General features: G+C 38.8%; 41 protein-coding genes, 1 pseudogene and 1 riboswitch (1 of these 43 only partly in view). Of the genes and pseudogenes, 16 read left to right on the plus strand and 26 right to left on the minus strand.

Features of this window, described 5'->3' with window-relative positions; genetic code table 11:
- From recD to rppH, 12 genes are all read right to left on the minus strand, one after another.
- Positions 1 to 1,369, minus strand: the 5' portion of a protein-coding gene (gene recD, locus CBE70_RS07005; protein WP_100158769.1) for an exodeoxyribonuclease V subunit alpha. Its footprint begins 542 nt before the window's first position; the window shows 1,369 of its 1,911 coding nt (coding positions 1–1,369); its start codon is at positions 1,367 to 1,369; the stop codon falls past the left edge of the window.
- A 2-nt stretch (positions 1,370 to 1,371) separates the two neighbouring features.
- Positions 1,372 to 4,983, minus strand: coding sequence for an exodeoxyribonuclease V subunit beta (gene recB / locus CBE70_RS07010; protein ID WP_100158770.1), 3,612 nt, complete (start codon positions 4,981 to 4,983; stop codon positions 1,372 to 1,374).
- Complete coding sequence (gene ptrA, locus CBE70_RS07015; protein WP_100158771.1) at positions 4,980 to 7,868, minus strand: pitrilysin; 2,889 nt, start codon at positions 7,866 to 7,868, stop codon at positions 4,980 to 4,982. Before ptrA ends, recB begins: the two co-directional genes overlap by 4 nt.
- 15 nt (positions 7,869 to 7,883) lie before the next feature.
- The gene (recC, locus tag CBE70_RS07020; RefSeq protein WP_100158772.1) at positions 7,884 to 11,267 is read right to left on the minus strand and encodes an exodeoxyribonuclease V subunit gamma; all 3,384 of its coding nucleotides are present in this window, start codon (positions 11,265 to 11,267) and stop codon (positions 7,884 to 7,886) included.
- A 15-nt stretch (positions 11,268 to 11,282) separates the two neighbouring features.
- A complete protein-coding gene (locus CBE70_RS07025; protein ID WP_232797372.1) occupies positions 11,283 to 11,624 on the minus strand; it encodes a hypothetical protein in 342 nt (113 codons plus the stop codon).
- A complete protein-coding gene (locus CBE70_RS07030) occupies positions 11,612 to 12,073 on the minus strand; it encodes a DUF2509 family protein (protein ID WP_100158773.1) in 462 nt (153 codons plus the stop codon). Before CBE70_RS07030 ends, CBE70_RS07025 begins: the two co-directional genes overlap by 13 nt.
- Positions 12,070 to 12,714 carry a prepilin peptidase-dependent protein gene (locus CBE70_RS07035; RefSeq protein ID WP_232797373.1) on the minus strand — a complete coding sequence of 215 codons (645 nt, stop codon included), beginning with the start codon at positions 12,712 to 12,714 and terminating at the stop codon, positions 12,070 to 12,072. The genes CBE70_RS07030 and CBE70_RS07035 overlap by 4 nt, the downstream gene beginning before the upstream one ends.
- The gene (locus CBE70_RS07040) at positions 12,708 to 13,217 is read right to left on the minus strand and encodes a potassium:proton antiporter (RefSeq protein ID WP_232797374.1); all 510 of its coding nucleotides are present in this window, start codon (positions 13,215 to 13,217) and stop codon (positions 12,708 to 12,710) included. Before CBE70_RS07040 ends, CBE70_RS07035 begins: the two co-directional genes overlap by 7 nt.
- 233 nt (positions 13,218 to 13,450) lie before the next feature.
- Positions 13,451 to 14,302, minus strand: a complete 852-nt coding sequence (locus CBE70_RS07045) for a thymidylate synthase (RefSeq protein WP_100158774.1) — start codon at positions 14,300 to 14,302, stop codon at positions 13,451 to 13,453.
- Between the two features lie 45 nt (positions 14,303 to 14,347).
- Positions 14,348 to 15,238 carry a prolipoprotein diacylglyceryl transferase gene (lgt, locus tag CBE70_RS07050; RefSeq protein WP_100158775.1) on the minus strand — a complete coding sequence of 297 codons (891 nt, stop codon included), beginning with the start codon at positions 15,236 to 15,238 and terminating at the stop codon, positions 14,348 to 14,350.
- Between the two features lie 79 nt (positions 15,239 to 15,317).
- Complete coding sequence (ptsP, locus tag CBE70_RS07055) at positions 15,318 to 17,564, minus strand: phosphoenolpyruvate--protein phosphotransferase (protein ID WP_100158776.1); 2,247 nt, start codon at positions 17,562 to 17,564, stop codon at positions 15,318 to 15,320.
- Positions 17,565 to 17,572: 8 nt separating this feature from the next.
- Positions 17,573 to 18,103 carry an RNA pyrophosphohydrolase gene (rppH, locus tag CBE70_RS07060; protein ID WP_036934096.1) on the minus strand — a complete coding sequence of 177 codons (531 nt, stop codon included), beginning with the start codon at positions 18,101 to 18,103 and terminating at the stop codon, positions 17,573 to 17,575.
- A 112-nt stretch (positions 18,104 to 18,215) separates the two neighbouring features.
- A riboswitch (TPP riboswitch) is annotated at positions 18,216 to 18,307 on the plus strand.
- A 115-nt stretch (positions 18,308 to 18,422) separates the two neighbouring features.
- On the opposite strand from rppH, the gene thiB reads away from it, so the two are divergent.
- From thiB to rluA, 6 genes are all read left to right on the plus strand, one after another.
- Complete coding sequence (gene thiB / locus CBE70_RS07065; RefSeq protein WP_198585704.1) at positions 18,423 to 19,385, plus strand: thiamine ABC transporter substrate binding subunit; 963 nt, start codon at positions 18,423 to 18,425, stop codon at positions 19,383 to 19,385.
- A complete protein-coding gene (thiP, locus tag CBE70_RS07070) occupies positions 19,385 to 20,965 on the plus strand; it encodes a thiamine/thiamine pyrophosphate ABC transporter permease ThiP (RefSeq protein ID WP_100158778.1) in 1,581 nt (526 codons plus the stop codon). The genes thiB and thiP overlap by 1 nt, the downstream gene beginning before the upstream one ends.
- Positions 20,958 to 21,659, plus strand: coding sequence for a thiamine ABC transporter ATP-binding protein ThiQ (gene thiQ / locus CBE70_RS07075; protein ID WP_100158779.1), 702 nt, complete (start codon positions 20,958 to 20,960; stop codon positions 21,657 to 21,659). The genes thiP and thiQ overlap by 8 nt, the downstream gene beginning before the upstream one ends.
- A gap of 88 nt (positions 21,660 to 21,747) precedes the next feature.
- Positions 21,748 to 24,102 carry a DNA polymerase II gene (locus tag CBE70_RS07080; RefSeq protein WP_100158780.1) on the plus strand — a complete coding sequence of 785 codons (2,355 nt, stop codon included), beginning with the start codon at positions 21,748 to 21,750 and terminating at the stop codon, positions 24,100 to 24,102.
- A gap of 187 nt (positions 24,103 to 24,289) precedes the next feature.
- A complete protein-coding gene (gene rapA / locus CBE70_RS07085) occupies positions 24,290 to 27,193 on the plus strand; it encodes an RNA polymerase-associated protein RapA (protein ID WP_100158781.1) in 2,904 nt (967 codons plus the stop codon).
- A 55-nt stretch (positions 27,194 to 27,248) separates the two neighbouring features.
- Positions 27,249 to 27,902, plus strand: a complete 654-nt coding sequence (gene rluA, locus CBE70_RS07090; protein ID WP_072064290.1) for a bifunctional tRNA pseudouridine(32) synthase/23S rRNA pseudouridine(746) synthase RluA — start codon at positions 27,249 to 27,251, stop codon at positions 27,900 to 27,902.
- A gap of 243 nt (positions 27,903 to 28,145) precedes the next feature.
- On the opposite strand, the gene djlA is transcribed toward rluA, so the two are convergent.
- Entirely contained in the window at positions 28,146 to 28,946 is an 801-nt protein-coding gene (gene djlA / locus CBE70_RS07095) for a co-chaperone DjlA (protein ID WP_100158782.1), read from the minus strand.
- Positions 28,947 to 29,376: 430 nt separating this feature from the next.
- Between djlA and lptD the strand changes: the two genes are divergently transcribed.
- The 6 genes from lptD to apaH are packed head-to-tail and all read left to right on the plus strand — an operon-like array spanning position 29,377 to position 36,163.
- Positions 29,377 to 31,749: an LPS assembly protein LptD gene (gene lptD, locus CBE70_RS07100; protein ID WP_100158783.1), complete on the plus strand. Its 2,373-nt coding sequence runs from the start codon at positions 29,377 to 29,379 to the stop codon at positions 31,747 to 31,749.
- 50 nt (positions 31,750 to 31,799) lie between these two features.
- On the plus strand, positions 31,800 to 33,137 hold the full coding sequence (gene surA / locus CBE70_RS07105) for a peptidylprolyl isomerase SurA (protein ID WP_100158784.1): 1,338 nt from the start codon (positions 31,800 to 31,802) through the stop codon (positions 33,135 to 33,137).
- Positions 33,127 to 34,125 carry a 4-hydroxythreonine-4-phosphate dehydrogenase PdxA gene (pdxA, locus tag CBE70_RS07110; RefSeq protein ID WP_100158785.1) on the plus strand — a complete coding sequence of 333 codons (999 nt, stop codon included), beginning with the start codon at positions 33,127 to 33,129 and terminating at the stop codon, positions 34,123 to 34,125. Before surA ends, pdxA begins: the two co-directional genes overlap by 11 nt.
- Positions 34,118 to 34,936, plus strand: coding sequence for a 16S rRNA (adenine(1518)-N(6)/adenine(1519)-N(6))-dimethyltransferase RsmA (gene rsmA, locus CBE70_RS07115; protein ID WP_088494662.1), 819 nt, complete (start codon positions 34,118 to 34,120; stop codon positions 34,934 to 34,936). The genes pdxA and rsmA overlap by 8 nt, the downstream gene beginning before the upstream one ends.
- 25 nt (positions 34,937 to 34,961) lie before the next feature.
- Positions 34,962 to 35,339: a Co2+/Mg2+ efflux protein ApaG gene (gene apaG, locus CBE70_RS07120; RefSeq protein WP_006535978.1), complete on the plus strand. Its 378-nt coding sequence runs from the start codon at positions 34,962 to 34,964 to the stop codon at positions 35,337 to 35,339.
- Between the two features lie 2 nt (positions 35,340 to 35,341).
- Complete coding sequence (gene apaH, locus CBE70_RS07125) at positions 35,342 to 36,163, plus strand: bis(5'-nucleosyl)-tetraphosphatase (symmetrical) ApaH (protein ID WP_100158786.1); 822 nt, start codon at positions 35,342 to 35,344, stop codon at positions 36,161 to 36,163.
- A gap of 440 nt (positions 36,164 to 36,603) precedes the next feature.
- Here apaH and folA read toward each other — a convergent pair whose 3' ends face one another.
- Complete coding sequence (gene folA, locus CBE70_RS07130; RefSeq protein WP_100158787.1) at positions 36,604 to 37,089, minus strand: type 3 dihydrofolate reductase; 486 nt, start codon at positions 37,087 to 37,089, stop codon at positions 36,604 to 36,606.
- Between the two features lie 174 nt (positions 37,090 to 37,263).
- Here folA and CBE70_RS07135 point away from each other — a divergent pair, with 174 nt between their 5' ends.
- Positions 37,264 to 37,878 (plus strand): LysE family translocator, encoded by a 615-nt coding sequence (locus tag CBE70_RS07135; protein ID WP_100158788.1) that lies wholly within the window; start codon positions 37,264 to 37,266, stop codon positions 37,876 to 37,878.
- Positions 37,879 to 37,918: 40 nt separating this feature from the next.
- On the opposite strand, the gene CBE70_RS07140 is transcribed toward CBE70_RS07135, so the two are convergent.
- The 10 genes and pseudogenes from CBE70_RS07140 to nudF form a co-directional block, all read right to left on the minus strand.
- Entirely contained in the window at positions 37,919 to 39,043 is a 1,125-nt protein-coding gene (locus CBE70_RS07140) for a hypothetical protein (RefSeq protein ID WP_100158789.1), read from the minus strand.
- A gap of 110 nt (positions 39,044 to 39,153) precedes the next feature.
- On the minus strand, positions 39,154 to 42,378 hold the full coding sequence (gene pta, locus CBE70_RS07145) for an autotransporter Pta (RefSeq protein WP_100158790.1): 3,225 nt from the start codon (positions 42,376 to 42,378) through the stop codon (positions 39,154 to 39,156).
- Positions 42,379 to 42,830: 452 nt separating this feature from the next.
- On the minus strand, positions 42,831 to 44,252 hold the full coding sequence (gene ftsP / locus CBE70_RS07150) for a cell division protein FtsP (protein WP_100158791.1): 1,422 nt from the start codon (positions 44,250 to 44,252) through the stop codon (positions 42,831 to 42,833).
- 385 nt (positions 44,253 to 44,637) lie between these two features.
- Positions 44,638 to 45,387 carry a 1-acylglycerol-3-phosphate O-acyltransferase gene (locus tag CBE70_RS07155; protein WP_100158792.1) on the minus strand — a complete coding sequence of 250 codons (750 nt, stop codon included), beginning with the start codon at positions 45,385 to 45,387 and terminating at the stop codon, positions 44,638 to 44,640.
- A 64-nt stretch (positions 45,388 to 45,451) separates the two neighbouring features.
- Positions 45,452 to 46,177, minus strand: a complete 726-nt coding sequence (locus CBE70_RS18695; RefSeq protein WP_408634008.1) for a DNA gyrase C-terminal beta-propeller domain-containing protein — start codon at positions 46,175 to 46,177, stop codon at positions 45,452 to 45,454.
- A 51-nt stretch (positions 46,178 to 46,228) separates the two neighbouring features.
- Positions 46,229 to 48,409, minus strand: a pseudogene (gene parC, locus CBE70_RS07160) (DNA topoisomerase IV subunit A); the annotation flags it as partial.
- 31 nt (positions 48,410 to 48,440) lie between these two features.
- Complete coding sequence (parE, locus tag CBE70_RS07165) at positions 48,441 to 50,336, minus strand: DNA topoisomerase IV subunit B (RefSeq protein ID WP_100158794.1); 1,896 nt, start codon at positions 50,334 to 50,336, stop codon at positions 48,441 to 48,443.
- Positions 50,337 to 50,460: 124 nt separating this feature from the next.
- On the minus strand, positions 50,461 to 51,036 hold the full coding sequence (yqiA, locus tag CBE70_RS07170; RefSeq protein ID WP_100158795.1) for an esterase YqiA: 576 nt from the start codon (positions 51,034 to 51,036) through the stop codon (positions 50,461 to 50,463).
- 3 nt (positions 51,037 to 51,039) lie between these two features.
- A complete protein-coding gene (gene cpdA, locus CBE70_RS07175) occupies positions 51,040 to 51,879 on the minus strand; it encodes a 3',5'-cyclic-AMP phosphodiesterase (protein ID WP_100158796.1) in 840 nt (279 codons plus the stop codon).
- Between the two features lie 226 nt (positions 51,880 to 52,105).
- Entirely contained in the window at positions 52,106 to 52,741 is a 636-nt protein-coding gene (nudF, locus tag CBE70_RS07180) for an ADP-ribose diphosphatase (RefSeq protein ID WP_100158797.1), read from the minus strand.
- 213 nt (positions 52,742 to 52,954) lie between these two features.
- Between nudF and tolC the strand changes: the two genes are divergently transcribed.
- From tolC to CBE70_RS07195, 3 genes are all read left to right on the plus strand, one after another.
- On the plus strand, positions 52,955 to 54,346 hold the full coding sequence (gene tolC, locus CBE70_RS07185) for an outer membrane channel protein TolC (RefSeq protein ID WP_100158798.1): 1,392 nt from the start codon (positions 52,955 to 52,957) through the stop codon (positions 54,344 to 54,346).
- A gap of 330 nt (positions 54,347 to 54,676) precedes the next feature.
- Entirely contained in the window at positions 54,677 to 55,405 is a 729-nt protein-coding gene (locus CBE70_RS07190) for a DUF1190 family protein (protein WP_072070058.1), read from the plus strand.
- A gap of 8 nt (positions 55,406 to 55,413) precedes the next feature.
- Complete coding sequence (locus CBE70_RS07195; RefSeq protein ID WP_100158799.1) at positions 55,414 to 56,577, plus strand: glutathionylspermidine synthase family protein; 1,164 nt, start codon at positions 55,414 to 55,416, stop codon at positions 56,575 to 56,577.
- A gap of 65 nt (positions 56,578 to 56,642) precedes the next feature.
- On the opposite strand, the gene CBE70_RS07200 is transcribed toward CBE70_RS07195, so the two are convergent.
- On the minus strand, positions 56,643 to 57,200 hold the full coding sequence (locus CBE70_RS07200; RefSeq protein WP_100158800.1) for a helix-turn-helix transcriptional regulator: 558 nt from the start codon (positions 57,198 to 57,200) through the stop codon (positions 56,643 to 56,645).
- A gap of 60 nt (positions 57,201 to 57,260) precedes the next feature.
- Complete coding sequence (locus CBE70_RS07205) at positions 57,261 to 57,485, minus strand: hypothetical protein (protein ID WP_100158801.1); 225 nt, start codon at positions 57,483 to 57,485, stop codon at positions 57,261 to 57,263.
- Between the last annotated feature and the right edge of the window lie 186 nt (positions 57,486 to 57,671).

The raw sequence follows: 57,671 nt of genomic DNA on the forward strand, positions 1-57,671 counted from the left end.
TATCAGGTGATGCTTTTTGAGAAACTAAAGTGAGATACTCTCGATAAGCATTAACGGCATCTTGTATCATCAGTAAATAACTTTCTTTTGACTCTAAAGCAATAAAGCTCACATCTTGAGGCTCTAATGCTATTTCAAGCTGTTGTGGGCTAACTTCTGCTTTTTTCAACAACGCAATAGCTATTTTAGTCTGTCCTTTATTAACTGCAAAAGCCAGTTGCCCTATCCCTGAATCTTCACCAAAACGGTAGCTTTTACGTAATAAACACAGGGAATCACTGACGACAGACACTGGAATTTGAGAGACCGGAATAATATCCGTAGATTTAACCAATTCACCTTGAGTCAAATGATTAATCTGATCAAATCTTTTTTGACTGAAACCATCTTCAGAAAAACGGCAAATATCGCCTAACACAGCCCCCGCTTCAACAGAAGCAAGTTGGTCTTTATCACCTAAGAAAATAACGTGACATTTTGATGGGAGTGCATCAATCAAACGCGCCATCATGGGTAAATCAACCATTGAGGCTTCATCAACAACTAAAATATCAAGCTGTAATGGATTATCTTTGTGGTAACGAACTTGCTGACTTTCAGGCTGAGCGCCTAATAAACGATGAATAGTTTGTGCCTGCTTTGGCATCCACTTATTTTCTTCTTCGCTTAAATCAAGTTGCGCCAAAGCCTTACCTAAAGATTCCGTTAATCTCGCAGCGGCTTTACCTGTGGGAGCTGCTAATTGAATAATCGGCTTTTCATTCGATGTGAGCATCACAAAAGCCGCTAATATTTTAGCAACTGTCGTGGTTTTCCCCGTTCCAGGACCTCCTGAAATAATAGAAATAGGGCTTGTGATAGCAACACTGGCAGCCACTTTTTGCCAATTTGTTTCTTGGTTTTCTTTCGTGGCTGGAAAAAGCTGGTTAAGCACCTTAATTAATTCATTTTCATCAATATCAACAATGCTGTGCTCTTGCCTAAAAAATTGAGCTACTTTCTCTTCATAGCTCCACATTCTTTGTAGATAAAGAAGTTCATTATCTAAAATAATGGGAGAAGAAAGATTATCACTACTTTGACTAACGCAGTGACAATGAGTCAACTCTTCTACTATTTTTTTAGTAGAAGGCTTACCCATTTTTTGCCAAACCTCTTGTGAAAACTCTTTTTGTCTACCATCAAACAGTTGATCTTTTTGAATAATATTTAGTGGTAAACAAACATGACCCGCTCCGGTTTGAGCACTCAAATAAGCAAATACAAACAGTAAAATAGGGTTTTCATCTTCAACCAGCATTTGTGCAAATCGAAGATCTAAAGGTCGTAATAAGTTTTGTGTAATCGCTTGTTCTAATAGTTTGATCATTTTTATTTCTCACCGACTACATCGTGTTTGCTACTTTTGCCCGAAAATAGTGAATCTAGCGCCAAAACAAAAGCTTCATCGGGCAAATAAGCATAAACTCCATTTCCGGGATGTTCTTTATCTATACCCCGTAAAAAAAGATAATAAATACCACCAAAATGAGTTCGATAATCATAATCAGGAATACGTTGCTGTAAAAAACGATGTAACGCTAAGGTATAGAGTTGATATTGCAAGTCATAGCGATGATCCATCATTGCATTCATCATCGCTTCTTGTGTGTAATCCTCGCTCGATTCACCTAGCCAATTCGATTTATAATCCACAACATAGTATTTGCCTTCCCAAGAAAAGACTAAGTCAATAAAGCCTTTTAGCATCCCTTCTACTTGTTGAAATTGCAAAGCAGGACAACGTTTTGATAGAGGATCAAACTGACTAATTAATTGGGTCAATTGGGCTGATGATACTTCTTTCTCAATAGGTAAATAGAATTGTAATTCATCGAGTTGTTGTGATTTAGGGATATCAGCAAGACACAATCCTTGAGAATTAAGGGGTGTATGAAACAGCGTTTCCATCCACGTAACTAAAAGGGGAGCCCACTTTTCATCAAAGCCTTGAGCAGTCAATTGTCCTTGTATCCACAGTTCATCAATAGGCTGCGAAAAATCTAATACTTCCAACAAACTGTGTAAGAACGTTCCCGCTACTGCACCACGAGGGAAATGATGAATAGAATTTTCATCAATCTCTCCTTGTTGCTTCTCACCTTTAGCATCTGTATCAAGCCCCGGAGCAATAGATTGCACCAAAGCCTCAATATCACCTAAATCAAAATGATAACTGCGATTTGAATGCTGATAAGTTAATCCTGAATAGCTCGTTATACGCCAATTATCATGGATCTGACGTTTAAATATAGCGGCTTCAAGTTTTGTTTCAGCCATTAATTGAGGCTGGTAACGATGTGCTGATATATTATCAAGCGTTGTTACACTGATATTATCATCTAATAAAGCGTGAATTGATTGATGTAATAATTCACTATTGCCTTCTTCGCCTTGCTGTAATAAATACCCTAAAGCATTTTTATGCAGATCGGTAAGCCCTGATTTACGTTTGGTTCCCTTAACAAGAGGAGCAACACCAACATAACAGCAGAATTTAGATCGAGTTAATGCCACATAAAGTAAGCGTAAATCTTCTGCAAGTCGTTCTTCATCTGCTAAACGTAAACTTTCAGGTCGGCTAAAAATATCTAATTTAGCGTGAAATCTTTCTCTGTCATGATAAAGCGCCCCTTTTTGTTCTTGGTAATTACAAGCAAAAGGTAAGCAAACAATAGGATATTCAAGACCTTTAGATTTATGGATAGTACAAATTCGCACAAGATTTCGGTCACTTTCCAAACGCATTTGTTGACTTTCAGATTGCGCATCAGGATGAGAAATCTGTTGTGCTAACCAACGAATAAGGGCGTGTTCACTATCAAGTTGCAATGATGTTTCTTGTAATAATTCACCAATATGCATGATATCGGTAAGCCGGCGCTCACCATCAATACTTGCGAGTAAATTTTCCGCAATTTGATTATCCATCATGATTTTACGCAACATGGGTAAAACACCACGCTTTTGCCATAGTACATAGTAATCAGCAAATTTCTCCACGTAGCTATTCCAGCGCACCTCATTGCGGTTTAGCTCATCAATTTGCTTTGCGCTAAAACCAAATAATCGGCTGGCTAAAGATGCCCTTAAAACACGTTCTTTCTCAGGAGTTACAACCGCTTGTAGTAACCAAAGTAGATCTTTAGCTTCATTGGTTTCAAATACACTTTCACGATTGGATAAGAATACAGATTGTATTGAAAGCAAATTCAGTGCATCACGGATCAGTATCGCTTCTCTACGGCTACGCACCAGTACCATAATATCAGCAGATGTAACCGCTTTTTTTTCACCTTGTTCAATCAACCAAGCCTGTTGCTGTTCCCCTGCTGATAACCAATCACGAATTTGTGCGGCACATTGCGCGGCCATAATTTGCTCATAATTTCCCGTAGAAACACTTTCACCTTCAGTAAGCCAAAAATTAAAAGGTGAAATCGGTTTATCATGGTAAATAAAAGCCATGTCTTGGTTTTTTTCAGCCGAGCTTACTTCAATAAAAGGGATATGCTCAAATAAAAATGGAGCATTGGAACGCATAAAAAGCTTGTTAACTGCATTCACCATACCCGGCGCAGAGCGCCAGTTAGTATTTAATGTGTAGTGATGAGATGTCTGCTTTCGGGCTTGAATATAAGTAAAAATATCCGCACCACGGAATGCATAAATTGCCTGTTTAGGGTCACCAATAAATAGCAAACCACTATTTTCATGCTCACCATAAATGGCATCAAAAATACGGTATTGTTGAGGATCGGTGTCTTGGAATTCATCGATCATTGCAACTGGGTAACGTTCACGAATAGCTTGTGCTAAAACTTCACCACTTTCACGTTTCAATGCTCTATCTAAACGTGTTAGTAAATCATCAAATCCCATTTCACCACGACGCACCTTTTCATTTTCAATGCATTGGCGTATTTCAGGGATCGCGTTGGCAAGAATAACATCTCGCAGAGTCAGGCTCTGCTTTGTTAATCGTTCAATTTCAACAAAAAGAATATGCTCTGGTGCAGGGCCTTTCGTTGCTTTTTCATTCAGTGTTTCTTGTGAAAAACGAATTAAACAATCAGGTAATTGATAGCTTTTCGTTTCTAATGTTGACGCCCACAGGGTAATCTCTTCAATCCATTTAGGTAAAAAACGACTGCTATAACTACGTTTATCAACACCTGAAGCGGTTATCCATGCTTCAACTTCATGATGATGTTCATGCCAACGAGCTTTCACCTTATTAATTGCTTCAATAACTGCTTGATGACGCTCTTTGACTGATTCATTTTTACTGTCTAATGCCACACCTTCGATTTCAGGCATTTCACCTTGTAAATAAGGCTGTATTTCATAAAGCAGTTGTTCAGGGCCAGACCAAATCTGGCTTACTGCATTAGCAACATCATAAGAAAGTGGATAACAATGACGGCGCCAAAAATCAGCACATACCCGTTTTTTGAGCTCATATTCATCTTGGATCAAGACTTGTTCAAACAAGACTCCTGATTCAAATGCATTGTTTGCCAACATACGCTGGCAAAAGCCATGAATGGTATAAATAGCCGCTTCATCCATTTGGCGTTCTGCTTCTAACAACCACTGTGCAGCCAGCTCTTTATTAGGGATCTGTTTAAGTAACTCATTGTAAGTATCATCGCTACTTTCAACATCATGACGGATACAGGCAAGTCTTAGTTCATGGATATTTTTACGAATACGGGCTCGTAATTCATCTGTCGCCGCATCCGTAAATGTCACAACTAAAATCTCTTCAACACTGAGAGGGCGGTAGAATGCAGACTCTCCGCCTAATCCAAGAAGCAACCGTAAATACAACAACCCTATTGTATAAGTTTTTCCTGTTCCTGCAGACGCCTCAATGAGGCGTCTTTGGTACAAAGGAAGTGTATACGGGTTTAATGGCTGTGCCTGTATCACTTCACTCACTCTTTAATTTCCTCAATAGGTAAGGTTTTTTGTAATTCACTTACCGTAGTATAACGCTTCCATTGTTTATTTTCGGCGTAATCAGCATCTTTGCCATCTTTACCAATAATTTGAGAAACAAAAATAAATCCGTTCGGTTTTATAATTGCTTTTTCATAAAATTCAATAGCTTGTTTTAACGTTACTTTATTGAGCTCAGCTAAGAATTTTTCACGTCCATCATATTTTAAGTTATTACGATGGAAGTCATTTCGATAAAGAGAAACTTCTTCATAGAACGTTTGAGGTGGCTGTTTAACTTCGGTAATAATTGCCTGTTTATACTGATTAAAATCAGCCTCGTTCATTTTTTTCAAACGCTCGTAAGCTTGTTGATAAAATGCGTTATAGCGCTCATTTAAATAGACAGGCGGTTTTGCATTACTTTGCAGTAAAAAGCCGATACCTGATTGCTCACCCATAGTCCCTTGATAAGCAAATACAGCATAACCTAGTTGCTCTTCTGTTCTTAATTGATCGTAGAACCAAGGTTTAATAACAGATGATAACACTGAAGAAATTGCCTGACCTTCAAGGCGGCTATAACCTGTTGGGATATAAAGCTCGCCTAATGCGTTATCTGTACTCTTCGATTTATTTTGGAATTCAACTGCATTTAATTTATTGAATACTAATGTTTCACCGATCCAATATTCGGTGCCTTGATTACCTAATAATTCGTGTGCAGATTTAGCAATATCGCGGCTTTGCTCTGGCGTTAAGTTACCAATAATCAGCGCTTGAAGCGCAGCGTTTTTAATTACTTCACGACGATTATCAATAATATCTTGCAGTGTAATTGACTCTAACGCTTTGAGCTTGTCAGCTTCTTCATAGTACGGGATAGTATTTAATCGGCGAGCTGGCAGCATAGCTGCTTCAAATGCTTTTAAGTTATGAGTCACTTCAAGTTGTTCACGATACCAAGATTTAGCTTGATCTAGCTCTTCTTGAGTTGATTCAAAGCTCATATAGCTTTTTAATGTCGCATTAACTAGTTCTGGTAAATGTTGTGTATAACCATTCATTGAAAAATCAATGCCTTGCCCTGATGAGGATGAAGTATTCATTCCAGCAACAGAAGCTTGATAAGCTAATTCACTTAATGCTAAACCAGCAAGATAATCAGTTAAGGTTTGTGTCACTTGTTGCTTAACCGTAATGTCTGATTTCTTATTGACTAAACTTAAGGTCACACTGGCTTTAGGCTCATCAGAAAAATAGTGCGATGGCATATAAAATAAACGCGCACTTTTATCTTGCCACAACAATTGTGGTTTGATGATTTTGCTATCCGCATCAATCAATGAAAGGTTATCAGGGATATAAGGGTTAAGTGCTGGCAGTGATAATGAAATATCATCTGATAATGTTTGCCATGTTTTTAATTGCTTATCTGTGATTTTATCAACCTGATAAGGCGCATTAACAAAATAGGCTTGTTTGTTAGAAGGTTCATTAGGACTTATTACCCAAATACGAGCTTTCTCAGGTGTAAGAGAATCAAGACGAGAAAGGATAGCTGAAGGTTCATAATTATCAGCAATATAGTCTGCATTTAGGATATTTTTGATTGGATAACGCAGCATCATATCCGAAATGCCTTCTATGTAATTCATATCTCTTACAATAGAACCATAACGGAATGAGAGATCTAATACATTCGCAATTTCATCAAAGTAACGCTGACTGATACCTTCTGTTTGAATTAAACGAATGTACGAAAAGATAGCAGAAATCACTTTGTCTTTTTGCGCTAACCCTTTATCGGTTAACGAAACATAAATGGTAAACGAGCCTTGATTACGATCGATATATGGCTCTGAAAACGCACTAATATTTTCTGCTAAGCCTTGGTCTTGTAACCATGTTGCTAAAGTACCTGAGCTACGATTACCAATTAAATAGCCAATGTATTCGTCAGTTTTACTGCGAAAATCAGCAACGTTGTTATCTATACCAAACTCAATTTGTAAAGTCTTTTGCGGTTGAGCTGGTACTAAGTGGATCATTAATCCTTTTTCTTTATCCGTCATAGCAGGTACAGTAGTGACAGGCACAACTGCCTTTTTATTCGGGATACGAGCGAAAGTGTCTGCGGCTAATTTAGATAATTCATCAAGTGATTTATTACTATAAATAACCCCATTCATTAAATTGCCAGAGTAGTGTTTTTGATAAAATTTTATTAATTCATCTTGAAGCTTACTATTTGGCTTATCACTTAATGTCTCTAGATTCCCGCCCATAAAGCGAGAACTTGGATGTGATGGGTTTAAAGTTTCTGCCCTAACTTGCCAAAAACGCATACCATCACGCGCACGCGCCATTGTTAATTCTGCATTAACAGCATTACGTTCACGATCTGCATTTTTAGGATCAAGTAAAGGTTCAGCTAAAGCATCAGCAAGTCGATCAACCGCTTCATTAATAGCACTATTTTCCACTTCTAAATAGAATGCAGTACGATAAGTCGTTGTACTCGCATTATGAGAGCCGCCATTCTTCTGTAAGAATTCAGACATGCTACCTGCTTGAGGATATTTCACCGATCCCATTAGCACCATATGTTCTAAATAGTGCGCAAGACCTTGCTGACTATCAGGATCTTCTAATGCTCCAACAGGTAATGCAACTGCCGTTAATGATTTAACTGCCTTTTCATCAGAAACCAGTAATACGGTCATTTCATTAGGTAGTTTAATCGCTTGATATTGGCGTGGATCACTCTCACTCTTTTCAATGCTATCAGGCAATACTTGCCAGAGTGGATCAGCTGCAAAGCTGTTGATACTCACTAGCATCAATAGCAACATGATCCATAGTTGCGAGCAGTATTTTCTCATCTGATATGAGCTCCCTTATTTTTTCAGAAATGGAATTATTGGTTTAAATATTGTTAATGCCGTCTGTTTGACCGTTTGTAAAAAAGGTTCGTCTAATTGAGAGAAAGCGCGTTGAACATACATGTCATTCATTTCACCATCCCGATTATAGCTATCCGTTAAATGTTGCATCAGTACTAATTCTGCTTTTTCAAGTGTCTCTTCATCATCAAGTAAAAACTCTTGTGATTTTTTATCATAGCAAGCTTGTAACCAAGCCCAGCCACTTTTCGCAAATAGCGCTAATGGGCTGTTTAACCCTTGTTTATAGTCACTGATTAACTTGTCTAATGTTGAATAGGCGATTTCGGGATCAACTGGTAATAAACACCATTGAGTCTCTTTTCTTCCATAAAATCGGCTCTCGCCTGTTCCCTCTTTTAAACAATAAACTAAGTGCTCAATCCACAGTTGCAATAAATCATTAGCTGTTAAGCTGGCAGGTCGCCAACGTAATAAACCATCAGCTTGTACCTCATTTAAACGACCAATCAATGGCATTGCACTAAAGCTTTGCTCTAATGTGACAGAATGTGTAGCTAATCGTTCACTTCTTATCTTTTCAGCTAAAGGAAGTAACTCTTCTATTTGCTGCTCCCAATAAATTTGACCAAATGCACTTGCAGGAAGTTGTCCTGCTGCTTTGATTCGCTCAAACAAAGCTTCTGTTGAGGTTTGATCAATCAATGCTTTTAATAACCATTGGTTCAATAAATAACGTTGAAGGGCATTTATCACAAATGGCTCTTCTTCGGGTAATTCTGTTTCTTCAATAACAAAATTTGTTTTTAATCTTTGTTGGAAGAATGCACGAATAGGATGTCGATAAAAACGTGCAAGCGCATCAACAGAAACTTGATCTATTGTGTCATCATCATTAAGTGGCTCGGTAAAACTTTGATGAACCTGTCCTTGCCCACTCGCCGCAGGTAGCCATTCAGAGGCATAAGAACGAAAGGTAGCGTCAACTCGGAAATTTTCTTGAGCAAAAGGAACTCGGCTATGTTGTGTTAATAAACGCTGGTTTATACGAGTCGCGCTATCATCGACATTGAGTTCACCATCTTCCGATAAACGGAAATTTTGCCCAATATAATCTTGTAACTCTTTGATTAAGACTGATGGATTGCATTCTCGATCGTCACGTATCGATTTCCCGATATAACTGATATAAAGGTATTTTTCAGCTGAGCTAAGCGCCTCAAGGAATAAATAGCGGTCATCATCACGACGTTTTCTATCACCACGACGGCGTTTTTCTGCCATTAAATCAAACCCTAGCGGTTGAATATTACGAGGATAAATACCATCGTTCATACCTAATAAACACACCGCTTTAAAGGGAATAGAGCGCATAGGCATTAATGTACAGAAATTAATGCTGCCTGCTAAAAAACGCTGACTAATTTTTTCATCATCGAACCGTACGGTTAATTCATCACGAATAAGAACTAGCGGAATTTCATTTTGATATTGCGCTTTCAATCCATTTTCAATCACTTTTTGCCATTGTTGGATAATAAGCGCTAACACTAATTCTGTTTCTTCATCAGACTCAAAAAAGGCATCAACTAATTGTTGTCCAACTTCTAGCCATGCTTCTAATGAACGAGTTTCACTCAAACGTGTGCGCCAATCACTTAATGTGTAAAGAAAATCAGCGAGATGTCCTGCAAGTTCAGCAACTAATCCACTGGATTCATCGTAAGGAAGCACACCTTTCCAAGGACCATTTTCACTTTCCATCGCATAGCCAAGCAACATGCGCAGTAAGCCAAACTCCCATGTATTTTTACCCGTGATTGGTAATAAGAATGAAGCCACATTCTCATCATCTAATCCCCAGCGTATACCTGACTCATCAACCCAACGACGTAGTAGTTTTAGTTCATTTTCAAAAATAGAAAAATGCCCAGCTAAAGCAGGTACTTCAAGCAATGCCAACACTTGTTCAGCAGTAAAACGACTTTGAGGAAGTTCTAACAATGTAATAAAAGCCTGTAATACAGGATGCGCTTGACGCGCTTTTCTATCTGAAATAGCAAAAGGGAGATAACGTTCTGAAGGTGCATTACCGAACACAGCTTGAATATAAGGTGTATAACTATCGATATCCGCAACCATCACAATAATATCACGCGGTAGTAATTCAGGATCTTGTTCTAATAAATGCAGTAATTGATCTTGTAACACTTCCACTTCGCGCTGTGGGCTATGGCTAGCATGAAAAGTCAGTGAGTGATCATCTGGCAAAATGACGCGTTTGTTTTCACTACATTCATAAGTTTCAAGTGTTGTACCTAATTGCGAAAAATCTTCTAAATCAAGAATATCCGCTTGCAATTGATGAAGTAAATTATCTCTTGGGATTTCAACAAATGCATCTAATACATCGGTATATTCAAGTTCAGAGAGGAAATAAAGATTATCTTTACCCAGTTTTCCCCATGACGCTAATAGCGGATTACCGATATTTTGCTCCCCCTCATCATTAAATAACGAAGAAGCATTTTTTTCATCTTTAAACCAAGGCAATTCATGTAATTGCTTATAATGGCGTGGTTTTCTGCTATTAAGACGGGAAAGAAATTTAGGATCTTGAATATCGCCCCAATAGTAACGGCAAGGATTGGTAAAGAGTAAATAAATCTCGGTATGGCGCCCTATCGCTTGTAATGCCTGCAAGTAAACTTGAGGTAGAGCTGAAATCCCACAAATAAAAATTCGGGGTGGGAAACAGTGTTGAAGCTCCCCTTCTTTTGCATTATTTAAAGTCGAAATAAATTGCTGATAAAGATTAGAGCGGTGCCATTGAGGCTGATTAAGATCTTTTGTGTATTGCTGTAATGCTACCCACAATATTTTCTGCCAGCGTTGATTTTCACTCAACCCTTCGATTAATTCATCATTTTCCCACGAAGCTAACCAATCTGAACGATACACTAAATATTGGTCAAATAAGTCAGCCACACGCCCTGCTAACTGATGAAGTTTACGTTTATCTTCATCATCATCAAGGTAATGCAGCAAGGGTTTAAATTCTTCATGAGGCAAAAATTCAGGCAGCAATGCCATTAATTTCCATGTCATGGCATCTTTAGAAAAAGCGCTTTCTTTAGGTATACCTGATAATACCCGAGTAAACATTTCCCAAATAAAAGTCGCTGGTAATGGGTAACGGATATTAGCAGCGATACCCAAACTTTCGGCAAGCTGGATTTGTAGCCACTGAGACATTCCGGGGCTTTGTACAAGGATCACTTCTTGTTCAAAAGGAGAAGAAAGTGGTCTGGTCTGCATAAAGTGCACCATAAGTGACTTTAGTAATGACAACTGATTTGAGTGATATATATGAAACATCAGATCCTCATCTTATTAATAGCATGACCAGTAATACAGCCTTATTTCGGGTAATACATTATTGGCAACATAACCTTCTATTTGCTGACAACCTTCAGACTGTAAAAGTGAGCGCGTCATTATTTTGGGGTTAGATGCGAAATGGTCAGGTGATTTATCAGATATTTGCTCAAATAAAACAAAAAGCTCCTGCCCTGCCTGCTGAATTTGAATTAACTGCTGAAAGTCAGCTTTTAATGATTGACTATACCCTATAATAGCGACAAAACTAATATTAAAAAACAGTAATATAAACATTGTATTAAGTAAAATAGAGCCACTTTCTGATTTATTTTGAATGTTGTCTATAACACACACTCCTTATGCACTAATGGGCAATAATCTAGCCATCCATTTGGATGTGCAACAATGGATTTATTTTTGTCTTTCAAAAAACCAACCCATTGATAATGATATATTTTATAACCATTTACACTTTCTGCTTGCCCTTGCAACAAGCCCTTTTCTAACGAAATCAAAAATAAACAACTTTTTATTTTAGGATTTGCATGAAAATAACGGCATTGCCATCTATTTAACTGTGGCGATAAAATTTCCCAATTCAATTTTATTCCCCATGCCAATGCAGATTCAGCAAATAAAAAAGCCTGTCGTGCTTGTAACTCTTGCATCACTATTTGTTGAGACTGCCTGTAATGATAAGCAAAATTCCCAAGCGCCGATAAACTCATAACAATAAACCCCATTACGATAAATAAACTGGCAAATCCTTGCTCACTTTTATTGTGAATTGAATCAATACTCATAACGTGGTCACATTCCTTAACCGAATGTCATTCTTATAATGTAATTTCACAGCAGGAGATTGTTTTAAATGAAATTTTAAAGAAACTGAAAGATAAAAAAATGGTTTCTCTTTGATAAGATGTTGCCTTGAATAAGGGTGTAAAATAAATTCAGTCACTTCAATTTCATGACTTTCAAAAAATCGTTGCCATCCTGAAGAAGTACAATCTTGTACTCCTCTTAATTGTTCTAGTTGACCATTTTTAAGCCGATAACCAAAATAATCACTCTCTTTTGAAGAAGGCATATCCCATCGACCATTACCATTTACGTCATAAGCAAAAATAATGCAGCTATTTTTTTCTTGATAGGAATACTGTCCTATTTTTAATGGTGAAGTGTGCGACTCTTTTGACTTTGATACATAGGCACAATCACCGTGGCAATATCCAATGCGCCTTAGTTGTGTTTCTAGTACCAATAACCTTTCTCTTAAAAAAATATCTAACTGATACTGTTGGTAAGAATGGAACAGTGTATTTATTACTTGAGGATAAGCCCGACTAATACAAAGAAATAAAACGCCACTAATTGCCATAGCAAAAAGGCATTCCATTAACATCATGCCAGATGAAAATGAAAATATTGATCGCTTTAACATGGCGAAAAGACCTTAATTTTTTGGCTACATGCCCTTATTCTGCCTAAAGATGAAATAACAATTTTCACTTCACCTTCTGAACTTTGAAGCACAAAACTCATTGGTCTTAAGGTTTGACGAATGCCTCCAAACGTAAAATTTGAAACTGTTGATTGCTTAAGTTGAATGCCAGAAGCTAACTGAAAAATTATTTGTTTTTCAGGTAAATGCCGTAGAGAAAAAGGAATAGCGACGACTTTATTACTGGGTGACAAATGAAGTGATATTTCAATTTTTATATTAAACAGTAGTGCTTGTTGTCGTTGATAAGAAAGAAAAGCAATAGTTTCGCGCACACTATGTATCAATTGACGTTGGTGAGTAAATTGCTGATAGGTCGTGATTGATAAGTAACTTAAAATCGAGGCGATCATCATAACAATAAGCATTTCAAGTAGGCTTATTCCAAATTCGTTCTCTTGCTGATGTGCCCTACTTAGGCTTATATCCATGTTATTGTTCATTTATTCCCCCCTTTTTAACCTACTGAGAGAATGCAGACAAAACATCTAACGGTAAATAAAGGAAAGTGCTTTTTTCGAACAACAACGCAATAAAGGTATTTTCAGAGTAAATACAAAAAAATAATCATCAACAAGGCTGGGATTAACCTGAGTTTATTGAATTGAATTTAGTGATAGAGATAAAAAAGCCCCTATTTATCACTAAATAGGGGCTTTAAAACACAAAGGAAAAATCAAACCGTAAATGGATATTTTATCGCTTCATGGCATTGATAACCTTCAACGGTAAAATCATCCGTTGTTACCCACGTTTCGATATCTTCCAACGTTTTGATTTTTGGATTGATATGTAATGTTGGTAACGGCAATGGCTCTCTTTTTAACTGCACATCGCGCATTAGAGGTAATTGATTTTCATAGATATGTGCATTGATTATCTTATGAAATGCTTTACCCGGCTTATGTCCTGTAATTTGAGCCACCAGCGCCAATAAAACAAAGCACTGAATTTGGTTAAAGTTCAAACCTAGCGGCACATCACAACTACGTTGATAAGAGGTTAAATAAAGCGTATCACCCACTAATGAAAATGTGTGTGTATGCATGCAAGGACGCAAACAACCTAGTTCGGTTTCACCCGGATTATAGAACGTGACGATCTCACCACGATCATCGATACCTTTAGTCAGGTTATCTACTACTTTACGTAGTTGATCAAAATGAGAACCATCAGGGCGTTGCCATTGACGTCCTTGAACGCCATATACACGCCCCATATCGTCTTCACCTTTACGATGAGGGTTGTTTAACCATGCTCCATTTTCATTTGCGTTTGCATTCCATGTATTACAACCAATTTCACGAAATTGACCTGCGTTGTCGTAACCACGTAAATACCCTAACAGCTCTGCAATTGCGGCTTTATAGAAGCTTTTACGTGTCGTTATCAGCGGAAATTGGTTATTTGCAACATCATATTCCAGATCAGCATTAATCACCGTTAAACAACGGGTTCCTGTCCGTTTATTATCAATCCATTGCCCTTCATCGATAATGCGTTGACACAATGCCAGATACTGCTTCATGTTGTCTCTCTTGTAATTAGCTAATAATAATAAATTTATCTCACACTATTTGTGAGCAGGTGTTGGATTTTGTGGTGTCTTTTTATCTTGACGATAAGCCCATACCATAAAAATAATACCCAACAAAATCATTGGAATTGAAAGTATTTGTCCCATACTCACACCACCAAATAACCCTAGTTGTGCGTCAGGTTGACGGAAGAATTCAACAATAATACGGAATGCACCATAACCAATCAGGAATAGACCCGACACACTACCGACGGGACGATTTTTACGCACAAAAATATTCAGAATAATAAATAACACCACGCCTTCTAACAGCATTTCATAAAGCTGAGAGGGATGACGAGGTAAAACACCATATTCTTGAATAATAGGCAGTAACGTTGTGGGATCTTGGGCAACAAGCTGGAGATCTGCAGAACGAGATGTTGGGAATAAGAAAGCCCAAGGCGTATCTAATGTGACGCGTCCCCATAATTCACCATTAATAAAATTACCAATACGGCCTAAGCCTAAACCAAATGGAATTAAAGGTGCCACAAAATCAGCCACTTGGAAAAATTTACGTTTAGTGCGTTTAGCAAACCAAATCATGGCACAAATGACCCCAATTAAACCACCATGGAACGACATTCCGCCATCCCATACTTTAAAGAGGTAAAGAGGATCATTTAAAAAGACAGGTAGGTTATAAAATAAAACATAACCTAAACGACCACCGATAAATACCCCCACAAAACCGACATAAAGTAATGTTTCAACTTCATTTTTATTCCAACCACTATTCGGTTTTGCAGCTCGACGATTTGCAAGCCATAAGGCAAAAACAAACCCAACTAAATACATCATACCGTACCAGTGTAATGACACAGGCCCGATAGAAAACATAACGGGATCAATCTCTGGAAATTTAAGGTAGCTTATACTCATTATTCCCTACTTCACTTAATCAATAATTTCTGTGCTGGCTATTTATTACCAACATAGAAAAGGCTTATACGAAGGTCTACTAAATACCCCCGCGAATTAATCCACCTAATCCTTGCCGTTCCATAAATTCAGAAGACAATTTTTTGATTTCTATTGCTGTTTCAGCTTGCAACACCTGTTGCATAAAAGGCTGTAACATCACAGGATCAAGATGGCGCAATAAGTATTTTACCCTAGGTAAACTACGACCACTCATGCTTAACTGCCTAAAACCGAGCCCTATTAACAGCAATGCCCCTATTGGCGTACCCGCCATTTCACCACAAACACTCACTGGCAATTGATAATATTGGCATTGTGTTGCAATCAAATTCAGTGAACGCAATAACGCAGGATGTAAATTATCATAGAGTAATGCTACATGGGTATTATTACGATCGACTGCAAGTAAGTATTGAGTCAGATCGTTTGTTCCAACAGAGATAAAATCAACTCGATTAGCTAATTGTGACAACATAAACACCAATGAAGGCACTTCAAGCATAATACCCAGCGGAGGTGGAACACATTCACATTTTAGCTCTCGACTAACTTCATCACATGCTCTTAGCAGCAATGTTCTTGCTTCGTCAATTTCATCAATACTTGTCACCATCGGCAACAAAATTTTCAAATTTTTAAATTCGAGATTTGCTTTTAGCATTGCACGTAGCTGAATAAGGAAGATTTCGGGTTGATCAAGCAATATTCTTATTCCTCTCCAACCTAAGCAGGGATTTTCCTCATTAATTGGCATATAAGGAAGTTGCTTATCAGCACCAATGTCTAAAGCACGTAATACAACCGGTTTATCAGGGAAAAAAGAGAGTATTTCGCGGTAACGATTTTTCTGTTCATCTTCAGAAGGGAAACCGCTTTGTAGCATAAAAGGAATTTCTGTCCGATATAAACCAACGCCATCTATTCCCACACTAATGCGTTGTTCATACTTGATATTTAATCCCGCATTCAGTTGAACGCTAACTGCCTCACCATTTTTTAAAACCGCTTGCTGTTCAAGCTGCTCTTCTGCAATTTGGCTTAATACACTCTCTTCATCAATAATTTGTTTATATTCTTGAGTAATAAAAGGCTCTGGCTCAATAAATATTTCACCACGATAACCATCAAGAATAAGCATGCGATTATGTAAAAGCTCAGGTTGAATATCTGCTCCCATAATCGCAGGTATTCCCATCGCTCTAACAAGAATGGCAGAATGCGAGTGAGTTGCACCATCTCGAACAATGACACCAGCAAGTTGTTGCTCTGGTAACTCCGCCAATAAACTTGCACTTAATTCATCAGCGACCAAAATAAAACGCTCTGGCCAAATATTGGTTGAGCTTAGATCATCATCTAAATGGAATAATAAACGGCGCCCTAATGCTTTAAGATCAGAGGCTCTCTCTCGCATATAACCATCTTTTAGGCTAGAAAATTGAGCGGCTACTTTCTCAACCACCACTTTAACCGCCCATTCCGCAACATATCCCTGTGTAATGATTGTGGTCATTTTATGTTTAAGCTGTGGATCATTAAGTAAATGTGAGTAGAGATCAAATATGGCCGCACTCTCTTTTTGTGCATTCGCCATAAAGCGCTTACTAAAGCGACGACATTCTGCGGTAGCATCTTCTAAAGCGACCGTAAGTCGATTTAATTCGGCTTTTATATCAAGAGCGCTGGCTTTAAAGACATTTTCAAGGATAGGTTGAGAAACTTCCTGCCAACCATAAGCCATCACCACGCCAGTCGAAACCGAAAGTGCTTTAATACGGCTTTGGCGATATTGCCCAAAAAGCCCTTTAGTTTGTACTTGCGATAATGTGGCACCAAGCTGTGTCGCCAGCGTCACCATAAAAGATTCTTCGCTTTCATTAAATAAGCGGCGCTCTTTTTGCTGAACGACTAATACACCAAGGAGTTGACGACGATAGACAATTGGAACGCCAAGAAAAGCGCGGAGATCATCTTCTTTAACTTGAGGAAGGTATTTAAAACTAGGATGTTCGCGAATATCAGCGAGGTTGATAAGTTCTGAAAGACGTCCCACTTCACCAACAACGCCCTCATCAAATGAAAGGCTAACGGCTCGCCCTCTAGGCTTTTTTAACCCTTTGGTCGCCATAAGATAAAAACAACTACGTTGTTTATCGGCAAGATAGATAGAACACACATCCGTGTGCATTGCCTGACACGTTTCCTTGACTAAGAGTTCAAGCGCTTCTGGAAGCCCTGCTGCCATAGCCACTTTTTCTACAATTTCTCGCAAACGTGTCAGCATAGTGTTATCTAATACCTTTTACGCCGATATCCATACGATGGACGCGGTAAAGACACTTGTTCTTGCAATGGCATGACTACGGGTGCGAACTCTTTCATTACACGCCGATAAACATCACGTTTAAAAGAGACGACTTGTCGAACAGGATACCAGTAACTCACCCAACGCCAGCCATCAAATTCTGGCGTTTTGCTTTGTTGAACATTAATGTCTTTATCATTACTTGTTAACTGCAAAAGGAACCAACGCTGTTTTTGTCCAATACAAACAGGTTTTGTGTCCCAACGCACCAAACGCTTAGGTAACTTGTAACGTAACCAGTTACGTGTGGAGGCAAGAATTTTGACATCCTTGCGACTTAACCCAACTTCTTCGAACAACTCTCGGTACATTGCCTGCTCTGGCGATTCTCCAGGATTAATTCCCCCTTGAGGAAACTGCCATGAATGTTGCCCATAGCGACGAGCCCAAAGCACTTGCCCTTGCCGATTACAGATTACAATCCCTACATTCGGGCGGTAGCCATCATCATCGATCACTAGACTACCTCAATAACCAAATTTGAAAGATAACTCATTGTTTCATACTACCCACAAACGGTAAACCTCTATCAACAGACTTTGCACGGCGCACGTATTTATCTACAATGGGAAAGTCTCAACGGGGTGCCTATTTAGGCTGAGAAAAACTCGTGGAACCTGATCCAGCTAATACTGGCGTAGGGATTTGAGTCAGGATGTTGCAATATTCATTAGTTTGCCATCCTCACTCCTCAGATCCTACCTGACTTTTACTGAGGAACTAAACGTGTTAACTAAATCACTTCGCTTAACTTTCCTTCTGGGCGCACTGGGCATTATGAGCACTTTTTCAACTCAAGCCTTAGCTCAAAAACCCACACTCACTGTTTACACTTATGATTCATTTACCGCAGATTGGGGCCCAGGGCCTGCAATAAAAAAGGCGTTTGAACAGCAATGTGATTGTGAGCTAAAACTGGTTGCTCTGTCTGATGGAGTGTCTTTACTTAATCGCTTACGTATGGAAGGTAATAAAAGTAAGGCAGATATTATTTTAGGATTAGATAACAATCTGATCCACGCAGCAAAAGAAACCGGACTTTTCGCACCAAGTCATATCGATACCTCCAAACTCACCTTACCTGAAAAATGGACTGACGATACCTTTGTGCCTTATGACTACGGTTACTTTGCTTTTATTTATGATAAGAACCGCATTGCTAATCCCCCAAAAAGTATGGCTGAACTGTTAAATAGCAAAGAAAAGTGGAAGATTTTGTATCAAGATCCTCGCACCAGCACACCGGGTTTGGGTTTAATGCTATGGATGCAGTCACTTTATCCTGAAAATACAGCCACTGAATGGAAAAAATTGTCAGAGAAAACGCTGACAGTGACTAAAGGTTGGAGTGAGTCTTATGGATTATTCTTAAAAGGCGAAGGTGATTTTGTACTTAGCTACACATCATCTCCGGGTTATCACATTTTAGCGGATAAAAAAGATAACTATGCTGCTGCTATTTTTGATGAAGGGCATTACTTACAAGTCGAAGTTGCCGCAAAACTCAAATCGAGCAAACAACCTGAATTAGCGCAGCAATTTATGCAATTTATGCTCACCCCTGCTTTCCAAGAAACGATACCTACAACCAATTGGATGTATCCAGTTATTGATATGCCATTACCGGATGTCTATTCCGTGATGCCGATACCTGAAAAATCATTGCAATTTAATGCGGATGTTGTCGCCAAAGAGCGCCAAACATGGACGCGCAATTGGCAATCTGCGGTTAGTCGCTAATGGGAAGATGGCTTATCCCGGGGCTATGTGCCTCGGGTTTACTGCTTACTGTAGCGTTATTGTCATTTGGTGCATTGTGGTTTAACGCGCCAAGTGGCGAGCTGTCCTCGATTTTTGCTGATGAATATTTATGGCATGTCGTCCGCTTTACTTTCTGGCAAGCCTTTTTATCTGCGCTGTTTTCGATATTACCTGCTATTTGGCTCGCCAAAGCACTCTATCGACGCCAATTTAAAGGGCGAACACTGTTTTTACGCCTATGTGCCATGAGTCTTGTGTTACCTGTTCTAGTTGCACTTTTCGGTATTTTAACGGTTTATGGCAGAGTGGGATGGATTGCTCAAATTTGTGAATGGCTAGGGATCGACTACCAGTTTACTCCTTATGGCTTACAAGGGATTTTATTAGCTCACATTTTTTTCAATATGCCATTAGCAACCAGAATGCTCTTGCAAGCACTTGAAAGTATTTCGTCAGAGCAACGCCAGTTAGCTTCACAATTAGGCATGAATGGCTGGCAACGTTTTCGTTTTCTTGAGTTTCCCTATTTGTGGCGTCAAATGCTCCCTACCGCATCACTGATTTTTATGCTCTGCTTTGCAAGCTTTGCGACTGTGTTGGCATTAGGCGGTGGCCCCGCAGCAACAACGGTTGAACTCGCTATTTATCAAGCACTAAGCTATGACTACGATTTACATCGTGCAGCACTTCTAGCCTTGATCCAACTCTTTTGTTGCTTAGGCTTAGTACTTCTCAGCCAAAAGCTAAAAGGCACCCTTTTTGTGGGAAATAGTCAAAAACAGCATTGGCGTGATCCTGACGATCCCCTCTTTAGTAAAGTAACAGATGGCGTAATTATCGCACTTGCTATTCTCTTTTTAGTGCCGCCCATTTTAGCCGTGATCACTGATGGTCTTAATAGCCAATTTCTACGTGTCATACAGCAACCTGTACTTTGGCAAGCTTTTACAACTTCACTGATTATTGCTATTGGTGCGGGTATTGTTTGCGTTGTATTAACGATGATGTTGCTATGGAGTAGTCGAGAACTTCGCTTACGCCATTTTAAAAAAGCAGGACAAACCATGGAAATGAGTGGTTTGATTATTCTAGCGATGCCGGGCATTGTATTGGCAACAGGCTTTTTTCTGTTATTAAACAATACGATTGGATTACCTGAATCACCTTATATTTTAGTGATTTTGACCAACGCATTAATTGCCATTCCCTATGCCTTAAAAGTGCTTGAAAACCCGATGAATGATATCGCTTCACGTTATGGCCTTTTGTGTCAGTCGCTAAATTTACAAGGAATAAACCGACTCCGTTGGATAGAACTACGTGCATTAAAAAAACCAATCTCACAAGCACTTGCCTTTGCTTGTGTCATTTCTATTGGTGACTTTGGTATTGTTGCCCTATTTGGTAATGAAACATTTAGAACATTACCTTTCTATCTTTATCAGCAAATTGGCGCTTATCACACGCAAGATGGAGCGGTAACAGCCATGATCTTATTGCTACTTTGCTTCTCTCTTTTTAGCCTAATAGAACGATTGGCAGGAAAATCTCATGATTAAATTAGAGCACCTTGCTTACACTTATGAACACCAACATCTTTTATTTAACCTAACAGTTAATGCAGGAGAACGCATTGCTGTGTTAGGGCCAAGTGGTGCAGGTAAAAGTACATTGCTCAGTTTAATCGCGGGTTTTTTACCCTCAGAAAAGGGGAGCCTGTTTCTTAATGGTCAAAATCATACCAAAACAGTCCCAGCAAAACGCCCTATTTCCATGTTATTTCAAGATAACAATCTATTTCCTCATTTAACGGTAAGGCAAAATATTGGTTTAGGGTTAAATCCCGGTTTAAAACTGACTGAAGATCAAAAAGTACTATTAGAAAACCGAGCAGAACAAGTGGCGCTCAGTGAATATCTTGAACGCTTACCGTCTCAATTATCAGGTGGTCAGCGTCAACGTGTCGCAATTGCACGTTGTTTGGTACGTGAACAGCCGATTTTATTACTCGATGAGCCTTTTTCTGCACTCGATCCTGCTTTACGCATTGAAATGCTGGCACTACTTGAGCAACTTTGTGATGAAAAAGCGTTAACCTTGTTGATGGTTTCTCATAGCTTAGAAGATGCAGCAAAAATTGCCTCAAGAGCGATTGTGATTGATAACGGTATGATTGTGTATGATGGAAATACGCAATCACTAATAAATGGTAAAGTGGATCAATCACTTATTTTAGGTATCCCGTTTAATTAACCCCAGCCAAAATTAACTGTATAAATAACCACTATATTGACTATAATAAACACATCTTTAGTGAATTATTTGTGTTTATTGGGTGCTCATGATTAGTCATACGGAACAAGGCTTTATTCTTACTCGCCACTGGAGCGACACGCCAAAAGGTATTGTCGTCTCTTATTGGCTGGCGACAGATAATGGCCCTCGTAAAATTATTGTTCCTATGCAACGCGCTATCGGTTTTGTTGCCCGCCAACATGAAACTGTTTTGCGCTCACTCGTTGATAAAAATCCTGATATTGAAATTCGCCCTCTTGATTTAAAAGATTTCGAAAGACAACCCGTTTTTGGTATTTATTGCAAACAATACCGCCAACTTGTTCAACTTGAGCAACAACTTAAAGAGCAGCATATCCGCCTTTATGAAGCGGATATCCGTCCCCATGAACGTTATATGATGGAGCGCTTTATCACCGCACCTGTTTGGTTTCGCTATCAACAAAATAATATTGCTACATTAAAACCCGCTCCTGATTATCGCCCTGTGCTTCAAACTGTCTCTTTAGATATTGAAACCAGTGAATTTGGTGAGCTTTACTCTATTGGGCTTGCAGGCTGTGGTGATAATGTGGTGTTTATGCTCACTGATGAGTTGCCCGCAGAATGTGAAAGCCAACAACCTCAAGGCTATCGCTTATGTTATGTCAGTAGCCGATTGCGTTTAATTGAGAAACTAAATGAATGGATACAACACCATGATCCCGATGCCATTATTGGTTGGAACTTAATTCAATTTGATCTGCGTATTTTGTACACACATGCCCAGCGGTATGGTGTCAGCTTATTATTAGGTCGTCAAAATAGTCCGTTAGAGTGGCGAGAGCATGGGTTTAAAAAAGGTCATTTTTTTGCCTCAGCTCAAGGCCGTCTAATTATAGACGGGATCGAGGCTTTAAAAATGGCAACATGGAATTTCCCCTCTTTTAGCCTAGAATCGGTTGCTCAAACACTGTTAGGGGAAGGTAAAGCTATCGATACACCTTATGCCAGAATGGATGAAATTAATCGGCGCTTTAAAGAAGATAAACCCGCACTGGCTTATTATAACTGGCAAGATTGTGTCTTAGTGAACCGTATTTTTGATGCCACATCTCTTATGGCATTCTTATTAGAGCGAGCTTGTGTTACGGGGCTTTCCGTTGATAGAAGCGGAGGATCTGTGGCTGCATTTACGCATCTCTATCTCCCTTCGATGCATCGCATTGGATATGTTGCACCTAATCAAGGTGAAAAACCTGAAGAGCATAGCCCTGGTGGTTTTGTTATGGACTCGGCTCCCGGGTTATATGATTCTGTTGTTGTGCTTGATTACAAAAGCCTTTATCCCTCAATTATTCGTACTTTTTTAATTGACCCTGTAGGAATGATAGAAGGTATACATCAGCCTAATGACAAATTCGCAGTACAGGGATTTCGTCAAGCATGGTTTTCACGAGATAAACATTGCTTACCTGCTATTGTGTCGCAAATTTGGCATGAAAGAGATAATGCAAAATTACATAAAAATGCCCCGCTCTCTCAAGCGCTTAAAATTATTATGAATGCTTTCTATGGTGTTTTAGGCTCAGTAGGATGTCGCTTTTTTGATCCTCGCCTTGCTTCTTCGATTACTTTACGTGGTCATGAGATTATGAAAAAAACGCGAGAGTTAATTGAAGCGAAAGGCTATCAAGTTATTTATGGCGATACAGATTCAACCTTTGTTTGGCTGAAATCAGCACATACAGAGCAACAAGCGCAACAGATTGGGTATCAATTAGTACAAGACGTAAACCAATGGTGGAAAACACATCTCTTTGAAAACTACCAACTAGATTGCAAATTAGAACTAGAATACGAAACCCATTATCGTCGCTTTTTAATGCCCACTATCCGAGGTATGGAAACCGGTAGCAAGAAACGCTACGCCGGGCTCAGCAAAGATAAAATGGTATTTAAAGGATTAGAAACCGTCAGAACTGATTGGACTCCCCTCGCTCAAAAATTTCAACAAGAGCTTTATACACGCATTTTTCATCAGCAGCCTTATCAGCAGTTTATTCGTGATTATGTCGCGGATACGCTTGCGGGAAAATATGATGAGAGATTAGTGTATCGTAAACGGTTACGTCGAAAATTATCAGAATATCAGCACCACGTCCCCCCTCATGTCAAAGCAGCACGTAAGGCGGATGAATATAATTTATCCCAAAATAGACCTCAACAATATCAGCAAGGCGGTTGGATTAGTTATATAATTACCCTCTTGGGGCCTGAGCCGTTAGAGCACATTACTACTGCACCTGATTATGAGCACTATATCAATAAGCAGTTAATGCCTATTGCCGATGCAATCCTACCTTTTATACAAGATGATTTTTCAACCTTGTTAAATGGGCAAATGACACTCTCATTTTAAGTTGTGTCATTTTGCAGGTGACGGTTTGCTTTGCATCTATTAACATAACGCCCCTTTGGTGATAATTAGCTTTTCTTTGTTCGGGGAACACAAGCAATTTTTATCCCGCAGATTTTAATGACAACACCGCAATACTGCATTCATTAATAATTCCTAAATTATATATTTGAGAGCTGAGTTTATATATATGCCTTTTACTCTTGGTCAACGTTGGATTAGCGATACTGAAAGCGAGCTTGGACTGGGTACTGTTGTGGCAGTTGATGCCCGCATGGTTACCTTACTTTTTCCTGCCTGTGGTGAAAACCGCCTTTACTCCCGCCATGATGCACCAATAACGCGGGTGATGTTCAATGCAGGGGATACCGTCACCAGTCACGAAGGCTGGAAACTCGCCATCGATAACGTTGTAGAAGATAACGGCCTGCTTATCTACCATGGTGTACGTTTAGACACTGAAGAGCCTGCACAATTACGTGAAGTGTTCTTAGATAACAAACTCACTTTTAATAAGCCTCAAGATCGTCTTTTTGCAGGCCAAATCGACCGTATGGATCGCTTTGCATTACGCTACCGCGCTCGTAAGTTTATGAGCGAACAGTTTAAGCAAGCACAAAGTGGTTTACGGGGTATTCGCGCAAGCCTTATTCCTCATCAGCTTTATATCGCCAATGAAGTGGGTAAACGTCATAACCCTCGCGTGTTATTAGCTGATGAAGTTGGTTTAGGTAAAACGATTGAAGCCGGTATGATTATCCACCAGCAATTAATGGATGGCCGTGCTGAGCGAGTGTTGATTATTGTGCCTGAAAGCTTACAACATCAGTGGTTAGTTGAAATGCTACGCCGTTTCAACCTACGTTTCTCACTGTTTGATGATAGCCGTTATAGCGAATCTTTATTAGATAGCGATAATCCATTTGAAACAGAACAGATGATCATCTGCTCTTTAGATTTTGTGCGTAAAAACAAGCAACGTTTTGAACACTTGGTTGAAGCAACATGGGATATGTTAGTTGTCGATGAAGCTCACCACCTTGTTTGGAGTGAAGATGTTCCAAGCCGTGAATATCAAGTGATTGAAGAGTTAGCTGAATCTATTCCTTCTGTATTGCTATTAACCGCAACCCCTGAGCAATTAGGCCAAGAAAGCCACTTTGCTCGTTTACGTCTGCTTGATCCAAGCCGTTTCCATGACTACAACGAATTTATTAATGAGCAGCAAAAATACCGCCCTGTTGCCGATGCTGTCACTATTTTGCTATCAGAAGATGATCTAAATACCGAACAACAAAATATCATCAGTGAAATGATCAGCGAGCAAGATGTTGAGCCATTACTGAAAGCAGCAAATACCCAAGGTGAAGAACGTACTAAATCTCGCCAAGAACTTATCCATATGTTAATGGACAGACACGGAACAGGTCGCTTGTTATTCCGTAACACACGTTCTGGTGTTAAAGGTTTCCCAAATCGCGTACTTCACGCGATAAAAATGCCACTGCCAACACAATATCAAACTGCAATTAAAGTGGCTGAGATTATGGCAGCGAAAAAGAGCCTCGAAGTTCGTGCAAAAGAGATGCTCTACCCTGAACGTATTTACCAAGAATTCGAAGGTGAAAACGCAACATGGTGGAACTTTGACCCTCGTGTTGAATGGCTACTGGGTTTCTTAACTGCAAATCGTAATGAAAAAGTACTGGTAATTTGTGCTCAAGCAGCAACAGCTCTGCAATTAGAACAAGTTTTACGTGAGCGTGAAGGTATTCGTGCGGCAGTTTTCCACGAAGGTATGTCATTACTTGAACGCGATCGTGCAGCTGCTTATTTCGCTTCTGAAGAAGAAGGCGCACAAGTTCTGCTATGTTCAGAAATCGGCTCTGAAGGACGTAACTTCCAGTTCGCTAATCAACTAGTTATGTTTGATCTGCCATTTAACCCTGATTTACTAGAACAACGCATTGGTCGTCTCGATCGTATTGGTCAAAATCGCGACATTGATATTAGCATTCCTTATCTTGAAGGTACGGCTCAATCTGTATTATTACGTTGGTATCACGAAGGCTTAGATGCCTTTGAACATACTTGTCCTACAGGTCGTACTATTTATGACAGCAAATATGACGCGCTTGTTAACTATCTTGCTCAACCTCATGAATTAGCGGACTTTGACGAATTTATTACTGCTTGTCGTAAGCAGCATGATGAAATGAAGCTCAAGCTTGAGCAAGGCCGTGATCGCCTATTAGAAATGCATTCTAACGGTGGTGAAGTTGGTATTGAATTAGCGGGTGAGATTGCAGCACAAGATAACGATCCTGAGTTAGTGAACTTTGCTCTGAACTTGTTTGATATCGTCGGTATTAATCAAGAAGATCGCAGTGATAGCTTAATTATTTTAACGCCTTCTGATCATATGTTAGTACCTGATTTTCCAGGATTACCGCAAGATGGTTGCACTATCACATTTGATAGAGAGCAAGCGCTATCTCGTGAAGATACCCAATTTATCAGTTGGGAACACCCAATTATCCGTAATGGCTTAGATTTAATTTTATCTGGTGATACAGGAAGTTGTGCTGTTTCTTTATTAAAAAATAAAGCATTGCCAGTGGGAACACTGTTAGTTGAACTGATTTATGTCGTAGAAGCGCAAGCACCTAAACATCTTCATTTAAGTCGTTTCTTACCTGCAACACCGGTTCGTTTATTACTTGATCTGAAAGGTAACAATCTTGCCTCTCAAGTTGAGTTTGAAAGCTTTAACCGCCAATTAAATGCTGTTAATCGTCATACTTCGAGCAAACTGGTCAATGCGGTACAAAGTGAAGTCCACCACGTACTTAAATCCTCTGAACCGTTAATGGAAGTGGAAGCGAAAGGCCTTATCCAAAAAGCGAAAGAAGAAGCAGATCGCGTGCTGACTCATGAATTATCGCGCTTAGAAGCTTTACGTGCGGTAAACCCAAATATTCGTGACGATGAAGTCGAAGCAATTGAAAATGAACGTGCTCATATTCTTAACCATTTAGATGAAGCAACGTGGCGTTTGGATTCAATTCGCCTCATTGTTGTTACCCACCAATAATTACCGTTAAAGCGGGGAGTATTTTACTCCCCGTTGTTTTGATGAGATATCCACCATGATGGAAGTGTATAACCCGCCGACAGATCCTTGGTTACATGTTTTATATCAAGATGAGCATATTATTGCCGTCAATAAACCCAGCGGATTACTGTCAGTGCCGGGCAAAGCGCCGGAGCATAACGATAGTATTATGTCGCGCATTAAAGCAGAATTTCCTAATGCTGAGTGTGTGCATCGCCTTGATATGGCAACCAGTGGCGTTATCGTTGTTGCACTAAATAAAGAAGCAGAGCGTGAACTAAAGCGTCAGTTTCGTGAACGTGAACCCAAAAAAACCTATATTGCACGCGTTTGGGGACATATCGAAAAAGAAGAAGGATTGGTTGATTTACCATTGATTTGTGATTGGCCTAATCGACCAAAACAAAAAGTCTGTCATGAAACAGGGAAAGCGGCGCAAACTTTTTATGAAGTGTTGGAATATGAAGAGAATGCAACAAGAGTGAAGCTTTCACCAATTACTGGGCGTTCACATCAATTGCGGGTACATATGTTAGCGTTGGGGCATCCTATTTTAGGGGATCGCTTTTATGCACACCCGCAGGCAAGAGCGATGGCACCTCGCCTGCAGTTACATGCTCAGGAATTATTTATTACGCATCCTGCTTTCCGATCCCCGATACATTTTGAATGCCTTGCCGATTTTTAGTGTCTTATGACACTAAAACAGTCACTGAACTCAATGAAGCAAGGAGCAGGCAAAGCGCTAATCCCATAACCCCAACAAGAACACGGACGTTTGACATGGATATAGTTCCTTTTTTAAGAGAAGAGAGAATGAAATAATTAAATTTCACTTATATTTTACCGTGATAAATAATAAACTCAACTCAGTCTAAGTTATCTCTATCACGGAATAATTCTCTCTTTTCTCATCTTCTTTTACAAGATGTTAACGAAATCCTTTTTCTTTTTTAATCAAATCGTAAGCAACTTGTATAGACTGTGCTTTTTGTTTTGCAATTTCCATCATTTCTGGCGGCAAACCTTTCGCTACAAGTTTATCCGGATGATGTTCTCCCATTAATTTTCTATAAGCTCTTTTTATGGTTTTAACATCATCATTCTCATCGACGCCAAGTACCTTACACGCATCGGAGAGCGTTGGGCCTTGAGGTTGGGGCTGATAACCCTGTCCACTTTGATAATGAAAATTCTGGCCAGCCTGCATCATTGCTAATATATGTTCAAAATGCGCGCGAGAAAAACCTAGCTCATCAATAATGATAAACAGCATTTTTCTTTCATTTGGATGCAGTTGACCATCCGCAAAAGCAGCTTGTAATTGGATTTCCAGAAACATCTGAAGTAAGTCACGACGCCCAACACAAATTTGCCGAACACGTTGCAATGTGGCTCTTAATGGAAAATCGGATGATTTACCTTCTCTAAAAGCTTGTTGCGCGGCTTGGCGACCAACACCATGCAGATTCATGCGATCCATTAATTCGCTGGCAAGAGAAATATCGGTTTGAGTCACTCGCCCTTTTGATTTTGTCAGGTGGCCTAAAACTTGAAAGGTTGCAGCAAAGAAAAAAGCTTGTCTATCACGCGTATAGCGCCCACCACTTCCTAATTTACTTCGTTGCATGTCATAGAGGTGCCCAAGAAAAACACCAATAACAATGCCCCAAAAGCCTATTCCTGCAAAACTACCAATGGTAAGGCCTAATAATTTTCCCCAATAGCGCATAGACTCCTCAAATCTTCAATGCTCTGACTGCAATTTTGCATTATCATACTATTCATTTGCTTGCACACCTAACACCAAGCAACCTCTAAATAGACTTTTTCTTAAAATGAAGAGATTTACTGTTTCTCTTTGGACAGAGGTAATGCTGTTTTCGTTTAAATTGTGTTAAAGTAAAATGAGTGACCAAACGAATAACTTTAGCGTTGTTATACAGCACGAAATACCGCATCAACGCGGTGTTTTTTTGTTTCTAATAAGGCTATAACCCTATTTCAACACAGAAACATCGAAAAAATGAGGCTTACGCCTATTTTTCGGTTACCGTTAGAACAATGTTCAGAACGTTGGGCTGGTGTCGCATAACTCCCTGCGTTAGTTTCTCGCTGTTTATCAGCACGAAGCCACTGATGACGGAAGCACATAAATACTTATGAAAAAAAGTTATCCCACACTGCTGGCCACCCTAGTTTGGGCCACAATATACGGTCAGCCTGCTTATGCTGATCTTGCCTCCCAATGTTTACTGGGAGTTCCTGTTTATAACAAACCATTAGTCCAAGGCGATCCTAACAGCTTGCCTGTCACTATCACTGCAAATGATATGCAAGGTGAATATCCTCGCATGGTCAAATATAAAGGTGATGTTGATATTAAACAGGGAAACCAAACCTTAAGTGCCGACAGTGTTGAACTGACACAAACTGAGGGAGAAACACCATTAAGAATGGTCACAGCAACGGGAAATGTGTCTTATGATGATCCTCAAATCATCTTAAAAGGCCCTCGTGCTTGGTCCAATCTTAATAATAAAGATACGGATATCGAGCAAGGCGATTACCAAATGGTTGGCCGTCAAGGCCGTGGTTACGCTGATAAAATGCAAATGCGTGGTGAAAACCGCTATACCATTATGGATAAAGGCATGTTCACGTCTTGTTTACCGGGAGATGATAGCTGGAGCGTTGTCGGCTCCGAGGTTATTTTAGACCGTGAAGAGCAAGTCGCTGAAATCTGGAATGCACGTTTTCGTGTAGCCAATGTGCCTATCTTTTATAGCCCTTACCTTCAATTACCCATTGGTGATAAACGCCGTTCTGGTTTCTTAATTCCTAACGGAAGCTATTCCCGTAGTTCAGGTTTTGATTTCTTACTGCCTTATTACTGGAACATCGCCCCTAATTATGATGCAACCATCAGTACCAACTATATCAGTCGTCGTGGTTTAAAATTAGATAATGAATTCCGTTATTTAACCACTCCAGGTCGCGGTACAATTGCCGTTGATTGGATTAATCACGATAGCCAATACAATAAAGATAAAGCAGAAAATAAAGCTGGCTATCTTCCTCGTGATACAGCAAATCGTTGGTTATTTTACTGGGGACATAGTGGCGTCCTGAACAATGTGTGGCGATTTAATATCGATTACACAAAAGTCAGTGATAACAAATACTTCACTGATTTCACCTCTCAATATGGTAATACCACAGATGGTTATGCAACTCAGAAATTTAGTACGGGCTATGCACAACAGAACTGGAATGCCACATTAACGACTAAACAGTTCCAAGTCTTCTCTGATAACAAAGATGCAAGGGCTTATCGTGCAGAGCCACAGCTTGATCTCAATTATTATAAAAATGATATAGGGCCGTTTGATTTCCGTACGTACGCTCAATTTGTTCGCTTTACCAGTGTGGGAGATAACACACCTGAAGCAAATCGTTTCCATATTGAGCCAACGATTTCACTCCCTGCATCAACGGGTTGGGCAAGCTTTAATAATGAATTGAAAATAATGGCAACCCATTACGATCAAGACATTCCAGATGCTTATAAGAAAAATAACCCTAACCTATTAGACGATAATGTAAACCGTGTATTGCCACAGTTTAAATCTGATATGAAAGTGGTTTTCGAGCGCCAATATCAAACCAATGATATTACCCAAACCCTTGAGCCTCGTGTGCAATATCTTTATGTTCCTTATAAAGACCAATCTAACATTAATAACTTTGACTCCGCATTATTACAATCAAACTATGGCGGGCTTTTCCGCGATAGAATGTATGGTGGTTTAGACCGCATTGCTTCTGCAAACCAATTAACCACGGGTATAACTTCACGTTTTTATGATAGCGAATTAGTTGAACGTTTTAACGTTTCTGTCGGTCAAATCTACTTCTTTGAGCGTCCAAGAACAGGTCCCTCTTCTATTGGTAACGAAATTATCAATAGCAAGGATGAAACAGGTTCAATGGTATGGGCGGGTGATGCCTACTGGCGGATCACAGATACTGTAGGTATGCGTGGTGGTTTACAATATGACCGTCGTTTAGGTAGCGTCTCAATGGGCGATGCTGTTATGGAATATCGCGCCGATAGCGATCATCTTCTACAGTTAAGCTATCGTTACGTTGATCGTGACTATATCCAAGCAACGCGTGTTCGCCCTTATGATGGTGGTATTAATAAACTTCCTGAATACCAAAAAGGTATTTCACAAGTGGGTGTCGTAGGAAGTTGGCCATTAGCAGAGCGTTGGGGACTTGTGGGTGCTTATTACTTTGATACCAAAGAATCAGAGCCTGTTAGCCAAATGGTTGGTCTACAATACAACACCTGTTGCTGGGCTGTGAATGTGGGTTATGAACGGAAAATTGTTGGCTGGAAAGTTGACCACAGCGATATTGATAATAAATGGTCTGTCAATGTGGAACTCAGAGGCCTAAGTAACAATCATAGTTTGGGTAGCCAGAAAATGCTTGAACGCGGTATCTTACCTTATCAAAGAGCATTCTGATTTAATCAGACTACGGAATTGGCTGAATAAATATGTCACCCCGCAATAAGATGCGGAAAATACATAATGGGAAACTTATGAAAAATTGGAAAACGCTGTTTATCGGCTTAATGATCACGGTCGGTGCAGCCACCAGCTCAACAACATTTGCTGCTCAAGAATTAAACCGTGTATCGGCTATCGTCAATAACGGTGTCGTTCTAGAAAGTGACGTCAATAGAATGCTACAGACTGTCAAAATGAACGCAAAAAATGCAGGACAAGAGATGCCTGATGAGCAAGTTCTTCGCCAACAAATTCTAGAACGTTTGGTGATGGATAACATCATTTTGCAAATGGCACAACAAATGCAAATTGATATTCCTGATGCCGCAGTGGAATCTACAATTCAGGGTATTGCTGCTGAAAATAAACTTTCGCTTGAGCAACTGAAAAAACGCCTTGCTGCTGATGGCATTTCTTATAACGAATATCGACAAGATATCCGTAAAGAGATGATGTTAGCCGAAGTTCGTAACAATGAAGTACGTCGCCGTATTACTATTTTGCCTCAAGAAGTTGATTCTCTTGCTAAACAAATTGAAGGCCAAGCAAGCCAAAGTGTTGATCTAAACCTGAGCCATATCTTAATTCCATTATCAGAAAATCCTGCACCAGCAGAAATGGAAAAAGCAAAGCAAGTCATTACTCGCATTATGAATCAGCTTAAAAATGGTGCAGATTTCGGTAAATTAGCTGCAACTTATTCTGCTGATCCACAAGCTTTAAATGGCGGTAATATGGGTTGGGCATCTATTGATGAATTACCAACATTGTTTGCAAAAGAGTTAGCAAATGCGCAAAAAGGCCAAATTGTAGGGCCTCTTCACTCTGGTGTTGGCTTACACATTATCAAAGTAAACGATATTCGTGGTGGTTCTAATACCCTTTCTGTTACGGAAGTTAAAAGCCGTCATATTCTGCTAAAAAGCTCACCAATCATGAATGATGAGCAAGCCTATGCCAAGTTACAGCAGATCTCTGCCGATATTCGCAGTGGTAAAATGACCTTTGCTGATGCAGCAAAAGAGTATTCTGAAGATCCAGGTTCAGCATTACGCGGTGGTGAGTTAGGATGGTCAATGCCTGATGTTTACGATCCGGCATTCCGTGATGCGTTAATGCGCTTAAATAAAAACGAATTAAGCCAACCTGTTCGCTCAAACTTTGGCTGGCATTTAATTGAATTAGAAGACACGCGTAGTGTTGATAAAACAGATGCCGCGAATAAAGAACAAGCATACCGTTTACTCTTCAATCGTAAGTTTAATGAAGAAGTGCAAAACTGGATGCAAGAGCTACGAGTAGGAGCTTATGTGAAAATAATGAACGAGAATAATGCAAACTAAGCAAATAAAACCACTTGTTATCACCCCCGGCGAACCAGCCGGGGTTGGTCCTGACCTTATTATCTCATTAGCACAAATGAGTTGGGATTTACCTTGGGTTGTTTGTGCTGATCCACAGTTACTTAAAACAAGAGCAGAATTGTTAAACCTGCCTCTTTCATTAGTTGAATACGATCCTGCTACGCCACCTCAAACACACACACCAAGTCAAATTTGTATACTTCCAATTGCACTTCACACTAATGTTATTCCAAGTACATTAGATGCGCGAAATGGATTATACGTTGTAGAAACATTAGCTCGTGCTTGTGATGGCTGCCTAAATGGTGAATTTTCAGCACTAGTGACTGGGCCAGTGCATAAAGGCATTATCAATGATGCAGGTGTGCATTTTACAGGACACACCGAATTTTTTGCTGATCGTAGCCACTGTGAACGAGTTGTCATGATGCTGGCGACAGATACATTAAGAGTCGCATTAGCAACCACACATTTACCATTACGAGATGTCGCGGATGCCATTACAGGTGAGCTTCTACATGAAATTATCGCCATTTTAAATCACGATTTAAAAACCAAATTTGGTATAGCAGAACCTCAAATTTACGTTTGTGGCCTTAATCCTCATGCAGGAGAAAGCGGTCATATGGGACGTGAAGAAATTGATATTATTGAGCCTGCATTAACACAATTACGTCAGCAAGGCATTCATCTTCATGGGCCTTATCCTGCTGATACCTTATTCCAACCTAAATATTTAACACATGCTGATGCGGTACTTGCTATGTATCACGATCAGGGATTACCTGTGCTAAAATATGAAGGTTTCGGTCGCGCCGTGAATATAACTCTCGGTCTTCCTTTTATCCGTACTTCTGTTGATCATGGCACCGCCCTTGAGCTTGCAGGTACGAAAAGCGCAGATGCTGGCAGTTTTTGCACCGCATTAAATTTAGCCATTAATATGATACAAAATTGTAATGAATAATAGAGTCCATCAGGGGCACTTTGCCCGCAAACGCTTCGGGCAGAACTTTTTAACAGACAGCTATATTATTGAAAGTATTGTTGAATCCATTTATCCTCAACCTGGTGAAGCCATTGTTGAAATTGGCCCTGGTTTAGGTGCAATTACAGAGCCAGTAGGCGCAAGAATGGATAAAATGACGGTTGTAGAAATTGACCGTGATTTAGCCGCTCGTTTAGAAGTTCATCCTACATTAAAAGACAAGCTGACCATTATTCAGCAAGATGCTATGACTATCGATTTTGCACAATTAGCAAAAGAGCGTCAGCAGCCTCTGCGTGTTTTTGGTAACTTGCCTTATAACATTTCTACACCACTCATGTTCCACTTATTCAGTTTTGCTGACGCAATTTCTGATATGACATTTATGTTGCAAAAAGAAGTGGTTAATCGCCTTGTTGCTGGTCACGGTAGCAAAACTTATGGTCGCTTAAGTGTGATGGCGCAATATTATTGTCAAATCATCCCTGTACTTGAAGTTCCACCAACTTCATTTAAACCAGCACCTAAAGTTGATTCAGCGGTTGTTCGCTTGATCCCTTACAAAGAAAAACCATACCCAGTAACGGATATTGCAATGCTTAGCCGTATTACTGCTCAAGCATTTAATCAACGCCGTAAAACACTACGTAATAGCTTAGGTGGATTACTCACAGCAGAAGATATGATAGCACTTGATATCGATCCAACTGCAAGAGCAGAAAATATTTCTGTTGAGCAATACTGCAAAGTGGCAAACTGGTTATCGCAAAAGCAAGACTCACAAGCATAAGATAAAGCCAGAGACAGGAGGCACTATGTTCACCTCATCAAAAGTGGCGATACAGGTACAAAGCGTTTACATTGAAAGCCAATCTTCCCCCGAAGATGAACGATATGTTTTTGCTTATACCATATCAATTCATAATTTGAATAAATGTGCAATTCGCCTCCTGCGCCGCTATTGGTTGATCACCAATGCACAAGGTAATACCACTGAAGTCCGAGGTGAAGGTGTTGTCGGTGAACAGCCGCTTATTGAGCCTGGCACACAATACCGCTATACCAGTGGTGCCGTTCTTGAAACACCAATGGGAACAATGGAAGGTCATTATGAAATGATTGACACAGATGGCCGATTATTTCAAATAGAGATCCCTGTTTTCCGCCTTGCTCTTCCAACATTGATAAACTAACTATGGCAACTTATTTAATTGGTGATATTCATGGCTGTTACCATGAACTGCGCCACCTTCTTGATAAAGTCAGTTTCGATCCTGCACAAGACACATTGTGGTTAACCGGTGATCTTGTTGCACGAGGCCCTGACTCGCTTGAAGTACTGCGCTTTGTAAAAAGCTTAGGCACTTCACTTAAACTCGTTTTGGGCAATCATGATCTTCATCTTTTAGGTGTATTTGCAAAAATTAGCCGTAACAAACCAAGAGATAAGCTGAATAATTTACTTAATGCGCCAGATGCAGATGAATTAATTAATTGGTTAAGACGCCAACCTGTGTTGCAAGTTGATGAAGACAAGAAAATCATCATGGCGCACGCAGGGATCACACCACAATGGGATTTAGAAACAGCCAAAATGTGTGCTCGTGAAGTCGAAGCTATTTTAAGTAGTGATAGCTACCCTTTGTTTATTAACTCAATGTATGGTGATTTACCAAACAACTGGTCACCAGAACTTTCGGGACTAGCACGATTACGCTTTAGCACAAATGCACTCACACGTATGCGTTACTGCTTTCCTAATGGTCAGCTTGATATGATTTGCAAAGATAAACCACAAGATGCACCTGCACCATTAAAGCCTTGGTTCGATTTGCCAAGCCAATTACCTGAAGGTTATAGCATTATATTTGGGCATTGGGCCTCTCTTGAGGGAAAAGGCACTCCTGATAATATTTATGCGTTAGATACGGGATGTTGCTGGGGTGGAAATCTCACTTGTTTACGTTGGGAAGACAAGCAGTATTTCACTCAATCTAGCCTATCTGCTCCCAAATAACTCACTTACTATCCCCTTTCCTTCTTCAAGCGCAAAAATGGCTATATTGCCTTTTGCGCTATGTGGATTTTATCCTCAAATATTACCTAAATTACTCTTTTTTATTCTAAAGAGAACATTTTACATACAAAAACGAACACTCAAAAATAAATTTAAAAATACCTCTTAATAATCAATGGATTATTTTTTTTCATTGAAAAATAAGTAGGATAAAATACGATATTAAGAATAAAAAAGCTCTATATCGATTAATATCTCATATATTATTCTATTAAAATGAGTTTATTAAATTATAAATAATGATTATTTTAGAATAACGCTCTATTTTAAAGATAAATAATTAAATAGATAAATGAATCTTATTTAGCGTTATTTCTATATTAATAAAATAGGAATAATAAAAAGGGAGATATTTAATCTCCCTTTTTATTTAATTCTTGTTATTTTCTTCTTTTTAATATTTCGAAGCAGTAGTTATGTGAGTTATTTTCATCGGCTTCATGGTATTCCATAAAGGTAGAATCCCACTCATCAGGCTCATAATCTGGGAATGTTGTATCACCGATAACTTCAGCATCGATGTGAGTTAGATAGAGTGTATTTGCCATAGGCAGAAATTGCTCATACACTTTACCACCACCTATAACCATAATTTCTTCATAATTTTCAGCAGCCTGCAAAGCCTCTTCTACAGATTTAACCCAAACAACGTCACTATCTGTTCCAGGGTGACTACTTAAAACAATATTAAGACGATTCGGTAAAGGACGTCCAATAGACTCATAAGTCACCCGCCCCATAATAACGGGTTTATTTAGCGTATTCTTTTTAAACCATGCGAGGTCACCTGGTAATGTCCAAGGCATTGCCTTTTCCATACCAATAATGCGATCCATCGCTAATGCTGCGATTAAACTAATATTCATTTACACACCTACGGGTAAAGATGGGAAAAAACTGTCCACACTATACGTAAAGCTAAAACCCGAGTCGATACAAATTATGCTTCCTTGATAATAAATAATTGCTTTATACTCGAAGTGTTAACTTAATCATATAAGATTCAATCATTATAATATTGTTATATACAAGGCGCTATTATGCTTGAAACTTCTTTAGTTGTTTTTACAATTGCTTTACTCGGTATGATCTCACCAGGTCCTGACTTTTTTCTCGTTGTAAAAAATGCAGCACGTTATCAACGATCTGCAGCAATGATGACCGCAATGGGTATTGTAGCGGCATTGCTGGTACATATGTCATATTGTGTTGCAGGTATTGCGGTGCTTATCACCACAACACCTTGGCTTTTTTCCATCTTAAAATATGCTGGAGCTGCTTATTTGTTATGGATTGGCTTTCAGAGTTTGCTCTCAAAATCTAATCATTCGATTGATGAAAAAGCCACACAACATTCACAAATTAGTTTTAAGAAAGCTTTTATGCAGGGTTTTCTCTGTAATTTACTCAATCCTAAAGCCACTTTGTTCTTTCTTGCCGTTTTCACTCAAGTATTAAGTGTTGATTCAAGTATCGGTGAAAAATTGTGGTATGCCTTTATTATTTGGGGATTAGCTGTTGTTTACTGGCCTTTGCTCGTTTTATTAATTCAAAGTGCACCTGTGAGAAAAGTACTCAATAAAATCCAAAAAAGTATTGATAAAGTACTGGGTGTAGTACTGATTGGTTTGGGGATTAAAGTCGCGCTGAGTTAAGCAATAGAACATCATATAGCCATAAGCTATATGATGTTTTTTATTTCAAATAAGATAATAAATCATTTAATGTATTTTGATTAAACTGTAGATAGCTATTAACATTAGCTTCATTAAGCTCTAACTCGTTAATCTCGCTGATAATATTTTTAATATATGATGCTTTATTTCTATTCTTCTCTTTATATTCGTCAAAAATTAATTTTATTTTATCTTTATATATATCATTACTATTATCAAAGGTTTCATACACCTCAAAATCAAAATTAATTGATTTATTATCGTTCATCATAACTTCTTGCATATAGGATGGTAACAACACTTTCAAATTATTAACAATCGTCTGTATCTTTGGGTTATTTTCAAAGCCACTAAGATGTGTTTTTATATTTATTAAAGTATTTTCTAATTTTAATAAAAAAATTTCACTTCTCATTTCTTTTTCTTTTAAATTATGAATAAATTTAATTAAATTGATAATCGAATCTTCTTTATTTACTTTATTAATTTTTTTCAAATCACCAATATTTTTTATTTTTCTAATTTTATTCTCTTCACTTCCCCCATCATCATAAATAGAATCTAGTAATTTAAAAATACTCTCCTTATAAAAGATGTCATTCCTTGATATAAATTTAAAACTTTCCTCATTACTAGTTTGCTTTAATATATTTTCATTATTTTTATTTTCTATTGAATACATTAAGTTATTTAAAATTGAATATAACAATAAGAAATCACCCTTTGTTTTTATATTATTTTTCAAGTAGCTATTAATAAATTCATTTTCATCTATATCGTTTTTCATCCTTCGTTGTAAAAATGAGGAAATTTCATTATTAAGATTACAATAATTTATTGTAACTCTATCAGAATTAATAACCTTTTTATTCAATGAATTTAAAAAAAAGAAGTCATTTATCTCTTCATATTTATTATGTTCTAAAATGAAATCACATTTTACTTTTATATTTGCTATTTCTTTTATAAAATCAAAAACCCTTTGAAAAAAACCAATCTTCTTATATGATAAAATGAAATTCCTATTTATATTATCAATTTTATCAATTAAATCTTTCACTCCACAATCACCCTTACTCATTCCCCCTTTATAATGAATAATATATTTTATATCTCTTAAAGTAGCATCATTAATAGCAATCATAACATCTCCTTCTTGTCACTTAAAAATAAAATAAAATAACAACATTAGTTTTAATACAAAAAAAAGCCCTTATTGCTAAGGGCTTTAATATATAAAGTAATTAATACAATTTAGAAATTAATTTTCAATGTTGCATTAATCCCACTTGAACTTACGTCACTATTATATTGACCTTGGTAAGACAGCCCGAAGGTAGTTGATTTACTTAATTGCGCATCAACACCTAAGCCAACACCAAATAAATTATCCAGCTTGCCACCGCGTAATGTTGCATCACCAGAATTTGATAAGAAGAGACGTGATTCAGGACGATTGTCACCAAACAGATGGCTTGCAGAAATATCGCCTTTTAATGCCATATTTACATTGCCTGCCATAAATGGATAGCCACCACGTAAACCGATAGTACCCACTTGAATATCTTGTGAGTCAGTCTTAGTGGTAAATTTCATATTACCAACATTTTCATTGATATCATCAGTTGATACACGTAACCAGCTAAATCCTGCATATGGCTCAATAGAATACTGATTAGTATTGAATTGAGTATAAGCACCCTCTAAGAAAATTTGAGTGATTTTTGCATCATAACTTGTTGAGTTATAACCTGCATTTTGTCCTACCCAAAGTGTTCTTTTTGCATCTCTATCTTGGTTAGTATGTGTGAAACCATAGTTCAATGAAGCCACGTCATATAAATTAGAAACACCGTAGGCACCAATATGAATATCGTTGCTGTCTATTTTTCCGTGCTCATTACCTTTATATTTGGTTGAACCCGCACCAAAGAACAGACCTGCTTTGGTATTTTCGGTCACATCGATTTCTGCGCCTAATAAACCGACATAGAAATCAACATCCATATTGCTATGACCATAATCAGCATTACCCCATTGGCCAATACCTGTCATCCAAATACGTGCATTGCTATTATCCAATTTAGCATAACGGCCTTGACCAATACCCATGGCTTGATCTTTCACAGTACGAGTTAAACCTAACACATTCACTACACTTGCACTGTTAGCATTAAGGTACATATCACTACCTAATGATTCATAGGTCTTATTCAGATCTCTTTCATTCATTGGTAATACTGCATTAAATAGATCACCACTACCTGTATTATCTAAAGCATTGGCAATAGAACGACCATTTTCATTATTAGCAAAAGTGGCTAAAGACGTATTTTCTTTTTTACTTAATGTGCCTGTAATGGTGTTGTCTTTTACAGAAACATTTTTATCAAATAATGCATAATCACTGTTTGGATTATTATTTGCTAACATCTTAGTTGTAGTACGATTATCAACTAAATTATCCGCATTAACGGTACCTGTCGCGACAGTATTATTAAGGTAGATATCTTTTAATTGACCTTCACTATCAGCACCAATATCTAAGTTTGCCCCTTTATTTAAAGCCATATCACCGACATTAACATCATGTCCAACGGTAACTAAATACGTCCCTTTATCGTTGATATTAATATTGGCTTTGTGGCTTTCATTTGATGCTAATTGACCTTGTTGTGTGAAAGTGTCGTTATAGCGATCGATAACACTTAATTTACCGCCATTCACATTAACCGCTTCTGTACCAAACGATTCTGTAAAGCCATATAAAGTACCTTGTTCGACTGTTGTACCACCACGATAAGTGTTATCACCAGTCATCACTAATGTACCTTCGCCTTTCTTAACTAAAGCGCCATCATATAATCCAGCGTCAATTTTCGCTTGAATAGCATCAGCACGTTTTTGGTAATACTCTTTACGCCATTTTTCAGCATCTTCTTTGCTGACAATGTGTGAGGTTGGATCTGGGTTACCATCGTTGATAACAAAATCAGTTCCTAAAACATAATCGCCACCAGCAGCAATACCTTTATCTGTATATTCCTTCAACCATGCAAGGTCTTCTTGTTCACGTAAATCTAGCGCGGTTTGTGAAATATCATTTGTCCAGACATCAAGTGGCGTCATGCTTAGGTTATATTCAAACTTACCTAAGAATTGACCAGGGCCATACATCCCTTTATCTAAATCAGGAGTACCCCAACCATAACGCACATCTGGCGTTCCTTCTGCCGCAGTCCAGCTATCATATAAAGAGCCATCTGGATTATGATGGTTAGCCGTTGTAAACATCACGTCACGTACTTGCATCGCATTCATCGATCCATAGCGTGACATCAATACACCCATGGCACCTGTAACGTGAGGAGCCGCCATTGATGTACCACTAAAGGTATCCCAACCTGCATTTCCCTCTTCATCAACAACTGATGAATAAATGTAACGACCCGGTGCAACAACCGTCCACCATTTCGCATTTCCTGCTTCATTAAAGATTTTTTCTAATTCATAACCCGACTTGTCCGCATTCTGTTTAAGACCCGCAACAGCAATCCAATGTTTTTCAGCTTCAGGATTAAAATAAGGATAAAGAGGACGGTAATAAGGTTGAGCAAAGTCACGGTTACCTGTTGTAAATACTTGTACAACGTTAGTGCCTTTTACCGCGTCATAAGCCGCATCAACAAAGGAAGGTTTATCACCATAGACTTTTTTGAAATAGAAATATTCGTATTCTGTTTGTGCAGTGGTATCTACAGGCATGTGTACGGTTGTATTACCGCCATCAGGACCTTTTGTTGGAACCGTGTTAACAATTCGAGGGTTTGTTCCCCAACTGTTATTAATAACTTGAGCTCCAGCATCCACCATCGCTTTCCAGCCAGTATAGAAATAAGTGTAATCTTGATAAGGACCGTAGTTATTACTATCTGTCGCGCCGGTATTTCCTAAATAAACATCAGAACCCCATGCAACCCCATGCATACCATTACCGTCACGGCTTGCTCCAACGGTTCCTGTGACGTGTGTGCCGTGTGTGTCATTCACACCTTTGATCCAGCCACCGTCAACATCAAAGGCTTGGCCTTTCTCATAATGCCCTCCCATTTCTTGAGGGTAACGCATGCCTGTTGAACCATATTGACCTTTGGCTTTCACTGCATGAAAACGCGCATCGTTTAATTCTGGATGTGACAATAATGCACCAGAGTCCATTACACCAATTTTGGCACCTTGCCCATGAAAACCAAGTGCATAAGCACTAGAGGCATTCATAGCAGCAAGCCCCCAGTCTTTTTGATATTCTTGGCTTTCCCAACTTTTTGTATCTCCTAATTGCCCAGCTTCTGAATATGCTACGGAATATCCAGAAAAAAGAAGTGCTGATGCAACAATGGAAAGTTGAAATATATTATTATTTATTTTATTTTTTTTATTCATTTTGTGATGATGACTTAAAGCTATTTCTTTGTTCATTCTGTACCTTCAGTTATATTAAAATTTAATAACATTAATTAAGGATCAAAAATAAAAGACGCGAAGATTCTCTAGTTTCTAGAGAAATAATTACTTGAAGGGCATCTCAAAAATATGATTTCATGCCATAAAAATAGATAGATTGACTACATAATCACAAATTAATAGATAGATTAAACAAGATTAGATCACTTGTTATTATATTACAAACAACCAAAATTAACCTATTTCAATATTAACCTCATGAGTGACAATATTTAAATCAACTTAATAAAGAGAACTTAAATAAATAAACAAAAATATCAAATTGATTAACAATTTTTTTGAGAATAGTCTTCTCTATTTAACTTTAGTCTAAAAAATATAATCCACATTATTTTTAATAAAAGAAAAACAGTATTTTTAAAATAAAAATACTGTTTTTCTTTTAATTTAGTGTTACTACATCGTGTCTATTCTAAAGGCGTGACTTCCATTTGCCCTACTATACCTTTATCTGCATTTTCTAATAACTGGCTGTAATATAGGAAAGGGAAATGCGAATAAGAAGGCTGTTTTAATTCCACCAGTAATTCACTTTGACTCTCAATCCAAACGGTATCTTTCCAACCAAAATCTGCGGGTGCTGGTTTCTGACTATTATGGTTAATCACTTTAAAACGGGCACCTTCAATATGGAATGGTTGCGGTGTCGGCACTGTTACAAGCCAACGCTCCCACCCATTTTGCTTACCGACTAAATCAATTCTTGAAAGCTCCCAACGAGCATTATTTATTCCCGGAGGACTGTTATGCAGTTGAATGGTTCTAGGCTGAATAGAAGTGGTGATTTGTGTGTCATCTACCGCTAGTTGCGCAGGTGCTTTGTCTGTCACTAATGACATTAATCCAGTTGGCTTAATGGTTAGTATATTGGCATTACGTAGTAAATCAGAAGGTTCAAAAATACCACGAAGCCTATCCATAAAGCCGGCACTTTGCCCTGCGGTAATTGTGACTTCACCACCTTCAGACATATCAACCAATATTTCACGTCGCTCTCCCGGAGCCATTGGAATCGATTTCAGTTCTACGGGAGATGTTAATAAACCCTGATCAGAAGCGATAAGGTAAAGTGAACGACCATCATTTGCAGTTAGTTCATAACGACGAGCATTAGATGCATTGACTAAACGTAAGCGGATCCAACCTCTAGAGACTTCAATATAAGGATCTTCACGTCCGTTAACTAGCAATGTATCGCCATAGAAACCATCACTAGCGGCTTCTTTGTCGTATTGTGGTGTACCAAAATTATCAATCCGCTTATCTTGAATAATGATCGGAAAGTCATTCACTCCATAATGTTTTGGTAAAGGCAGAGATTTGCTCTCTTCATCTTCCACAATCCACATTCCCACCAATCCATTATAAACATGGGGTGCCATTTTAAAGGGAGTATTGGCGTGATACCAACATGTTGTTGCTTTCTGACGAATAGGCAATACTGGCGACCAATAAGCACCGGGTGACATTAATCTTGCCGCACCACCAACTTGAGTCCCCGGAACTAATAAGCCACTTACCGTCATTGATACCGCTTCATTAAGACGGTTACTATAAATAAGTTTTATATCATCGCCACTTTTGACTTTGATTGTCGGTCCCGGAGTTGAGCCATTGATCCCCCAAACTTCCGCTTTTTGCGTACCATTAAACGCCCAATGCACATTTTGCAACGTCAAAAATAGCGGCTGACCACGACGAGATTCCAACAATGGCGGTATAGGTAATTGTTTATCATTGACTGATTCAGCACGAACAGAAGAAGATATAGAGCCCAGACATACCGCTAAGCCTGAAGCCTGAATAAACTGGCGACGACTAAATGACATACTTTCTCCGCAACAAAATACAAATATTCCTATCGCATCATCAAAAATGCTGTAACAGGAAAAAAGCTGCTGTGATTTAAAGACAAAAGGACTTAAATGAAATTACGGGAGCATAATAGCGCGGATATGACATAAATCCTAAAAATAGTTGATAACCAGTACTCTAAATAATTCAAAATGTAGCTAGGCAACAACTGGAACACATAAAAACATATACTCTAAATAATTCAAGGTGCAACTAGGCGACAAGTGAATGAGTCGCTAGGAGCATACATAAGTATGTGACTAGTGCGAATGAACGTAGTCAACAACGTTGCACCTTGAAGTATGACGAGTATATGAAGATCAGGCTTATATTCGTACTAACAAAGAAACTAAATAAGTATTAATTTAATTTACCGGGAAAATCACGCTTATTCATTTCTTCAACTTCTTTATCTAGCTCTTCGATTTTCGCTTTCATAATTTGACGACAATCTTCTGCTAATTCTCGAACTTGATCTTTGTTGTATTTTGAAACATCAATTGGAGGCAACATTTCAACAATAACGTAACCGTTATTCCAACGATTTAGCTTAATTTTATCCTGTGTTGTAGAAACACAAACAGGAATAATAGGCACACCAGCTTGAATAGCTGCATGGAATGCACCTGTTTTAAACGGTAAAAGGCCACGACCACGGCTACGAGTTCCTTCAGGGAACATCCAAACAGAAATCTTCTTCGATTTAATTTGATCCGCTACTTGTGAAATTGTGCCATGCGCTTTAGAGCGGTTTGCTCTATCAATCAAAATATTACCCGTTATCCAATACAACTGACCAAAGAAAGGAATAAAAATTAAGCTTTTTTTACCCACTGTTACGGTATTAGGTTGTACTGCATTTGACATCGTCACCATATCAAAATTGTTTTGATGGTTTCCGATATAAATACTTGGGCCATAGCTTTCCGCTTCTTTTGGAAAACGCTCAACGAGTTTAATACCAAAAACAGTAGATAACTTGCCGAATAAGCGTCCGTAAGTCATTACATGTTTAGGATTTCTTGGTGAAAACATGCAATAAATCATTCCAAACGTCACCACAATAATGGTGTAAAGAATGACAATGATGCCTCGAATAATGGCTAACATAAGTTTTAGCGTCCTAAATAGAAGTGGGTCAACAGACCCACTCAATATCAATTAAGTATTAGATTTAATTTGTTTCAATATCAATATGATCGATAACCTGAGCACCGCGAGGTAAAGAGGTTCCTCGACGTCCACGTTTTGCTTTAAAGCTAACTAACTCATTCATCGACATTGTCATTTTACGTTTACCAAAATGCAGGGTAACTGAGGCATTTTCAGGTAATACTCGTAACCAAGCGACGTTATCCTCACCACTTGCTGCTTGCGAAGCTGGAATAGAAACCATCTGATTTCCCTTTCCTTTTACCATAGTTGGTAGTTCTGCTGCTTCAAAAATCAGCATTCTACCGCCTTTAGTAATGATCATAATGAGATCAGTGAGCTCATTATTCAAGCGTTGTGGCGGTAATGGTAATGCATTTTCAGGTAAAGTCAGTAGTGATTTTCCTGCTTTATTTTTAGAAGTTAAATCATCAACCTGACAGATAAATCCATAACCAGCATCAGATGCCATTAAGATCTTATCGGTATTTTCGCCCATAACAACATGGCGTAATTGCGCACCTTTTTGAACTTTTAATCGGTCAGTTAGCGCATCGCCTTTGCTACGGCCTGAAGGTAATGCATCAACATCAACGGTATAGCTTTGACCCGTAGTATCAATTAAGTGTACAGGTTGATTACTCATACCTTCAACGGCATCAAAATAGTCATCACCAGATTTAAAACCAACCGATTTAGCATCAATATTATGTCCTTTTTGGCAACGAATAAGCCCTTTTTCAGACATAATGACGGTAACAGCTTCAGGATGTAGATGTTTTAACGGAATAGGTTCATCACCCGCGTTGCCGCTAAAATAGTTGATTTCTTCTGCTTTAAGCACTTCTTGCTGGCCATCAACAGTAAAGATTAATGCTTCATCTTTAGGTGCAAACAGCATTTGTTCAATCACATCGCCTTGCTCTTTTCCTAAAGCAACAAGACGTGTACCACGCCCTTTTTTATTCATTTCATTCAGTTGTTCTGCTGAAATGGCTAAAATACGTGTTTTGTCAGTGATGATAATAAACCAGTGTTGCTCATTTTTCTTTTGAGGATCAACTAAGAACGGTGCTAATAATTCAGTCTCTTCAGAAACAGTTAGTAGCCCTTTACCTGTCTTGTTCTTCGTTTCCATCTCATCGTAAGAGAGAACCGAACCATAACCTTCTTTTGTTGCCAGTAAATATTCTTGTCCAGCACTTCCCGCTAACATGTATTTCACGCTGGCTTCAGGTGGGAAAGTTAACTTACCAGTTAATGGTTCGCCTTGGCTACGTCCTGAAGGCATATCATTTGGGCTTAAGGTATAGCTTCGTCCGGTGGAATCAAGGAACAGAACAGGCTGATTACTCATGCCTCGTACTGCACTGTGATAACCATCTCCTGCACGATAACTCATGCCACTTGGGTCAATATCATGTCCTTTTGCATTACGTACCCAGCCCATTTCAGACAGCACAATAGTCACCGGCTCTGATGGCAACATATCTTGTTCATTCACCACTTTCGCCTCTTCCTGAGGGCGGATAGGCGAGCGACGATCATCACCAAATTCTTTCGCGTCGGCTTCAATCTCTTTTTTCAGTAAAGTATTTAAACGGCGTGGTGAACTTAATAATTTCTCAATGCTGTCGCGTTCTTTTTCAAGCTCATCACTTTCGCCTTTTAGTTTCATCTCTTCAAGTTTGGCTAAATGGCGCAAACGTAGCTCTAAAATAGCTTCTGCTTGAATGTCTGATAATTCAAAGCGGCGCATTAATTCTGCTTTTGGTTCATCTTCATGACGAATAATTTCAATCACTTCATCAATATTGAGATAAGCAATTAATAAACCTTTGAGAATTTCTAAGCGGCGTAAAACTTTCTCTAAACGATGATTTAAGCGGTTTGTTACTGTTTGGCGACGATAAACTAACCATTCGTTTAAAATAGTTAGTAATCCTTTTACTGCTGGACGGTTATCTAACCCGATCATATTCAGGTTAACGCGATAACTTTTCTCCAAATCAGTATTCACAAACAAGTAGTACATTACTTGTTCTAAATCGACGCGATTACTACGAGGTACAATAACAAGTCTAGTCGGATTTTCATGATCAGATTCATCACGTAAATCTTCAACTAAAGGTAGTTTTTTGGCGCGCATCAATGCTGCGATTTGCTCAAGGACTTTGGCTCCAGAAACTTGATGAGGCAATGCAGTGATCACCGCGCATCCTTCTTCTTTTTGCCAAACAGCCCGCATTCTGACAGAACCACGCCCTGTTTTATAAATCTTCTTGATATCGTCTTGAGCGGTAATAATCTCAGCTTCAGTCGGATAATCAGGACCTTGAACATATTGCATCACGTCAGATAACCCTGCATCTGGATTATCTAAAAGCATAACTAAAGCTTGCCCTATTTCACGCGCATTATGTGGTGGAATGTCCGTTGCCATCCCAACTGCAATACCTGTTGTACCATTAAGCACGATATTAGGTAAGCGTGCAGGCAACATTTTCGGCTCTTGCATCGTGCCGTCAAAGTTAGGGATCCAATCTACCGTGCCATGTCCTAATTCACTCAATAATGTTTGTGAATATTTAGAAAGGCGTGATTCGGTATAACGCATCGCGGCGAAAGATTTTGGATCATCCGGCGCACCCCAGTTACCTTGTCCATCAATTAATGGATAACGGTAAGAGAACGGCTGAGCCATAAGTACCATTGCTTCATAACATGCACTATCACCATGCGGGTGATATTTACCTAGCACGTCACCAACAGTACGGGCTGATTTTTTAAATTTAGCGTTATTACTTAAACCAAGCTCTGACATCGCATAAACGATACGACGTTGCACGGGTTTTAGCCCATCTCCAATAAAAGGTAATGCACGATCCATAATGACGTACATGGAGTAGTTGAGATAGGCATTTTCTGTAAATAAGTGGAGCGGTTGGCGCTCTACACCATCATGAGTCAATTCACTCATTCAATTTTTCCTCAGACTCTTGTGGTATCCATTACACTTCGATGTCAACTTCATCGCCTTTCTCTTGTAACCAACTTCGGCGATCTTCAGAGCGTTTCTTCGCTAACAACATATCCATCATGCCTAGGGTCTCTTGATAATTTTCATCGTCAATCACCAATTGCACTAAACGACGCGTATTAGGATCAAGCGTTGTTTCACGCAGTTGAAGTGGGTTCATTTCACCCAAACCTTTAAAGCGCTGTACGTTAGGCTTTCCTTTTTTACGGCTTAAACGTTGTAAAATGGCATTTTTTTCTGATTCATCAAGGGCATAATGAACTTCTTTACCTAAGTCGATACGATAAAGTGGCGGCATTGCCATATAAACGTGCCCTTCCTTAACAAGAGCCGGGAAATGGCGCACAAATAAAGCACACAATAAGGTTGCGATATGTAAACCATCCGAGTCCGCATCCGCAAGAATACACACTTTACCGTAACGCAGTTGGCTTAAATCATCATTATCAGGATCCATACCAATTGCTACCGAAATATCATGGACTTCTTGTGACGCTAGCACTTCATCTGAAGAGACTTCCCATGTATTTAGGATCTTACCACGCAGAGGCATAATCGCTTGATATTCACGATCTCGAGCTTGTTTAGCAGAGCCTCCCGCAGAGTCCCCTTCAACCAAAAACAGTTCGGTGTAACGTAAATCTTGAGAAGTACAATCAGCCAATTTACCCGGCAATGCAGGCCCTGAAGTGAGTTTCTTTCTTACCACTTTTTTAGCAGCTCGCATACGACGTTGAGCACTGCTAATCGCCATTTCAGCAAGTAATTCACCAACCTGAACATTCTGATTTAGCCATAAGCTAAAAGCATTTTTTACAGCATTTGCAACAAACGCACTGGTTTGTCTTGAGGAGAGTCGCTCTTTGGTTTGCCCTGCAAATTGAGGGTCTTGCATTTTCACGGATAATACATAAGCACAACGCTCCCATGTATCATCGGCGGTTAATTTAAGGCCTCTTGGTAGTAAATTACGGAATTCACAAAATTCACGCATTGCATCTAACACACCTTGGCGTAAACCATTTACGTGTGTACCACCTTGAACCGTCGGGATTAAGTTAACATAGCTTTCAGTGAGTAGATCGCCACCTTCAGGTAGCCATAACATAGACCATTCAACGGCTTCATTATCACCTTCAAATTTGCCTGTAAAAGGTTCTTCTGGAAGGCGAACAAACTCAGCGACAGCTTCACTTAAATAATCGGTTAAACCATCGGCGTAGCACCAATTTTCTTGGGTGTTGTTTACTTTATCTACAAAAGAAACATTAACGCCCGGACACAGTACCGCTTTAGCTTTTAATACATGAGATAAGCTTTTAGAAGAAAAACGAGGAACATCAAAATAGGCGCCATCAGGCCAAAAATGCACACTCGTTCCTGTATCTCGTTTTGCACAGGTGCCAATCTCATGTAACTCTTCAACTTTATCGCCATTTTCAAAGGCAATTTGGTAAATTTTACCATCACGACGAACAGTTACTTCAATACGCTTTGAGAGGGCGTTAACAACCGAGATCCCCACACCATGCAACCCGCCAGAAAATTGATAATTTTTATTAGAGAATTTTCCTCCGGCGTGGAGGTGAGCAAGGATTAATTCGATAGCAGAAACGTTAAGTTCAGGGTGAATATCGACAGGCATTCCTCGCCCATTATCGATAACTTCGATAGATTGGTCTGCATATAAAATGACATCGACCTTTGATGCGTGTCCCGCAAGCGCCTCGTCCACGCTATTATCTATCACTTCCTGTGCCAAATGGTTCGGTCTTGTTGTATCTGTATACATCCCCGGACGACGACGTACAGGCTCTAGACCATTAAGAACCTCAATATCCTTTGCGTTATAACTTGATTGAGTCATTGTTTTAATCTGCGGTTCGCTGTTAGAAAAATACTGTTTATAATAACAGGTGTTGGCGGCAATATGATATTAATTTTCGGCTAGATACATCAACCTACGTTTTACAGGTTAATCGACCGAAAGGCTAAATTATCTTTAAAAATTGAATAATTTTCGGAAAAAAACGTTCAAAACCCACAAAAGCATGGTTTCCATCCGATTCTATGGTTTGCCTACACGCGCCAAGATATGAGACAGCTTGACGATAATCAAGTATTTCATCTCCAGTTTGTTGAAGCAACCAAATAAGTTCCGGTGATGTGATTGTAGGAATACGCAAAGCAAGCAACTCATCCATATGGTGAGGTTCTAGCTTATATTTTTGATGTGTATAAGGATTTTCGTTCTCACCCAAGAAATCTTGCAAAAGATCGAAAGGACGTATCGCAGGATTAACAACAACAGCGGGTAAATTAAAACGTTGAGATAACCAAATAGATAAATAGCCACCTAATGATGAACCAATTAATCCGAGCTTGTCATCTGCACTCTCTTTAACTAACGTTTCAATTCGCTGAGCAGCTTCTTGAGGATAAGGTGGCAATTGAGGCACTAATAATTCAATTTCAGGATGTGTTACTTCAAGCCATTGGCGAAAAGCCTGTGCCTTTGCTGATTTAGGTGAGCTATTAAAGCCATGCAAGTAAAGAATACGAGGCATAACTTAATAGCCATCCGCATCAAGATCAGGACAAAATTCAGTACCTGCTAAACGGTAGACTTGTGTTTCAATTTTGCCCTTCTCATCAGATGAAAGTGACATTTCCAAATAGCGCCAGCCCGGAGAAACAGTATCTAATGTAAAATTTGTACAATGAGGACGAAACTGAATGCACGTAGAAGGCGTCGCCAACAAACGAATTCCATTCCACATTTCATCCATTTCTTGGTGAATATGGCCACAAAGCATCATTTTTACTTGAGAGTGATCTCTTAAACGTTCTGCCAATTCTTGAGAATTTCTTAAACTGTGTTGATCTAACCATGTACACCCTGAAGGCATAGGATGATGATGCAACAAGATAATCGTATCTCTGTGCTTTTGACTTTCGAGACAACGTGTTAGCCAATCTAACTGACAATCTGATAACTCACCATGAGGAACGCCTTGAATTTGGCTATCTAATAACAGCATTTGCCAATTATCACCAATCAACACTTGTTTAGCCGACAAAATTCCTGCCTGATTTAAAGCATCAATCATTGCAGGTTGATAGTCATGATTACCCGGCAACCAAACACAAGGAGGTGTTAGCGTCGCAATGCCATCAGCAAAATGCTGATAAGCTTCAAAGGTTTGATCTTGAACTAAATCACCTGTCGCAACAATCAAGTCAACATCAAGACCCTGCTCTCTAATCGCATTTAATACCGCATGGTAGCTACGATAGGTATTTATACCCAGCAGAGTATCTTCCACATTAGCAAAGAGGTGGGTGTCTGTGATTTGTAATATTCTTACGGTGTTTTTGTGTTTCACCGATAATTCAAGCTGGCTTTCCAAAAGGTTTCCTTGTTTCACTCTCATTAGCCGTTATGTTAACGTATTTTCGTAGTAAAGATCTGCCAACCAATACACATTTCAAAAGATTAGTGAGAAATATTCTCGCTTTCAATCACGTTTTTTTCACTTCATTTTACAATTTAATTCATTTGATATCGTATACTTAGAGATAGTTACTCTACTTGATAATATTACTAAAAACATCCTTTAAAGATTGATTAATGTATTAAATTACCGACCAACGCTTTCTTAACGCCACGTGATGAAGTTGTAGCCATTGAAGTGCGATAACAGATGCAGCGTTGTCAATAACCCCCTCTTCAACCCAAAGATAAGCTTGTTTTCTGCTGACAACATGAACACGAATATCTTCATTCTCACACGCTAATCCATGAATACCTTTTGCTGTTGTTGCATCAACTTCACCGACGTAAACATGCATTCTTTCGCTCGTACCGCCAGGGCTTGAAAGATAACTCACAATAGGTTCACATCGTCCAACAATAACACCCGCCTCTTCCTGGGCTTCACGTCTAACAACATCTTCTGGACTTTCGCCTTGTTCAACCATGCCCGCAACCACTTCAAGCAACCAAGGTGTCTCGCTGGTTTCATACGCAGGAATACGAATTTGCTCAATTAATACCACTTCATCACGTTTAGGATCGTAAGCAAGCAAAACACCTGCATTGCCTCGTTCAAAAACCTCTCGCTTAACCTCTTCACTCCATCCACCTTCAAAAAGGCGATGTTTAAAACGATATTCGGTCATGCGAAAAAAGCCTTTGTATAAATCTCTTTGATTGAGCAATTTCACATCTTCACGACCGTATAAAAATGGTGTATTTTCCCTTTTCTTCATACAATGTTCCTTAAGTTACATTTAAGAGTCTTTTTATTGCTTACGTTTAATACAGATTTAAAGAAATTTGCCAACAATTCATGTAAAGTTAATCTAAAATAAAAGGATATGGCACAAATGGCTACCCCTACTTAGGGAAACAATCTGCTAGAATTATCCCCAATCAAGATTAACAGAGGCAACTCAGCGAAACTGTTGCAACAAGGAATTAAAATGAAAAAACTGCTCTCTCTTTTGGTCACGATGAGTTTGGCAGGATTCAGCACTGCAAGTCAGGCTGAGGATCTGCTTCAAGTTTATCAAAAAGCAAAGGACAGTAACCCTGAGTTACGTAAGTCATTAGCTGAACGAAATCAAGCTTTTGAAAAAATTAATGAAGCTCGTGGCTCATTATTACCACAATTAGGGTTAGGCGCATCTGCAGATTATAAAAGCGGCTACCGTGATGCAAGAGATACCGAATCCAATTCTATTGGCGCAAATTTAACGCTGACTCAAAGTGTGTTTAACATGGCTTTATGGCGCCAATTAAACATTCAAGAAAAAACAGCGGGTATGAGCGATGTGACTTACCAAACAAGTCAACAAAAGCTGATTTTAGACACCGCGACCGCTTACTTTGATGTTTTGCGTGCTATCGACTCATTATCATTTATTGAAGCGCAAAAAGAACAAGTTTACCGTCAGTTAGATCAAACAACTCAACGTTTTAACGTAGGTTTAGTGGCTATTACTGACGTACAAAATGCGCGTGCAAATTACGATAGCGTACTGGCACAAGAAGTAGCAGGTCGAAATCAATTAGATAATGCATTAGAAAAACTACGCCAAGTAAGTGGTATCTATTACATTAATCTGGCATCACTCAATATTGGTCGTTTTTCAACCACTTCACCAGACTCTATTGAGAAACTGCTAAAAGATGCTGAAGAACGTAATTTAAGTTTATTAAGCGCACGTTTAGGTCAAGATTTAGCACGCGAGAATATTCGTTTAGCACAATCGGGTCATTTACCAACCGTAGATTTAAATGCATCAACAGGTGTATCCAATAGCCATAGTCACGACCATAGAGCAGATGCATTAGCTGGTCACAGCAACAGCTATAGTGGTCAAAATAGTATTGGTCTGTCTGTGAGTATTCCTTTATATACAGGTGGCAGAACAAGCTCACAAGTTGAACAAGCACAATATGGTTTTACTAGTGCAAGCGAACAATTAGAATCGGTTTATCGTTCTATTGTCCAAATCGCGCGTTCTTCTTATAACAATATCTCTGCATCAATCAGTAGCATTAAAGCGTATCAACAAGTTGTTGTTTCTGCGCAAAGTTCATTAGATGCAACTGAAGCGGGTTATCAAGTGGGGACTCGTACTATTGTTGATGTGTTGAATGCCACAACCACGCTTTATGATGCAAAACAGAAATTATCCAACGCGCGTTATGACTATTTAATTAACCAATTAAATATTGAATATGCCCGTGGCACATTAAATGAAAATGACTTGATTAAGTTAAATAATACACTGGGCGCAGAAGTTTCGACTTCACCAGATAGTATTATTCGCCCGTTAACAAGCCCTGCTCTTAACGTTGCGCCTTGATCGTAAATTAAGAATTTAGTCACTGATAAAAAACCGCTCTCAGCGATAAACTGATAAGCGGTTTTTTTTTATACTTCCTCTTCACATAAGATATTATGTTATGACTTAAATTAAGATCTCAACAATATCTATATTCTTGTATTAACAAATACCTTAATTACAATTCGGTTAAAAAGAGAGGATTTACCTAATTTCATTACCCTTAACCTTATAAAGATCACAAATTTCTGGTTATCCCTGATGATTAGGCGTTTCTTATTTATTTTCTAGACTATTTAACCTATCCTAGCTTTTATTTTGAACGTTTTACCTTTTATGGATCTTATCAATATGCCAATGAAACGTACCAAATCGATTAATCGTGATGCTTTCCGTAAAGCATTTCGTCCTTATCGTCTGGCGCCTGTTGCAATCGCCATCACTGCTGTATTCGCGCTTTCAGGATGTGAAGAGAGCGATGAGACAGTTTCACTGTATATGAATGCACAAGAATGTGCTCAAGCGAATCCTTCACAAGCGGCACAGTGCGAAGACTCTTATCGCACTGCATTGCAAGAAGCACAGCGTACAGCACCTAAATACGCAACATTAGAAGACTGCGTAGCTGAATTCGGTGATGCACAATGTACACAGACAGCATCTATTGATGGGCAGCCTGTTAGTACTGAAAATGCCAATAATTTAAGCCCAGACAGCTCACAAATGGCTCAAGCTAACTCCGGTGGTAGCTTCTTTATGCCATTAATGGCGGGTTATATGATGGGTCGTCTAATGGGTGGCGGTGCGCCAGCACAACCTCTGTTTAGTTCACGTAACCCAACAAGCCCTGCTAATGGTAAATTTGTGGATGCAACAGGCCGTAACTATGGTCCTGCGGTTGGTGGTCGTCAAATGAACGTACCAAAAACAGCCATGACACCAAAACCATCAACAACCTCAACAGTAACTCGTGGTGGCTTTGGTAATACGGTTTCAAGACAAGCCGCAGCTCAACGTACCAGTGCAACGAATAATAACCGTAGCTCTACGGGTTCATCTTCTTATCGTTCAGGTGGTTAATTAAAACCATGAAACGCGAAAATATAATTGAACGCCCGGATTGGCGTGAAAAAGCAACTGAATTTGGCTTTAACTTTCATACAATGTATGGCGAGCCTTATTGGTCTGAAGATGCTTATTATCAATTCTCAATGGAAGAGGTTGAAACATTAGAAGAAACGACAGAAGAGTTGCATCAGATGTGCTTACAAGTCGCTGATAAAGTGGCAAATAGTGAAGAGTTGCTGACTCGTTTTCAAATTCCTCGTCATTGTTGGGATTTTGTACGTGACTCATGGAAATCATCTCAACCTTCGCTCTATTCACGTCTTGATTTAGCATATGATGGAAAAAGTCCGGCAAAACTGTTAGAAAATAATGCAGATACTCCGACTTCGCTGTATGAATCTGCTTTTTTCCAATGGATCTGGCTTGAAGATCAAATTAATGCAGGTCGTTTACCTCAAAATGCCGATCAATTTAATAGTATTCAAGAGAAGCTAATTGATCGATTCGCAGAGCTTCGTGATCAATACGGAATGCGTTATCTGCATATGTCTTGTTGCCAAGATACTGAAGAAGATCGTGGTACGGTTCAATATTTACAAGATTGTGCTGAAGAAGCAGAAGTAACAACAGACTTTGTCTTTATTGAAGATCTGGGTTTGGGTGAACGTGGTGAGTTAACTGATCTGCAAGATCAGATAATCAGCAATATGTTTAAGCTTTACCCTTGGGAATTTATGTTCCGCGAAGACTTCTCAACTAAATTAGCTGATGCGGGCATTCGTTGGTTGGAGCCTTCCTGGAAGAGCATTATCTCAAATAAAGCATTACTGCCAATGCTTTGGGAGATGTTCCCTAATCACCCAAATCTGCTACCTGCTTATTTTTATGATGGTAAAGCACCTGATTCACTCTCACGTTATGTTATCAAACCACTGTTTTCACGCGAAGGTGCAAATATTCGTATTGTTGAAAATGGCAAAGATATTGCTGTTGCAGATGGTCCTTACGGTGAAGAAGGCTTTATTGTTCAAGATTTCCATCCACTACCAAAATTTGGCGATAGCTATACATTAATTGGTAGTTGGCTGGTTAACGATCAATCTGCTGGTATTTGTATTAGAGAAGATAGAGAACTTATCACTCAAGATCTCTCACGCTTCTATCCACATATTATTTTAGATTGATCTAAAATCGATTATATCTATATTCAAGCACCTCATAGTTAATTGACTTTGGGGTGTTTGTCTTCTTATTCGTTAATTTGTCTTCTTAACGCCGATATCTTCTCAACAGTTTCTTGTAATTCAATGCTATTTTCATTGTTACTTATTCGTAAAGCTAAATTCCATTTACACAATATTTTGGCATTGTGGCTAAGTTCAGGACATTTATGTAAACGATTATTCTTTTCTAACCAATCTGCAACAACAGACCAATCCCATAATGGAGATTGTCCTTTTATCCGTTGAATGGGTGAAGGAAAACTTCCACTACCTCTTAAACCATCTTTTAATAATGCTATTGCCTGCCGTGTTAATCCTGTTAGATCTGCAATATCACTTAAACCTACCATTGTAGAATCTACCGACTCCACTCTTATTCTCATGCCTGTTGACTCAACATCCACTATTGCAGAGCTAATAGCTTCATCTAATGAATTTGCATCTCTATCAAACTCTAGATATACAGATTTTCCATAAAAGCAGACTAAAGCATCATTACAACCATTTTCAAATAGAGCATCTTCCAATCCATCGATATCACTCGATATACCTGATAATGTTAATGTAAAATTAAATAAAGGCATTGTTACTCCACTAAATTCACCCTGATAAAAGCGACCTAAGTCGCTTTATTTACTAAAAGATCAAAAACACTGATTAACCTTTCTTATTATCTGCTTAGCATGATTTTCCATATTTGATGGTGTACACCAAACACTAATCTGATGATTTTTATGCTCATTAGCTGGGTCACCACAACGTAGTTTACAAAATGTATGTGAGTGATTACCCGAAGCAATCCATACCCATTCATGCTTCAAAGCATATTCAATAGCAGATTGAATATGTTTATTTGGATGTTTCTTCATTAACCTCCAATAAGCTTAATTTAATATCAACCGTTGACGAATGTCAACAAACAAGCTCTCAATAAGAAATATTTGTATTGAAAGCTAAAAAAGCTTATCAAAATTCTCTTTTTATAAAAATAAAATCAATATAAACAAAAGGTTAAAAGTATTTATTATATCTATATAGAAAATTGGAAAGATCAA

The organism is Proteus columbae (genome assembly GCF_002777965.1).
GTDB classification, from domain to species: domain Bacteria; phylum Pseudomonadota; class Gammaproteobacteria; order Enterobacterales; family Enterobacteriaceae; genus Proteus; species Proteus columbae.

Coding starts and splice junctions, on each gene's coding strand:
- ptrA (WP_100158771.1), bottom strand. CDS start 7,868: ATGAGAAAATACTGCTCGCAACTATGGATCATGTTGCTATTGATGCTA.
- recC (WP_100158772.1), bottom strand. CDS start 11,267: ATGTTTCATATATATCACTCAAATCAGTTGTCATTACTAAAGTCACTT.
- CBE70_RS07030 (WP_100158773.1), bottom strand. CDS start 12,073: ATGAGTATTGATTCAATTCACAATAAAAGTGAGCAAGGATTTGCCAGT.
- CBE70_RS07035 (WP_232797373.1), bottom strand. CDS start 12,714: ATGTTAAAGCGATCAATATTTTCATTTTCATCTGGCATGATGTTAATG.
- CBE70_RS07040 (WP_232797374.1), bottom strand. CDS start 13,217: ATGAACAATAACATGGATATAAGCCTAAGTAGGGCACATCAGCAAGAG.
- CBE70_RS07045 (WP_100158774.1), bottom strand. CDS start 14,302: ATGAAGCAGTATCTGGCATTGTGTCAACGCATTATCGATGAAGGGCAA.
- lgt (WP_100158775.1), bottom strand. CDS start 15,238: ATGAGTATAAGCTACCTTAAATTTCCAGAGATTGATCCCGTTATGTTT.
- ptsP (WP_100158776.1), bottom strand. CDS start 17,564: ATGCTGACACGTTTGCGAGAAATTGTAGAAAAAGTGGCTATGGCAGCA.
- thiB (WP_198585704.1), top strand. CDS start 18,423: ATGAGCACTTTTTCAACTCAAGCCTTAGCTCAAAAACCCACACTCACT.
- thiP (WP_100158778.1), top strand. CDS start 19,385: ATGGGAAGATGGCTTATCCCGGGGCTATGTGCCTCGGGTTTACTGCTT.
- thiQ (WP_100158779.1), top strand. CDS start 20,958: ATGATTAAATTAGAGCACCTTGCTTACACTTATGAACACCAACATCTT.
- CBE70_RS07080 (WP_100158780.1), top strand. CDS start 21,748: ATGATTAGTCATACGGAACAAGGCTTTATTCTTACTCGCCACTGGAGC.
- rapA (WP_100158781.1), top strand. CDS start 24,290: ATGCCTTTTACTCTTGGTCAACGTTGGATTAGCGATACTGAAAGCGAG.
- rluA (WP_072064290.1), top strand. CDS start 27,249: ATGATGGAAGTGTATAACCCGCCGACAGATCCTTGGTTACATGTTTTA.
- djlA (WP_100158782.1), bottom strand. CDS start 28,946: ATGCGCTATTGGGGAAAATTATTAGGCCTTACCATTGGTAGTTTTGCA.
- lptD (WP_100158783.1), top strand. CDS start 29,377: ATGAAAAAAAGTTATCCCACACTGCTGGCCACCCTAGTTTGGGCCACA.
- surA (WP_100158784.1), top strand. CDS start 31,800: ATGCGGAAAATACATAATGGGAAACTTATGAAAAATTGGAAAACGCTG.
- pdxA (WP_100158785.1), top strand. CDS start 33,127: ATGCAAACTAAGCAAATAAAACCACTTGTTATCACCCCCGGCGAACCA.
- rsmA (WP_088494662.1), top strand. CDS start 34,118: ATGAATAATAGAGTCCATCAGGGGCACTTTGCCCGCAAACGCTTCGGG.
- apaG (WP_006535978.1), top strand. CDS start 34,962: ATGTTCACCTCATCAAAAGTGGCGATACAGGTACAAAGCGTTTACATT.
- apaH (WP_100158786.1), top strand. CDS start 35,342: ATGGCAACTTATTTAATTGGTGATATTCATGGCTGTTACCATGAACTG.
- folA (WP_100158787.1), bottom strand. CDS start 37,089: ATGAATATTAGTTTAATCGCAGCATTAGCGATGGATCGCATTATTGGT.
- CBE70_RS07135 (WP_100158788.1), top strand. CDS start 37,264: ATGCTTGAAACTTCTTTAGTTGTTTTTACAATTGCTTTACTCGGTATG.
- CBE70_RS07140 (WP_100158789.1), bottom strand. CDS start 39,043: ATGATTGCTATTAATGATGCTACTTTAAGAGATATAAAATATATTATT.
- pta (WP_100158790.1), bottom strand. CDS start 42,378: ATGAACAAAGAAATAGCTTTAAGTCATCATCACAAAATGAATAAAAAA.
- ftsP (WP_100158791.1), bottom strand. CDS start 44,252: ATGTCATTTAGTCGTCGCCAGTTTATTCAGGCTTCAGGCTTAGCGGTA.
- CBE70_RS07155 (WP_100158792.1), bottom strand. CDS start 45,387: ATGTTAGCCATTATTCGAGGCATCATTGTCATTCTTTACACCATTATT.
- CBE70_RS18695 (WP_408634008.1), bottom strand. CDS start 46,177: ATGTCTGAAAAAGGGCTTATTCGTTGCCAAAAAGGACATAATATTGAT.
- parE (WP_100158794.1), bottom strand. CDS start 50,336: ATGACTCAATCAAGTTATAACGCAAAGGATATTGAGGTTCTTAATGGT.
- yqiA (WP_100158795.1), bottom strand. CDS start 51,036: ATGCCTCGTATTCTTTACTTGCATGGCTTTAATAGCTCACCTAAATCA.
- nudF (WP_100158797.1), bottom strand. CDS start 52,741: ATGAAGAAAAGGGAAAATACACCATTTTTATACGGTCGTGAAGATGTG.
- tolC (WP_100158798.1), top strand. CDS start 52,955: ATGAAAAAACTGCTCTCTCTTTTGGTCACGATGAGTTTGGCAGGATTC.
- CBE70_RS07190 (WP_072070058.1), top strand. CDS start 54,677: ATGCCAATGAAACGTACCAAATCGATTAATCGTGATGCTTTCCGTAAA.
- CBE70_RS07195 (WP_100158799.1), top strand. CDS start 55,414: ATGAAACGCGAAAATATAATTGAACGCCCGGATTGGCGTGAAAAAGCA.
- CBE70_RS07200 (WP_100158800.1), bottom strand. CDS start 57,200: ATGCCTTTATTTAATTTTACATTAACATTATCAGGTATATCGAGTGAT.
- CBE70_RS07205 (WP_100158801.1), bottom strand. CDS start 57,485: ATGAAGAAACATCCAAATAAACATATTCAATCTGCTATTGAATATGCT.